55 protein-coding genes (1 of these 55 running past the window's edge) are annotated in these 57,671 nt (G+C 43.8%); 7 read left to right on the top strand and 48 right to left on the bottom strand.

The window, feature by feature from the left end; genetic code table 11:
* From WJQ40_RS04260 to WJQ40_RS04190, 15 genes are all read right to left on the bottom strand, one after another.
* Positions 1-542, bottom strand: the 5' portion of a protein-coding gene (locus tag WJQ40_RS04260) for a membrane dipeptidase (protein ID WP_337403374.1). 517 nt of this gene lie to the left of the window's left edge; only the first 542 of its 1,059 coding nucleotides appear in the window; the start codon lies at positions 540-542; its stop codon lies off the left edge, out of view.
* A gap of 186 nt (positions 543-728) precedes the next feature.
* On the bottom strand, positions 729-1,727 hold the full coding sequence (gene pseB, locus WJQ40_RS04255; RefSeq protein ID WP_262574912.1) for a UDP-N-acetylglucosamine 4,6-dehydratase (inverting): 999 nt from the start codon (positions 1,725-1,727) through the stop codon (positions 729-731).
* Positions 1,728-1,821: 94 nt separating this feature from the next.
* Entirely contained in the window at positions 1,822-3,462 is a 1,641-nt protein-coding gene (locus WJQ40_RS04250) for a glycosyltransferase family 39 protein (RefSeq protein WP_337403372.1), read from the bottom strand.
* Positions 3,463-3,474: 12 nt separating this feature from the next.
* Positions 3,475-4,467: a glycosyltransferase gene (locus WJQ40_RS04245; protein WP_337403370.1), complete on the bottom strand. Its 993-nt coding sequence runs from the start codon at positions 4,465-4,467 to the stop codon at positions 3,475-3,477.
* Positions 4,452-5,654, bottom strand: a complete 1,203-nt coding sequence (locus WJQ40_RS04240) for a glycosyltransferase family 4 protein (RefSeq protein WP_337403367.1) — start codon at positions 5,652-5,654, stop codon at positions 4,452-4,454. Before WJQ40_RS04240 ends, WJQ40_RS04245 begins: the two co-directional genes overlap by 16 nt.
* On the bottom strand, positions 5,651-6,946 hold the full coding sequence (locus tag WJQ40_RS04235) for a glycosyltransferase family 4 protein (RefSeq protein ID WP_337403365.1): 1,296 nt from the start codon (positions 6,944-6,946) through the stop codon (positions 5,651-5,653). Before WJQ40_RS04235 ends, WJQ40_RS04240 begins: the two co-directional genes overlap by 4 nt.
* 20 nt (positions 6,947-6,966) lie before the next feature.
* Positions 6,967-7,764, bottom strand: coding sequence for a glycosyltransferase (locus WJQ40_RS04230; RefSeq protein ID WP_118798018.1), 798 nt, complete (start codon positions 7,762-7,764; stop codon positions 6,967-6,969).
* A 47-nt stretch (positions 7,765-7,811) separates the two neighbouring features.
* Complete coding sequence (locus WJQ40_RS04225; RefSeq protein WP_337403362.1) at positions 7,812-8,918, bottom strand: EpsG family protein; 1,107 nt, start codon at positions 8,916-8,918, stop codon at positions 7,812-7,814.
* Complete coding sequence (locus WJQ40_RS04220; protein ID WP_262574905.1) at positions 8,915-9,700, bottom strand: glycosyltransferase family 2 protein; 786 nt, start codon at positions 9,698-9,700, stop codon at positions 8,915-8,917. The genes WJQ40_RS04225 and WJQ40_RS04220 overlap by 4 nt, the downstream gene beginning before the upstream one ends.
* Before the next feature lie 17 nt (positions 9,701-9,717).
* On the bottom strand, positions 9,718-10,845 hold the full coding sequence (locus tag WJQ40_RS04215; RefSeq protein WP_337403359.1) for a hypothetical protein: 1,128 nt from the start codon (positions 10,843-10,845) through the stop codon (positions 9,718-9,720).
* Positions 10,829-12,241, bottom strand: a complete 1,413-nt coding sequence (locus WJQ40_RS04210; protein ID WP_337403356.1) for a sugar transferase — start codon at positions 12,239-12,241, stop codon at positions 10,829-10,831. Before WJQ40_RS04210 ends, WJQ40_RS04215 begins: the two co-directional genes overlap by 17 nt.
* Entirely contained in the window at positions 12,241-13,029 is a 789-nt protein-coding gene (locus WJQ40_RS04205; protein ID WP_337403353.1) for a glycosyltransferase family 2 protein, read from the bottom strand. The genes WJQ40_RS04210 and WJQ40_RS04205 overlap by 1 nt, the downstream gene beginning before the upstream one ends.
* Positions 13,030-13,032: 3 nt before the next feature.
* The gene (locus tag WJQ40_RS04200; protein ID WP_118798013.1) at positions 13,033-13,962 is read right to left on the bottom strand and encodes a glycosyltransferase family 2 protein; all 930 of its coding nucleotides are present in this window, start codon (positions 13,960-13,962) and stop codon (positions 13,033-13,035) included.
* Positions 13,963-14,061: 99 nt separating this feature from the next.
* The gene (locus WJQ40_RS04195; protein ID WP_118798012.1) at positions 14,062-14,448 is read right to left on the bottom strand and encodes a helix-turn-helix transcriptional regulator; all 387 of its coding nucleotides are present in this window, start codon (positions 14,446-14,448) and stop codon (positions 14,062-14,064) included.
* 74 nt (positions 14,449-14,522) lie between these two features.
* Positions 14,523-15,191 carry an HAD family phosphatase gene (locus tag WJQ40_RS04190; RefSeq protein WP_262574897.1) on the bottom strand — a complete coding sequence of 223 codons (669 nt, stop codon included), beginning with the start codon at positions 15,189-15,191 and terminating at the stop codon, positions 14,523-14,525.
* A gap of 144 nt (positions 15,192-15,335) precedes the next feature.
* Here WJQ40_RS04190 and WJQ40_RS04185 point away from each other — a divergent pair, with 144 nt between their 5' ends.
* From WJQ40_RS04185 to WJQ40_RS04165, 5 genes are all read left to right on the top strand, one after another.
* The gene (locus tag WJQ40_RS04185; RefSeq protein ID WP_337538082.1) at positions 15,336-16,787 is read left to right on the top strand and encodes a hypothetical protein; all 1,452 of its coding nucleotides are present in this window, start codon (positions 15,336-15,338) and stop codon (positions 16,785-16,787) included.
* Positions 16,784-17,617, top strand: coding sequence for a TPM domain-containing protein (locus WJQ40_RS04180; protein ID WP_337538080.1), 834 nt, complete (start codon positions 16,784-16,786; stop codon positions 17,615-17,617). Before WJQ40_RS04185 ends, WJQ40_RS04180 begins: the two co-directional genes overlap by 4 nt.
* Before the next feature lie 161 nt (positions 17,618-17,778).
* Positions 17,779-19,071 carry a 6-phospho-beta-glucosidase gene (locus WJQ40_RS04175; RefSeq protein ID WP_337538078.1) on the top strand — a complete coding sequence of 431 codons (1,293 nt, stop codon included), beginning with the start codon at positions 17,779-17,781 and terminating at the stop codon, positions 19,069-19,071.
* Positions 19,072-19,094: 23 nt separating this feature from the next.
* Positions 19,095-20,033 carry a BadF/BadG/BcrA/BcrD ATPase family protein gene (locus WJQ40_RS04170; RefSeq protein WP_337538076.1) on the top strand — a complete coding sequence of 313 codons (939 nt, stop codon included), beginning with the start codon at positions 19,095-19,097 and terminating at the stop codon, positions 20,031-20,033.
* Positions 20,034-20,038: 5 nt separating this feature from the next.
* A complete protein-coding gene (locus WJQ40_RS04165) occupies positions 20,039-21,067 on the top strand; it encodes an ROK family protein (RefSeq protein ID WP_337538075.1) in 1,029 nt (342 codons plus the stop codon).
* Positions 21,068-21,125: 58 nt separating this feature from the next.
* Here WJQ40_RS04165 and WJQ40_RS04160 read toward each other — a convergent pair whose 3' ends face one another.
* The 11 genes from WJQ40_RS04160 to WJQ40_RS04110 form a co-directional block, all read right to left on the bottom strand.
* Positions 21,126-21,848: a hypothetical protein gene (locus WJQ40_RS04160; protein WP_337538073.1), complete on the bottom strand. Its 723-nt coding sequence runs from the start codon at positions 21,846-21,848 to the stop codon at positions 21,126-21,128.
* Between the two features lie 87 nt (positions 21,849-21,935).
* Positions 21,936-23,582 (bottom strand): extracellular solute-binding protein, encoded by a 1,647-nt coding sequence (locus tag WJQ40_RS04155; RefSeq protein WP_337538071.1) that lies wholly within the window; start codon positions 23,580-23,582, stop codon positions 21,936-21,938.
* Entirely contained in the window at positions 23,579-24,454 is an 876-nt protein-coding gene (locus WJQ40_RS04150) for a carbohydrate ABC transporter permease (RefSeq protein WP_337538070.1), read from the bottom strand. Before WJQ40_RS04150 ends, WJQ40_RS04155 begins: the two co-directional genes overlap by 4 nt.
* A gap of 11 nt (positions 24,455-24,465) precedes the next feature.
* Positions 24,466-25,356, bottom strand: coding sequence for a sugar ABC transporter permease (locus tag WJQ40_RS04145; protein WP_337538068.1), 891 nt, complete (start codon positions 25,354-25,356; stop codon positions 24,466-24,468).
* The gene (locus WJQ40_RS04140) at positions 25,356-26,462 is read right to left on the bottom strand and encodes an ABC transporter ATP-binding protein (RefSeq protein ID WP_337538066.1); all 1,107 of its coding nucleotides are present in this window, start codon (positions 26,460-26,462) and stop codon (positions 25,356-25,358) included. The genes WJQ40_RS04145 and WJQ40_RS04140 overlap by 1 nt, the downstream gene beginning before the upstream one ends.
* Positions 26,425-27,462 (bottom strand): WYL domain-containing protein, encoded by a 1,038-nt coding sequence (locus tag WJQ40_RS04135; protein WP_337538064.1) that lies wholly within the window; start codon positions 27,460-27,462, stop codon positions 26,425-26,427. Before WJQ40_RS04135 ends, WJQ40_RS04140 begins: the two co-directional genes overlap by 38 nt.
* Positions 27,463-27,690 carry a hypothetical protein gene (locus WJQ40_RS04130; RefSeq protein ID WP_262574882.1) on the bottom strand — a complete coding sequence of 76 codons (228 nt, stop codon included), beginning with the start codon at positions 27,688-27,690 and terminating at the stop codon, positions 27,463-27,465.
* Between the two features lie 56 nt (positions 27,691-27,746).
* Entirely contained in the window at positions 27,747-28,871 is a 1,125-nt protein-coding gene (locus WJQ40_RS04125; RefSeq protein WP_337538061.1) for an SLC13 family permease, read from the bottom strand.
* A 39-nt stretch (positions 28,872-28,910) separates the two neighbouring features.
* Positions 28,911-30,587 (bottom strand): ABC transporter ATP-binding protein, encoded by a 1,677-nt coding sequence (locus WJQ40_RS04120; protein WP_337538060.1) that lies wholly within the window; start codon positions 30,585-30,587, stop codon positions 28,911-28,913.
* A complete protein-coding gene (locus WJQ40_RS04115; protein ID WP_337538059.1) occupies positions 30,584-32,320 on the bottom strand; it encodes an ABC transporter ATP-binding protein in 1,737 nt (578 codons plus the stop codon). Before WJQ40_RS04115 ends, WJQ40_RS04120 begins: the two co-directional genes overlap by 4 nt.
* A gap of 182 nt (positions 32,321-32,502) precedes the next feature.
* Positions 32,503-33,231: a hypothetical protein gene (locus WJQ40_RS04110; protein WP_337538057.1), complete on the bottom strand. Its 729-nt coding sequence runs from the start codon at positions 33,229-33,231 to the stop codon at positions 32,503-32,505.
* A gap of 323 nt (positions 33,232-33,554) precedes the next feature.
* Here WJQ40_RS04110 and WJQ40_RS04105 point away from each other — a divergent pair, with 323 nt between their 5' ends.
* Positions 33,555-34,910 (top strand): AAA family ATPase, encoded by a 1,356-nt coding sequence (locus tag WJQ40_RS04105; RefSeq protein WP_337538056.1) that lies wholly within the window; start codon positions 33,555-33,557, stop codon positions 34,908-34,910.
* 1,175 nt (positions 34,911-36,085) lie between these two features.
* On the opposite strand, the gene WJQ40_RS04100 is transcribed toward WJQ40_RS04105, so the two are convergent.
* The 15 genes from WJQ40_RS04100 to WJQ40_RS04030 all read right to left on the bottom strand — a co-directional run bounded on the left by WJQ40_RS04100 (position 36,086) and on the right by WJQ40_RS04030 (position 49,890).
* On the bottom strand, positions 36,086-37,006 hold the full coding sequence (locus tag WJQ40_RS04100; RefSeq protein ID WP_337538054.1) for a nucleotidyl transferase AbiEii/AbiGii toxin family protein: 921 nt from the start codon (positions 37,004-37,006) through the stop codon (positions 36,086-36,088).
* A complete protein-coding gene (locus WJQ40_RS04095) occupies positions 36,993-37,610 on the bottom strand; it encodes a hypothetical protein (protein ID WP_262574859.1) in 618 nt (205 codons plus the stop codon). The genes WJQ40_RS04100 and WJQ40_RS04095 overlap by 14 nt, the downstream gene beginning before the upstream one ends.
* A gap of 284 nt (positions 37,611-37,894) precedes the next feature.
* Positions 37,895-38,470, bottom strand: a complete 576-nt coding sequence (locus WJQ40_RS04090) for a nitroreductase family protein (RefSeq protein WP_337538051.1) — start codon at positions 38,468-38,470, stop codon at positions 37,895-37,897.
* A 35-nt stretch (positions 38,471-38,505) separates the two neighbouring features.
* A complete protein-coding gene (locus WJQ40_RS04085; protein WP_337403308.1) occupies positions 38,506-39,462 on the bottom strand; it encodes a hypothetical protein in 957 nt (318 codons plus the stop codon).
* 84 nt (positions 39,463-39,546) lie between these two features.
* Positions 39,547-39,762, bottom strand: coding sequence for a hypothetical protein (locus WJQ40_RS04080; RefSeq protein WP_337538050.1), 216 nt, complete (start codon positions 39,760-39,762; stop codon positions 39,547-39,549).
* A gap of 219 nt (positions 39,763-39,981) precedes the next feature.
* Positions 39,982-40,911, bottom strand: a complete 930-nt coding sequence (locus WJQ40_RS04075; protein WP_337538048.1) for a DMT family transporter — start codon at positions 40,909-40,911, stop codon at positions 39,982-39,984.
* A gap of 34 nt (positions 40,912-40,945) precedes the next feature.
* Positions 40,946-41,605 (bottom strand): 2-dehydro-3-deoxyphosphogluconate aldolase, encoded by a 660-nt coding sequence (locus tag WJQ40_RS04070; RefSeq protein WP_337403302.1) that lies wholly within the window; start codon positions 41,603-41,605, stop codon positions 40,946-40,948.
* 1 nt (position 41,606) lies between these two features.
* Positions 41,607-42,656: a 2-dehydro-3-deoxygalactonokinase gene (locus tag WJQ40_RS04065; protein WP_337538046.1), complete on the bottom strand. Its 1,050-nt coding sequence runs from the start codon at positions 42,654-42,656 to the stop codon at positions 41,607-41,609.
* Complete coding sequence (locus tag WJQ40_RS04060; RefSeq protein WP_117633140.1) at positions 42,625-43,302, bottom strand: RraA family protein; 678 nt, start codon at positions 43,300-43,302, stop codon at positions 42,625-42,627. The genes WJQ40_RS04065 and WJQ40_RS04060 overlap by 32 nt, the downstream gene beginning before the upstream one ends.
* Before the next feature lie 5 nt (positions 43,303-43,307).
* Complete coding sequence (locus WJQ40_RS04055; RefSeq protein WP_262574851.1) at positions 43,308-44,375, bottom strand: sialidase family protein; 1,068 nt, start codon at positions 44,373-44,375, stop codon at positions 43,308-43,310.
* A 7-nt stretch (positions 44,376-44,382) separates the two neighbouring features.
* A complete protein-coding gene (locus tag WJQ40_RS04050; protein WP_337538043.1) occupies positions 44,383-45,465 on the bottom strand; it encodes a beta-propeller fold lactonase family protein in 1,083 nt (360 codons plus the stop codon).
* Between the two features lie 18 nt (positions 45,466-45,483).
* Complete coding sequence (locus WJQ40_RS04045) at positions 45,484-46,290, bottom strand: SDR family oxidoreductase (protein ID WP_262574849.1); 807 nt, start codon at positions 46,288-46,290, stop codon at positions 45,484-45,486.
* Positions 46,291-46,315: 25 nt separating this feature from the next.
* Positions 46,316-47,299, bottom strand: coding sequence for an ABC transporter permease (locus WJQ40_RS04040; protein ID WP_337538040.1), 984 nt, complete (start codon positions 47,297-47,299; stop codon positions 46,316-46,318).
* Positions 47,296-48,807: a sugar ABC transporter ATP-binding protein gene (locus WJQ40_RS04035; RefSeq protein ID WP_262574845.1), complete on the bottom strand. Its 1,512-nt coding sequence runs from the start codon at positions 48,805-48,807 to the stop codon at positions 47,296-47,298. The genes WJQ40_RS04040 and WJQ40_RS04035 overlap by 4 nt, the downstream gene beginning before the upstream one ends.
* A 66-nt stretch (positions 48,808-48,873) precedes the next feature.
* Positions 48,874-49,890 carry a sugar ABC transporter substrate-binding protein gene (locus tag WJQ40_RS04030; protein ID WP_337538036.1) on the bottom strand — a complete coding sequence of 339 codons (1,017 nt, stop codon included), beginning with the start codon at positions 49,888-49,890 and terminating at the stop codon, positions 48,874-48,876.
* Positions 49,891-50,203: 313 nt separating this feature from the next.
* Between WJQ40_RS04030 and WJQ40_RS04025 the strand changes: the two genes are divergently transcribed.
* Positions 50,204-50,920 carry a GntR family transcriptional regulator gene (locus WJQ40_RS04025; RefSeq protein WP_337538034.1) on the top strand — a complete coding sequence of 239 codons (717 nt, stop codon included), beginning with the start codon at positions 50,204-50,206 and terminating at the stop codon, positions 50,918-50,920.
* Positions 50,921-51,021: 101 nt separating this feature from the next.
* Here WJQ40_RS04025 and WJQ40_RS04020 read toward each other — a convergent pair whose 3' ends face one another.
* The 7 genes from WJQ40_RS04020 to WJQ40_RS03990 form a co-directional block, all read right to left on the bottom strand.
* Entirely contained in the window at positions 51,022-51,411 is a 390-nt protein-coding gene (locus tag WJQ40_RS04020; protein ID WP_117633142.1) for a VOC family protein, read from the bottom strand.
* Complete coding sequence (locus WJQ40_RS04015; protein WP_337538126.1) at positions 51,404-52,390, bottom strand: carbohydrate kinase; 987 nt, start codon at positions 52,388-52,390, stop codon at positions 51,404-51,406. Before WJQ40_RS04015 ends, WJQ40_RS04020 begins: the two co-directional genes overlap by 8 nt.
* A 109-nt stretch (positions 52,391-52,499) precedes the next feature.
* Positions 52,500-53,324 (bottom strand): SDR family oxidoreductase, encoded by an 825-nt coding sequence (locus WJQ40_RS04010; RefSeq protein WP_337538031.1) that lies wholly within the window; start codon positions 53,322-53,324, stop codon positions 52,500-52,502.
* A gap of 35 nt (positions 53,325-53,359) precedes the next feature.
* Complete coding sequence (locus WJQ40_RS04005; RefSeq protein ID WP_337538029.1) at positions 53,360-54,955, bottom strand: hypothetical protein; 1,596 nt, start codon at positions 54,953-54,955, stop codon at positions 53,360-53,362.
* Positions 54,956-54,966: 11 nt separating this feature from the next.
* Positions 54,967-55,941 (bottom strand): beta-propeller fold lactonase family protein, encoded by a 975-nt coding sequence (locus tag WJQ40_RS04000; RefSeq protein ID WP_337538027.1) that lies wholly within the window; start codon positions 55,939-55,941, stop codon positions 54,967-54,969.
* A gap of 17 nt (positions 55,942-55,958) precedes the next feature.
* Positions 55,959-56,780 carry a carbohydrate ABC transporter permease gene (locus tag WJQ40_RS03995; protein ID WP_337538025.1) on the bottom strand — a complete coding sequence of 274 codons (822 nt, stop codon included), beginning with the start codon at positions 56,778-56,780 and terminating at the stop codon, positions 55,959-55,961.
* A 13-nt stretch (positions 56,781-56,793) separates the two neighbouring features.
* On the bottom strand, positions 56,794-57,671 hold an 878-nt coding region (locus tag WJQ40_RS03990), incomplete at its 5' end, for a sugar ABC transporter permease (RefSeq protein ID WP_337538024.1).

The following is a 57,671-nucleotide window of genomic DNA, read 5'->3' as shown; positions in this document are numbered from 1 at the left end:
CTGACAGCATTCCTGCCATGTGTAGTCAATCCACCTCTTACCTGCCGGTGTTCTGTGGCTCTGCAGCATCCATTTGCAAATACCCCTTTCCTGCTCCATACAAGAGAGGCTCCCGAGATCCCCTGCTTTTTCAGTTCCGTCAGAAGCTCAGGATCCTCACCGATCACCTCCAGTCCTTCCATATAAAGTAGAATGACGATCTTTTTTTCTGCAATCGCTTTCTTTAAGCTGTCTGCACAGCTGACAAGCCGGACTTCTGTCAGGTCTGCCAGATCCTTTTTCAGGGCATCGATCTGCTGCAGCGCATTCTCAAAGCCATTTGGAAGATTCCTGTTCTCCACGAATACAGAAGAAACAATCAGGGAAAAGCCGCCCCGTTTCCAGTCATCCAGATAATGGTGTCTCACAATATCTCTTTCCCCGAGCTGCCTTCTGATCAGCACCTCTCCAGCCAGATCCAGGTGTGCATCCACTGCCGGATTTTCACGGTGCAGTTTTTCAGCCTGTCTTCTGTATTTTTCTTCTATCTGAATATCCTTCATATGCAATGTAATCCTTTTCACTTTTCTTCTGTTTCATCTTATTTCCGGATACCGGCTTTTATGCAGTCCGGCACAGGACACCACGATTCTCCTCATTAAAGTACGAAGCCAGGCGCACAGCCTAAAAAACAGCCTTCCCCCAAAGGGAAAGACTGTCTCATCTTCTGTCTGCTGTTCAGATCCCGTTTATTTCTCCAGATCTACGGTCTTTAACAGTTCTCTGATCTGCTCTACACTGAGCCATTCACTGTTATTGCCTGAGCTGTAGGAGAAGCCATCTGGCACCTTTTTGCCGCTCATATTGATCTTCTGCTTATCATTCCAGGTTACCTGGGGATATACGATAAAATGCTTGTCATATTCATAGGTTGTTGCAGAGTCTTCTACCGTTACCATGATCTCATGGAGCTTTTCACCGGGTCTGATACCAACCTCCGGCATTTCACAGTCAGGCAGCATGGCCTTTGCAAGATCTGTGATCTTAAAGGAAGGGATCTTACTGATAAAGGTCTCCCCACCGGTAGCCTCCTCAAGTGCCTTGATCACCAGCTCAACGCCCTGTGTCAGGCTGATCCAGAAACGTGTCATACGATAGTCAGTGATGGGAAGCTCCCTGCCGCCGTTCTTGATAATGCTGTTAAAGAACGGAATAATGGAGCCACGGCTTCCGGCTACGTTGCCATAACGGACGATAGAGAAATTGATGTCCTTTTTGCCTGCATAGGCATTGGCTGCGATAAACAGCTTATCAGATACCAGCTTGGTCCCGCCGTAGAGGTTTACCGGGTTTACCGCCTTATCCGTAGAAAGGGCAACTACCTTCTTTACATTGCTGTCAAGGGCTGCATCAATGACATTCTGTGCACCATGGATGTTGGTCTTGATCGCTTCGTTTGGATTGTATTCACAGGCCGGCACCTGCTTTAAAGCAGCCGCATGGATCACATAATCCACATCCTCAAAAGCTCTCTGGAGACGTTCCTTGTCTCTCACATCCCCGATAAAGAAACGAAGCTTATCTGCATACTCCTTCATCTCATTCTGCATCAGAAACTGTTTGAACTCATCTCTGGAATAAATGATGATCTTCTTCGGATTGTAATGCGTCAGCACATATTTGGTAAAGCACTTACCAAAGGAACCGGTTCCTCCGGTAATCAGTATTGTCTTGTCATCTAATAACATAATTTCCTCCTGTGGAAGCAATTTCCATTCTTCCGGCATTTTCAGCCATTACTTTTTTCAGTTTATCATAAATCCGTCTTATCAGCAACTGCAATCATCGCAGCTCATACAGCTTCCACAGTCCCTTTTCTGCGATCAGTCGGTACTCTGTCAGCTTCGCATTGCTCTCAAGGAGCCTGTCAAGACAGGCCGTTCCGCTTTCGTGGTCAGCCACATAGGCAAGCACCCTGTCACTGGTATTCAGCGTTTCATCTGTCAGCTCATCCATATTATCTTCGCTTGCCAGATAAATCTCCGGATACTCCATCAGTTCATCCGAAAGCCGCCAGACATTACTCTCCGAAGCGCTGTTATAAAATACAACTACCGGCACATCCTTATTTTCCCTTACAAACGCCATCGCAGTCCGTTCTTCTTCATAAAGGAAAAATACCCGTCCTGCTTTCAGGGAAATCCCGTTCATCAGAAGTACTCCTGCAAAAAGCACACAAAACAGGATCCAGCCTGTCTTTTTTCCTTCCGACAGAAATCCGCTCAAAGGTTCTGTCAGAAAATACAGCAGCAGAAACAGAAGCAGTCCATAAATCGGCAGCATATACCGGTTTGAGGTTTCTCCAAGCAGAAGAGCTGTCTTTGCCACAATAAAGAAATATCCGGCACAGGCAGATACTAACAGCCAGATCTCTACAGGCAGTCTGCCGGATACCCTCCTGCCTGCCGGATGATCCACCAGCTTTTCCCTTCTTCCAAGGCAGCTTCTCGTCACCCAGAGAAGGCAGATAACCAGCAGGATCACGGCAAGACAGCCTGCCACCTCATATTTGTCAAACAGCTCTGTAAAGAACTGCAGCCTTTCCAGTGTATTTCCGGTATCGGCGAACTCATCCATGGCCTCTGTTCCCCGGTAGCCCCGGAAAATATGGGACATACTTGCCGGATAATACAACACAGCAAGTCCGAAGGCCAGGACACAGGCTGCACCATAGGATAACAGCACCCGGATCTTTTTTCGTGAAAGCAGGTATACGCATAATGCCGCACCCAGGAAAAAATGAAATACCATATAGAAATACTGGGTCAGAAATCCCAGAAATACCGTGACCCCAACAGGGATCAGAAAGGGCAGTCCGAATTTCTGTTTCCTCACTGCCCTGACATGAAGCCATGCACACAGCAGTACAAACAGTGTCATCCACTGGTACATCCGGATAAACATTACCCCTGAGATCACAGCAGCACTGCCGCCCCATAAAAGGCAGGTCAGAAAGGCAAGCCTGACTCCCTTTTCTCCCTTTCCTGCTATTTCATATACAATCCCTGCCAGCAGGAAAAAGCATGGTACAAAGGCAGTCAGATTGACTGCTATTCCAAGCCATTTACTGAACACACCCGGGAACAGGGAGCATACCGTATGGAGGATATAATAGTACAGCGGTGGATGCACATCCCATGACTGCATCTGCTTCACGATGCCATACCGGAACTGCTCCCCCGGCAGCACCACAAACTCGTTACGGTAGCTGTCATTATCAATCCACTCCCTGTCATTCACGAACAGGCCAGCCGTCTTATTGGTGGAATAATAGGAATAAAACTCATCCTCATGGAATCCGGATTTCCGGCTTCCATAATATATTAATAAAAGAAGCTGCAGAAGCAGCAGAAGGAGAAATGCTCCTCCCCACAAAAGCCTTTTTCTTTTTTCTGCATCCTTCAAAATATTCTGTTTCTCCATAAATCTCCTGTATCAGTGAAATCCCCTGATCCCTGCATGCACCTTTCTCACAAGCGCCGGTGCTGCTGCAAGCAGAAGAAGATACTGCCTGTTCTTCTTTGTCAGATAGGGATTTGTTTTTATTTCTTTTCTGTGGCTTTTCAGGTAGCCGCATACCTGCATATAAAATATATTATCCCTTTTCATCTGCGAGATCGGAATATGCAGCATATAATCAAGTCTCTGGATCAGGGCAAACCGCTCCGCTTCCACGGTAAGTCCCGGGTATTGTTCCTTTACCAGTGCTTCCACACGGTCTGCATTATTGACAATATCCGTAAATACCCTCGGGAATTCTTCCCTATCCCTTGTCCTTGTATTACTGCCATAACGGTAAAAGACATGATACTCCTGCTCCGGCAGAATGCCGATCGCCGGGATTTCCGGAAGCAGCTCTACAAGGAGCCTGAAATCCTCATTCAGCTCCCCCTCCGGAAAATGATGCTGCTTCAGGAGTGAAGCCTCTACCAGCTTGGTGCAGAAGGAGCAGTCTCCCCGGTGCATCAGAAGCTCACGCAGAAAATCTTCACTCTCTACCAGCACCTGAGCTTCCGGAGGCGTACACACATCCGGCATCCTGTTTCCCTGCTCGTCAATTTCATCCCGCGAGCACTGCACTGCCAGAAGATTTTCCTCCAGCAGCATGGCAAGAAGCCTTTCATACATTTCCGGTTCTATATAATCGTCACTGTCCACGAATCCGATAAAATCACCCGTGGCTTTTTCGATCCCCAGATTTCTGGCTGAAGAAGAACCTCCGTTTTCCTTATGGAAAACCCGGATCCTTTTATCCTCCAGTGCGAACTTCTCACAGAGCGCCCCACTGTTATCCGTGGAACCATCATCCACAAGGAGGATCTCCAGATTGCGGTATGTCTGCTTCCTGATAGAGTCCACACATCTTGTCAGATACGCCATCACATTATAAACAGGTACGATCACACTGATCTTTATTGGCACATCCATGAATACATCCTCCTTTCCGAAATCACAGGCGCCGGGCTTAAAGGTCCATCATCTGCCCCTTCCGGATCTCCTGTCAGAAGCTCTTCTGAAAAACGGAGAAGCTCCCCGGCTGCATGCTCCGCATTCCACGCTCCCGTGATCGTCTCCATGGCTTTTCTGCCCATCTCCTTCCGCTTCCCGTCATTACAGGCAAGTGAAAGGACTGCCTGCGCCATCTGCATAAAATCATCCTCCGGATAAGCAATTCCATTCACACCCTGACGGATCAGATAAGGCACCGCCCCGGCAGCTGCACTTGCCACCTCTGCGCAGCCACTGTTCATGGCTTCATTTACCACAGCCCCCCAGCCTTCCAGCCGGTTACTGGTAAATACATGGATCTGGCATCTTTCCATGATATGCCGGATCTCCTCAGGCGGCAGAAATCCATGAAATATCATCCTGTCCGCTACGCCAAGCTCTTCCGTCTCACGCTTAAGGCTTTCTTCCATCTCCCCGCTTCCTGCCATATGGATCTCAAAATCTGTATAGATGCCCTCTTTCCGGATCTCCTCCAGATGCTCCCTTAAAAAGGCAGCCAGCCTTGGCATCATCTCCGCATGCTTCAAGGGAATGAAACGTCCTGCCCAGACGATCCGCAGGATCCCGTCTGCAGGCTTTAGCTGCTCCCACTCTTCTTCTGTATAATGCACTGTTTCCGGAAAATAACCCCAACGGAACATCTTGTCCGGATAAGCCCCGATCAGATGGAAGTCCGAAGGAACATAGGCTCCTGCGCAGAGCAGGTATGCCTTTCCCTTCCGGTATCTGGTATGTTCTTTGTATTTATGGATCAGTCCCCTTGGGGAAACAGCCTTCCACTGCCCCTCCCGGTACAACCGTTCACTGATCCGGATCACAGGCTTTCCGCCCCCAAGTCTCTCCTGCACCAGATCTTCCCGGTCTGACCATCCTGCCAGCAGTACATCACAGGAAAGGATCCTTTCCCTGCATTCTGCCTCCTCTTCATACAGACATTTCACAAAAGGGAGACTGTCCGCTTCATTATGCCATCCCATTGCAAGACGCTCCTGCTCCATGGGCTGCGCCTGCACAAAGCAGAAATCCTCCTTCAGTCTGTCATAGCAGGCATTACAGAAGGGGATCTGATGATGATTGATATAATTGGATAAAAAAGTCAGCTTCATGATTCGCAGATATCCTTATAAATTTCCAGCAGTCTTTCGTAGTTCAATACCCCATTGTGCGCCATTCTGGCTCTTCTTTTCTCCGCTTCAGAGATCTTTGCACAGAACGCTTCATCACCAAAGATACGAAGAACTGCCTCAGCCAGCTTTTCCGGATCCCCTTTGGTAAAAAGAAGTCCTTCCTGCCCATCTGTGATCATATCCGGGATACCCCCCGCCCATGATGCAGCCACCGGTACTCCAAGAAGCATGGCCTCTCCTACTGTGTTTGGCGAATTTTCAAGCACAGAAGCGCACACAAATACATGGCTTTTCAGAAACCGTTCTTTCATTTCCTGTTCCGGCAGATTTCCTGTAAAGGTCACTTTATCCTCCAGATGATACCTTCGGATCAGGGTAAGCAGATACTTTCCGTAAGCTGGCAGCTTGATTTTTTCTTTTAATGTATGATGTGCTGTGATCCTGTTTCCTGCCACATACAGCCTGGTATCCGGATACATGGCAAGGATCCTTGGCATCGCCTCTAACAGAAAATGCAGCCCCTTTAAGGGATAATCTCCCTGTCCCAGGAAAATACTGTGCTCCTCACACGCATTTCTGTCCCATTCCCCTTCATAAAAGCTGTCACGCATGGTTTCATTCATACGATAATAGATCGCTCTTTCATTGACATAGGACGTTCCCCGTCTGTCAAAGGCTGTACGCCCCGTAATATAGCCTGTCTTTTCAATCGCTTCGATCTCATATTCCCCGCGCTTTATAAATTTTTCCTGCTGCTGTTTCAGTGAATCCCTCCGCAGAAAATCCCGGAGCGTTACCATGTTCTGTACTTTTTCCGGCAGATCTGCCATGTAAACCCTGGCAATCTCATGGCAGAGCCCCTGGATGCCGATCAGCGTTCTTTTCGGGTTGTCAAAAGCCCTGACCGCTGCCAGTGTATGGGGAAATTCTGTCCCGAAAATATGGATCATATCCGGCTTATCTGCTGCAAAGATCTGGCAGAAACGTTCTTCCAGACTGTTGTCATAGGTTTCCGGATGAGCCAGATCCTCCAGAAAGCCGAAGCACCGGATCCCATGTACATTGACACCGTCTGAAAGCACTTCTGCCGGAAGCGCTTCCTTCTGCTCCTCCGTCACCGGAAAGCAGACAGAAAGGGTAAAAGGAGCTTCGCCCTCCTTCACCCGTTCAAAAATACCGGACAGCCAGCCCTCCCTGTTGCTGTAGGACAGGGAAAACTCTCTGGCAATGACCGGAAGCATAATATTACAGATCCACAATACTTTTCTCATATATTCTGTCCTCTTTCCGGTTATCTGTAGATTCGTTTCTTGATAGCATTGTAAATTCCCGCTGTCTTTTCGTTATGGGAAATCCATGTCCGGAGAGGCGCCAGCGTAACAGCCAGGAGAAAGCGGTACTTCCTGATCTGTCCTTTTGACATATACCGCTCTGCGGCAATTCTGTGCTCTCTCTCAGAACGTTTCCGGTTTTCCCTGGTTTCTGAAAATCCACCGCCCTCATAGTTACAGACCAGAATCTCTCCATAGGTAAATGTTACCTTTTCTCCCCGGTATCCTGCAAAGAAGCAGGCAAGAAACTGTTCATAATCCGCCCGCACAGCAAGCCCTGAGTCAAAGGGATGTTCAAGGAGCAGCTCCCTCTGATAAAAGCATGCCTGATGGCAGGGTACATTCCGGTAGCACCCAAATGCATCCATGGAAGGATTAGACGGGACGCACTGCCCTGTCAGCCGTTCAAAGATATTTCCATAATAAATACCATGCTTTGCCGGTTTTTCCAGGATCAGGCTGTGTATTTTCGAAAGCACATCCCTTTCTGCAAAAAAATCTCCGCAGTTCAGGAAATACACATACCTGCCTCTTGCTGCCTCTGCCGCCTGATTCATGGCATCATAAATGCCGCTGTCCTTCTGCTGCAGGATCCGCAGCTGCCCTTTCAGGAAATCTAACGATCCATCCGTGGATCCTCCGTCCTTCACAATAATCTCATAATCTGTAAAATCCTGTGCCTGAATGCTTGTTATTGTCTGCTCCAGCTTGCTGCCTGCATTCAGACAGACTACCAATATCGAAAAAAATGGAGTCATCTGCTCCTCCTTGTAATATCATTTCTGACAGCTGACCGGCCAGCTATCTAATTAACATCCGACAGGATCGGCACCATTTCATGGAAGAAAAAGGTCTGGTAAGGCAGGATCCTGAATCCCGGATCTGCCGCCCGCATCATGAGCAGGACAAAGTACAATATCCCTGCTGCCACAGCTCCCGCTGTCAGCAGCTTTCTCCACTTTTCATTTTCAATCTGCCTGATCAGTGCCGGCAGGAAGAAAATATGGGTGATCGTCAGGTAATAGCCGATTCTCGATATGATCGGCAGAAAAGAACAGCACACATACATGACAAGTGCTCCCAGATTGCAGTTGAACCAGAAATTCATCACCCGGTTCCCCTTCACTGCCTTCTTATACAGGATCAGTGACAGGATCAGGATACCAAAGCATCTTGCAATATTCACATAACTGGTTCCCCCTGACAGATACTCCGTCTCCTCATACGTCGGGTACAGAAATACCACAACCCGCAGATAAAAGTCCTGCAGAAAGAAAAAGCTGAGACAGAATACACCAGCCAGTGCAAGCTGCCATTTTTTCCAGCACCTTACCGCCAGAGGGTACAGTACCAGCACCACCAGCACCGACTTATGGAATGCAGCACCGATCAGGATCAGCACCAGAAACCTTCCATATTCCTTTTCCAGAAGATAAGGTATGGCGATCAGGGCAACCGCCAGTGCCAGGTAATACCGCACTGTACTGAAGCTCTGAAAATAATATCCAAATGCCATGAACAGGAAAAAGGAAAAGCCAAAGCTTTCCGCCTGCCTGTAAATAGCCTGTAAAAACAGAAGCACCGTAAAGAATGCAAAAATGGCAAAGACCAGCAGATAGTTTTCAAATCCGCTGATCCCGTAAATTGCTTTAGTAAGCAAATTAAAGCCAACCTCTGTGGGCACATAGGCATTGCAGTAGGTCAGATGCATGAACTCAACATATTTGGCATAATCATTTCCCACATTTAACCGGCTGGCAGCTACCGCAAACAGGATGAGGAACATAAAAAACAGACTGACAGCATTCAGAGCCTGCTGCCTCGTGATCCCACTGTTTCTTCCGTTTTCTGCCTTTTGTACTGTCAGTCCAAGAAGGACAGTCAGCACTGCCACCAGAATATATAATATCATCTTCGCTGTTTTCCTTCCGAAATTCCCTTTTTCATAAGCCTGTATGCTTCCGGCAGGGGAATCTGCCTGCACATTTCCTGTCTGTGTGCCAGAAGAAAGCGCAGGGCAAATACCCTCGCCAGCTTTCCATATAAAAAGGGATAAAGCACTCCTCTGTCCACAAAGAATTTCTCATTATAACCCTTGAACCAGGTCGACTCCCTGTATTCTTCCTCTCCAAGCTCTTCTGCTGATGTATATAAATGCAGTCTCTTCTTCAGACAGTCATGAAGAAACAGACTGTCCTCCCCATTGCTGTATCTGGCACCACCACCAAACAGGAGGGAAAAGCTTACATTGCTTTTACGCAGGGCAGACAGCCTTGCTGCCACGCTGTAGGTCGGATATCTGCCATAGTTATACCAGCGGATCCGCCGCTCTCCTGCATTATGATATGTTGCCCTTCTCTCATCCACCCGGAAATTAAAGGTGATCACATCTGCATCCGGATTCTTCAGAAAGGCCTCCAGTACCTTCTTCTCATAGCCTTCGTCAAACCTGATATCTTCGTCTGAAAAAAGGACAATATCCTCCTCTGCAAACAGCAGGGCTGTATTTCTGCTAAGACCAACACCCCTCTCCTCCATGGAAAAACACCGGATCTCTCTTCCGTTTTCTTTCCATGCAGTATAGCCATGATGATCACATTGGTTCACAATCACCGCATCGGATGCTATTTTCATGGCCTCTGCCAGACTGCGGGGATCCTTTTCCACCGCTGATACCAGTAATTCCAGCTTCATTTTGGTTCTCTTTCCTTCTATCGATAATACCGGTTTACGAAATCCTCATCCGCACCAGAGATCACCATGCCAAACACAGGGCATTCCTGATTGGAAAGGAGTGTAAGTACACGGCTTGTCCTGCGGCTCACATCCTTGCCAAAAGGGATCAGTAATACAGCCCCGCCAAGCTCCCGGATCCTCGCAAGCTCTTTTTCAGAAAGCATGCCTTCGTCAAATGCTTCTGCATGCCAAACATCCTGTGCCTGTTCCTCTTCGCTCTTTGGCAGTGTCCAGGTCAGACCGCCTGCCTCTCCGTCTCCACCTACAAATTCACCCGGAACAGCATTCAGTACCAGCTCCAGATCTTCTTTTCCTTCTATGCAGTGATCATCCATGTCGATCAGGCCAAAGCATTTATGCTCCGCCAGGATATAAGAAAAATCAGCCTGCAGCTCTCTGGCATAGGGCTGTAGTCCCTTCTGTTTCTTCAATAAAATGCCAAGCGGCTTACAGGAATATTTCTTCTCAATATCCTCCTGTACATAAACCGCATCGTCAAGCAGATAGAGAAATGCTGCTATCAGACAGGAGATCACAGCAAAGACCACACCGCCGATCACAGCCGCTGTCACAGTTTTGTCATCCCAGTAAACACGCACAGGATCCTCCGTACGGATCACATCGATCCTCTTCAGCTCTGCACTGTCCCTTGCATAGTCCACAAGACCCTCTTCTACAGCACTCTGGATCTCCCTGACAAATTTTTCTGTGCCGCCCTCTACCGTAATGGTCAGAAGACGGATATCAGAAAGGATCTCTGCTGTAGTAGCTTCCTGTACCTCTTTCCTGCTGTAGCCTTCCGGCACATATTCCATGATCCTGTCAAGCACCGGATCCGTATCAAGCAGATCATTCCATGTATATCCATTATAATACTGATACACCTCGCCGCTTTCGTCTACACCAAAGCTGATATACAGCTTGGACTCTGCCGCGTAGGTGATCGGCATCCTGGTCGCTTTTATGACCTGATAACTCACACCACCGATAACTGCTCCCAGGATCGTTAACAGTAAAAGCAGCCATAGCTTTCCCTGTGAGCAAAGATAAAGTCTTTTCAGGTCCACTTCTCTTCTTCTGTAATCCTCACTCATCTTTTCCATGCTTCTCCTCCACATTCTCCTCCTGCTTCATCGCTGTTACCTGAGTGCTGTCCACTCCTTCTGTACTCTCTGCTTTGACCAGGATCTTTAGTGTCAGAAGCATCAGCTTGATATCCAGCCAGACACTGTAATTCTCTATATAAGAAAGATCCAGTTTCAGTTTATCATATGGTGTTGTATTGTATTTGCCATAAACCTGCGCATAACCGGCAAGTCCGGCTTTTACCTTCATCCTGTATACAAATTCCGGCATATCCTCCACGTACTGGCGGATGATCTCCGGCCGCTCCGGTCTTGGTCCGATAAAGGACATATCCCCTGCCAGAATGTTAAAGAGCTGTGGCAGCTCATCAATGCGGACCGCACGGATAAATTTGCCAACCGGAGTGATCCTGCTGTCATTCCTGGCTGCCAGTCTTGCCACACCATCCTTCTCGGCATCCACCCTCATACTGCGGAACTTCATGATCTTAAACTCCCTGCCGCCAATGGTACAGCGCACCTGCCTGTACAGCACAGGACCACCATCGTAGCATTTGATACAGATTGCCGTGATCAGCATGACCGGTGAAGTGATCACCACAAGGATCAGCGCACAGATAACGTCGATCAGACGCTTGGCCAGCCTCTGCTCTACCGTAAGAGCGTACTCCCTGATCAAAAGGATCGGTGTATCAAAGAGATGCAGCTGATCAGAGCCCTTTACCAGTACATCAGGGATCTTTGGCATCATGTAAACACGGATCGACTGACCATAACAGAACTTAAGCAGCCTGTTTCTGTCTTCTGTAGCAATATCCCACAGGACAACTGCCCCGTAGCCTTTTACTGCCTCTTTTTCTACTGCCTTCATGCCTTCCCGGATATTAATACATTTTGCAATATGATATTTGTCCTTTCTGGACGCAAACTTCTGCAGGATATCCTCGATCGACCGCTCTCCGTAAACAAGCAGCATCTCCCGCGGTGGGAACACCCTGCGGTAAAACCAGTTGCAGATCAGGTTAAAGACAAGGGCAGTCAGGAGCTGCACAAGGGTTGCTGCCAGGAAATACTTCGGTTCCAGCCACCAGCCATTCATCAGGGAGATCTGCAGATAGGTGATCACATTGACAAACAGCAGCGAAAACAGCTGGGACATAAATACATCCATGGGTTTCAGATAACCGATCTTCAGTCCGCCATAGGTACTGTCAAAGAAAAAGAGCAGCACGAAATAAATGGCAAACATAGCCAGATGTCCGTTCTGATTGAACTTCAGCCTCAGTGTAAACTTACTGATGATGGGATAATAATACTCCATCCATATATAAGCATATATGCCAGTCTGCAGCAAAAGTCCTGCAAACGAAAGCCATAATACGATAATCTTCTTTAATGATTCCAAGCGTTTCACTACATTCTTCTCCTTGCGGCACGGTATGCCCACAGCATAAAGCAGACACAGCTCTTTACAAGCGGAAGCTTCTCTTCCTTCCGGTACAGATACCAGATCCTGCGGATGGCTTCCAGTTTGTTGGATGACAGCGACTTTGCCGGTCTTCTGTAAATAACCAGTACCTCATCCAGTCCGAAGGCGGTAAATCCGTTTTTCAGAAGCTTCCACCAGAGTGCCGTGTCCTCACTCTTTACAAGCGGCATGTAAACAAGTCCCTTGCCAGTCTTTTCTGTATCGATCAGCACAGTGGACGTAAAGATCACTGTTCTTGACAGTGCCTTCTCATAAGTAAGGAATTCCGGGGCATGTACGATCTTCCCCGTACCCCTTGCCTGTTCATCCCCGAATTCATACGAGGTAAATACAAATGCTGCCTGCTTTTTCTGCAGGAATTCCACTTCCCTTGTCAGCTTGTCCGGCATCCAGATATCATCTGCATCCAGGAACGCAATATATCTTCCCTGTGCTTCTGCTATCCCGGTATTTCTTGTCCTTGCAGCACCGCCGTTCTCTGTACGCCGGATCAGACGGATCTCCTTTTTCTTCTGTTCTTCAAAAGACAGCTTCTGCCCTCGTTCCCTTATATAAGCTTCGATCACTGCCCGGCTGTTGTCAACAGAACAGTCATCGATCAGCAGAAGTTCCCAGTCCTGATAGGTCTGTGCTTCTACCATGCGTATGGTTTCTTCGATATAATTTCCGGCATTATAAACCGGTACGATAATACTGACCAGATTCTGCTGCATACGCTATCGTTCCTCTTTTACAAGATAGATTGGACGATTTTTTACCTCCATATACGTCTTGGCAAGATACTCGCCGACAATTCCAAGGCAGAACAGCTGTACACCGCTGATCAGTGAAATAATACATACGAGTGATGGCCATCCGGAGGTCGGATCTCCAAAAATTGCTTTCCTTATGATCGTAAAGATGATCAGCCCAAACGAAACCAGGCAGAAAGCAACTCCCATAAAAGCTGCGAATGCCAGCGGCGCAGTCGTAAAGGAGGTGATCCCTTCCAGGGAATATATAAAGAGCTTCCAGAAGGACCACTTTGTTTCTCCCTTCTTACGCTCCACATTTTCAAACTCGATCCACTTTGTCTTAAAGCCCACAAAGCCGTAAATCCCCTTGGTAAAGCGGTTGTACTCCTTCATGGAAAGGATGGCATCTGCCACCTGTCTTGTCATCAGCCTGAAGTCTCTGGCTCCATCCACGATCTCCGTCTCTGAAAAACGGTTCATCAGCCTGTAGAACAATCTGGCAAACAGTGATCTGATCGGGGGTTCTCCCTTTCTTGTCACACGTCTTGTGGCCACAGTATCATAGCCTGCTGCAATATCTTCAAACATCTGCGGCAGGAGTGACGGCGGATCCTGCAGATCTGCATCCATACATGCCACATAATCCCCCTGTGCCTTTTCAAATCCGGCATAGAGCGCTGCTTCTTTACCAAAATTCCTTGAAAAGGATACATAGTGTATCCGCGGATCCTTTTCCTGCAGCTTCCTGATCTCAGAAAGGGTTCCATCTCTGGAACCGTCATCTATATACCACAGCTCAAAGCCGATCTCATGAGCCTCAAAGTATGGTTCGTTTTTGATAAATTCCTCATAGAAATAGGGAACATTCTCTTCTTCATTGTAACAGGGCACAATCGCACTGAGCAGCTTCAATTGTCTACCTCCTGCATTTTGATAGTTAGATTTACTATATCACACATTGAAAAATAGCACAAGAAAAGCAGCCATATGGGGCTTCTCCACATGACTGCTCTAATCGTTTTCTTTCTGTGCACTTTTTACACCGGTACGATAAATATAATCTATGTTTTTCAGGACATCCGGCATGATCTTCAGTTCGCTGTCCGGCATGACCTCAAGCAGCAATGCCACCTCATCCTGATAGATCTGCCTGCTCTGTTTCTTCAGGCTTCCGCAGACCAGCTCATCCAGTGAACAGTCCAGCGCATTGGCAATCTCTATCACTGTTTCCAGGCTTGCCTTGGTTTTGGCATTTTCCACATTACTCATATGCTGCACCGATACCTGGATCATTTCAGCAAGAGCCGCCTGTGATATATGATTTTCAGACCGTTTCCTTCTGATCCGTTTTCCCAGATCCTCATAGTTGACTGTCACTGTTTCACCACCGTTCAGCATTGTAATACAGTCACTATTCTATCCAAACCGTCCCTTCTTTAAAATCAACCATGCAAATAGTTTATTTCTATAATTTAATCCCTTGGGAAGTTTTTGTCGAGCCAGATCCTTACCTCCAGCAGGTCTTTGCAGATCTTATAGGCAAGCTCCTTCATCTCCTCTGTCACCGGCATCATATCCGGCACCATTACAGGCGTTGCCCCGGCACGGCTGGCTGCCCGGATCCCATTATGGGAATCTTCTATGATAATGGCTTCCTGCGGCTTCACAGCAAGCTTTTCACATGCCATCAGGAAAATATCCGGCTCTGGCTTGCTTTTCTTAAGCATATCCCCACAGGTCAGGTTATCAAAATACGGCATCAGTCCCGCATCCCGGATCTCCTGCGTCACAGTAGCCTCCTTGGTCGAAGAAGCCAGTCCCACGATCCATCCCTTTTCCTTCAGATAAGGAAGCAACTCTGTCACACCCTTCTTCATCGGCAGCCTGCCTCCATCATACCTTGAATGAAAGAGTCTTGAATTTTCTGCCCGGCATTCCTCATAGGTCAGGCCATTTTCCCCATAAAGGCTGTAAAAGATCTTAGCTGACCCTGCTTCATTGACACCCCTTGACAGATCACAGTATCTTTCAATGCCTGTCAGTCCGAATTTCTTCGCTGTCTCCTCCCAGCAGGCCAGACTCAGCCGCTCTGAATCAAAAATCACTCCATCCATGTCAAAAATCACTGCTTTGTATTTCATATACATTTCCTCAAACATTTCCTCAAATTCTTTTATTGAACATCTGCTCTGTTTTCGCTACTATAGAATAAGAGATTACCCGTATCTTCGCAAGTGGCAAGTTCAATTTTCTTGTCAAAAGTCATAGAAAAGAAAGGATATCCTATGTACGAATGCCCAAACTGTGGCGGTAATCTGAAATTCAGCATTGAAGATCAGCTGATGAAATGTGATTACTGCCAGACAACCTTTGATCCGTATTCCCTGAAAAAGGAAAATGACGCAGAAGAACTCTTTGCCTTTGAAGCAACTATTTTCACCTGTCCGCAGTGTGGCGGAGAGATCCTGAGTACCGATAATTCTGCAGCAGAATTCTGCAGCTTCTGTGGCGCTTCTACCATTTTGTCCGGCCGGCTTTCCAATGAAAAGCGGCCTGTACGCATCATTCCCTTTAAAATTACGGAGGATTCCTGTAAAAAGGCTTATCTTGGCCGGATGCGCCGTGCCCTTTTCGCTCCAAAGGAGCTGAAGCAGGAAAAAGCGCTGAACCAGTTCCGCGGCATATACATTCCCTATTACTGCTATCATGTAGTACAGAAGGGAGCTGCGCAGCTCAAAGGGAAAAAACAATATCGCAAGGGCAGCTATGATTACACCGATCATTACCGTCTCACAGGCGATATCGATGCCTCCTACAGCCATCTTTCCTTTGATGCCTCAGCTACTCTTGACGATACTATCAGCAGACAGATCGCTCCTTATCAGCCCTGTGACGAAAAGCAGTTTACCCCCGCCTTTTTGAGCGGTTTCTATGCAGATATCTCTGATATCGGGGAAACTGTTTATATCGAAGACGCCAAGCAGATCGCCAACACTGCCAGCATGAAGAAGATCAGGGAGATGAAGCCCTTCAAAGGCCTTCATCCGGATCCCGGCATTACACTCTCCAGTCAGAATACCTCTCTCTGCACGAAAACAAAACGCCCGGAAGCTCTTATGTATCCTGTCTGGTTCATGTCCTACCGGCATAAAGACCGTGTGGCCTATGCCACCATCAACGGACAGACCGGGAAGATCTCTGCAGATATTCCGATTGATCCGGTGAAATACCTGATCAGCACACTGCTTCTTGCAGTTCTGCTTTTTTTCCTGCTAAATCCTGTACTTATCCTGACACCGACCGGGCTTCTGATACTGTCTGCCCTCCTGTCTGTGGTCACCTTTATCCTGTTCTGGCTGGAAACCCGTAAGATCTACCGCCGGGAAACAAGGCTTGATGATAAAGGCTATCAGGATCTTGCCGCCAGACAGACGAAAAAAAAGTCAAAGAAAAAAACAAAGAAAGCAACCTTTACCATGACCTTCGGGGAATTCTGGACTTACAGTAAAGCTCCTCTTTTCGGCACGCAGCTTCCCGGGTTCCTTGGTTCCCTGTTTGCCCTTGTGATCGCCATTATCGTTCTTATGATAGATCCGGTATCCGATATCTGGTACTATGGCGGCTGCTTCCTTACTTTCCTGTGCACACTGTTTACCATGGCAGCCATTCTGCTGAAATATAATACACTGGCTACAAGGCCTCTTCCGCAGTTTACCAGAAAGGGGAATGACGCATGAAATACCTGATCTGCTATATTGAAAATATCACAAAACACGTTTCCCAAAAGCTCCTGAAAGCTGTAACAATGGCGGTTCTTTTATCTCTACTGGCTGCCGGTCTTCTGCCTGCCGGCACTGTATTGGCAGAAGAATCCGCATCCTTCTCCTGGTATAATCCGGAAACCGGCTACGACATCCTGATCGAGGATGACGCGGCTCTTCTGACTACGGAAGAAAAGAATCTTCTCGCCGATACCATGGAACGTGTCAGCTATTATGGCAATGTGGCCTTCAAAAGCATTGACTATAATCCACAGTCAACCTCCTCCTACGCCCGTTCCTATTTCCACGAAACATTTGGCAGCGGCGTGGTGAATGGTACCCTGTTTCTGATCGATATGGATAACCGCGAGCTGTACATATTCAGTGATGGTGATGTTTACAGGACAGTTACAACCTCTTATGCCAACGTTATAACCGATAATATATATACCTACGCTTCAGATGGAGACTACTTCACCTGCGCAGACAATGCCTTCGACCAGATTGCCTCTCTGCTTGAGGGACAGAAAATTGCCATGCCCATGAAATATATCAGCAATGCCCTGCTGGCTCTTCTTCTTTCTGCCCTGCTGAATTATTTCCTGGTAAGCTTTCTTTCCCGCAGCCGAAAATGCTCTGATGAAGAGCTTCTTTCTGCCGGTCAGGCCTCCTTTGCCTTCCGCAATGCAGCTGCCAAAAAAACAACCACTACCAAGGTTTATAACCCTTCCAGCAGCGGTGGAGGAAGCTCAGGTGGCGGTGGCGGAGGAGGAAGCTCAGGCGGCGGTGGCGGACACAGCTTCTGATCCTCCTGTTCTCCTATACTGCATCAATCAGGCTGCTACTTATTTAATTTTTTTAAAAAAGTTTCATCAAACCTCTTGCATAACCTTCAGTCTTGTGTTAGTATCATATTGTACTTATTAAAGATTATTAAATAAGTTTAAATAGAGGAGGTATCAAGACTATGAAAATTGCAGTTATCGGCGGAGGAAGCAGCTACACACCTGAATTAATGGAAGGCATCATCAACCACAAGGATTCCCTTCCTGTCACAGAGGTCGTCCTGATCGATATTCCAGAAGGCGAGGAAAAGGTTTCCATTAACACAGCCTTTGCAAAGCGTATGGTAGAGAAGGCCGGACTTCCCATTTCTGTCCGTTACACACTCGACAGGAGAGAGGGTCTTAAAGATGCTTCCTTTGTTATCGCACAGATCCGTGTAGGTGGTCTGGATGCCAGGGAAAAGGATGAGCGGATCCCGCTTAAATATGATGTGATCGGCCAGGAGACAACCGGTCCCGGTGGATTCTTCAAAGCACTCCGTACCATTCCCGTCATGCTCTCCATCTGCCACGATATGGAAGAGGTCTGTAAGGATGCATGGCTTATCAACTTCACCAATCCATCCGGTATCATTACAGAAGCGATTCTGAAGAATACCAAGGTAAAATGTATTGGACTTTGCAACGTATCCATCAATATGCGTTATGACGCAGCAGAACGCCTTTCCGTTTCTCCTGACGAGCTTGACTGCCGCTTCATCGGTCTGAACCACTTAAGCGTCATGAACCACGCTTATTATCAGGGCAAAGACAGGATCCTGGATGCTGTCAGCGTTGAAAACACAGAAAGTGTTGTAAAGAATATTCAGAAGGATGCGGAAATGGATGCTGTAGCTAAGGAGCTTGGCTGCCTTCTTTCTCCTTATATGCAGTATTTTTACACCGAAAAGGAAGCTCTCCAGCATGAAAAAATGGAAGCGATCGGTCTTACCGGCACAAGGGCAGCTCAGGTAAAGGAGGTGGAAAAGAACCTCTTTGAATGCTATAAGGATATAAACCTCAGGGAAAAGCCTGCCGCACTGGCAAAGCGTGGCGGCGCAAGGTATTCCATGGCTGCCATCTGCCTGATCGACAGTATCTACAATGATACAAACGATGTCCAGGTTGTGGATGTTTTTAACAATGGAATTATCCCCCAGCTGCCTGACGATGTCGTTATCGAGGTAAACTGCCGCATCGGCAGAAATGGTGCCGCTCCCCTTGCTTCTGACGTTCCTGCTTCCGTACTTGGTCTGATCGGTCAGGTCAAGGCTTATGAAGAGTATACTATTGAAGCTGCCATAACCGGAGACAGGAACAAGGCACTCATTGCCCTGTTAAACAATCCCCTTATCCATGATGTCAGAGATGCCAAAGGTATCCTGAATGAGCTGTTAGAAGCGCACAGGGCTTACCTGCCCGCCTTCTTTCAGTAATCCGGTGAGAAAGGAGCCCTGTCATGTATGTACTTGGTATTGATGCCGGTGGAACTAAAACCCACTGCGTGATCGCAGATGAAAACGAAAACATTCTTGCTGAAGGCCTTGCCGGGGCTTCCCAGCACCAGCTGTTTGGAATCAGGCAGACAGAGAAGAACCTGCAGCTTGCGGTCTCTGCCGCCCTTAAGGAGGCAGACCTTACTCTTCAGGATCTCTCCTACGCTGTGCTTGGTATGTCAGGTGCTGACGGTGAAGATGATCTTGCCCTGTTAAATCCGGCTGCCGAAAAAGTACTGCCCGGCGTTCCCTTCCGGGTAGTGCATGATGCCTGGATCGGCATGTACTCTGCCTTAAAGGAGCCCTTTGGTGTTGTTTCCATCTGTGGAACCGGCGCCGGACATGCCGGCCGTAACAGACAGGGTGATGAGCTGACGCTCCGTAACCTGGATTACCGCCTTGGCAACTATGGCGGCGGTGGTGATCTGGTAGAAAAAGCACTGCATTATGCCTTCCGGTCTGACGAAGGGACCTATGAGAAATCAGCTCTTGAAGCAGCAGTCCCTCCCATTTTCGGTGTTTCCACGATGGAAGATGTATGCCGGCTCTTAAAGCAGAACCCTCTTTCCGACAAGGAACGCTATCAGCTTCCTATCACTGTCTTTCAGCTTGCCAACAGCGGTGACTCTGTCTGCCGTATGCTGATCCAGGATCTAGGCCATGAGGAAGGGCTCTATGCTGCTGCAGTAATCCGGAGACTTCATATGGAAAATGAACAGGTACCTGTCGTTCTGATCGGCAGTCTGTTCCACTCAGATGATCCTCTGCTTCTTGATCCCTTTATGGAAGCTGTACGCACCGCTGCCCCTGCAGCTTATCCTGTGCTCCCTACCCGGAAGCCTGTGACCGGTGCTGTCAGAATGGCTCTGTTCATCCTGCAGGACATAAAAGAAAGGAAATAAAAGCTTTGACAAGAAAAAAAGAACTGACCGGTAAACCAGCGGTCATGAAAGAAATAAATATCAGTCTGATCGTAGATGCGCTTCAGACACTCGGCTCTGCAAGCCGTGTAGAACTGTGTAATTATACAAAGATCAGCCAGCCGACTGTAAATCAGCTCATCCGTGAGCTGATGACCGACAACACCGTTCTTTCTCTTGGCAGCGCTGATTCCACCGGTGGCAGAAAGGCTGAGGTTTTTACACTGAACAGCAAGCGGTCTGCGATTGCCTGCATTACAGTGACCATGAACGGGTTTTCCTGCTGTATAACGGATATGAACCTGACAGAGGAGTGTTCCTTTACCTGTAAGCATCAGGATGGTGCCTCCTACACAGAAGAGCTCTGTACAGTAATCGAAAAGCTCCTGGAAGAAGCTCCTGATACCGGTGCCATATCCATCGGCCTGCCTGGCGCTGTTTCAGAAAAAGGCACTGTATATGCCATCTCCCAGATCCCCGAATGGGAAGATCAGGACATAGGAGCTATACTGCGAAAAAGGTTTCCGCTTCCGGTTTCCGTCATCAATGACATCAACGCTACAGCTCTTGGCTATCTCAAGATAGATGAATCTGACTGTCAGAACCTGATCTATCTGCAGATAAATGGCACCGGTCTCGGTGCCGGTATTATCATCGGGCGCAGGTTATACCACGGCTTTGCAAGCTTTGCCGGAGAAGCCGGTTATATGCAGATCGGTAACAGGCAGAGCGTGGAAAGCCAGCTGCTCTGTGCTGAGGCTGATGAAAGAGCCGGTCTTCTATCCCAGATCGTGATCAATATAATCTGTCTTCTCAACCCGGATAAAATAGTTATTGGCGGTGCAGAGATCACAGATCAGTTTATGTCCATTATTGAGTCAGCCTGTAAAAAGGCTCTTCCCCCTTCTGTACTTCCAGTCCTTTCCGGAACCTCTTCTTCTACAGAATGTTACCAGAAGGGACTGGCTGACAGAGGATTTTCCCTGCTTGACAAGGGTGTCCATCTTCTGAAATAAGCAGGACACCAATCAGTGCTATGAGCAGCCGGCAGAAAATTCCTGTAATCTGGTTCTGTTATTTAACAGTTACAGATGTGATGTGAGGATTTACACCCTCATACCAGTAAAGAAAGCCTTCCATATCCACAGTATCACCAACCTTCAGGTTCTTTACGGTCTGATATACTTCCGTTGTATTATCGCAAAGATAGGATTCTATGGTAAAGGTATAGGTCTGTCCATTGTAAGATACCTGGAAATAAAGATCATCCCCATCACTGCCTGAGCCATCCCAGCTGTACAGGAAGGCTGCGCCATCACCGGAATCCTCTACTGTCATTCCCTTGAAGGCTACAAACTCATTCTGATGATCAATCAGTTCATCTGTGCCAAGCAGAGAAGTTACATCTTCTGCCTCTGCTACATAGCTGCCATCCTCGATCTCGAATACAGCATCAGTCACCTCTACTTCACCGGACCACTCAGATTTGTAACCGGTCACCTTGATCTTGGTTCCGGGAACAAGCTTTTCATAATCCTCCTCGGAGCATGCCATATTGTAAAGGAAGTAAGCGCCATCCTTATCCTGAGAATAAACAGTTGCCTGATCATCCCACCAGGACTGCTTTGCCTGCACATAGGTTTCAATTACCACTTCACTGTCAAGCGGTGCTGCCATGTACTCTTCATAGGTCATAACACCTTCTGACTTCTCATCTGTTCCTGCATCCTTGCTGCCACAGCCTGCCAGCGTAAATACCATAGCTGCTGCAAGAAGCACTGCCAAATACTTTTTCATATTTTCCTCCATTCTGAAGCCTCATAAGAAATTTTATCATCAGCGGGCTTCAATCCTCTGTCATTGTAATGAAGTTTTAACTATAAATCAATCTTTTTTGTGATTTTCCCTGTATTTTTTAATTATTTGCAGACTGAAGATAAGCAGCAGAATCACCCATACTGTGATCAGGCTTCCCAGAAGAAGCTTCGCTGTCACAGGAAGCGGACCAAGCTCCTCCTTCTCACCGGTCGCTGTACTTCCCCTCTTCAGCCTGTACAGGGAGGTCACATCACTGTACAGCTTACTGATATAGGCATCATCCACCGTTTCTCCCCTTCTTACCGACTTTACCGTACTCTCTATAAGCTGGCCTGCCCCGTCACGCAGGGAAGCCGATCCGTTGAATACCGGTGTCACAAAGGTATCATCAAGATGTGCCATCAGCAGCTCTGACGCTTTGATCTTTACTTCATAATGGACATTATTGTCCTCTCCGATCCTGGCAAGATAATCCTGATATTCTTCCGACTGCTGTGCCCTAGTAGTTACCGGAAGATACCCTTCCGTTTCTGCATAGGCTGTCTGCACCTCATCTGACAGAAGATACTGGGTAAACAGCCAGGAAGCCAGCACCTCCTGCGGATCTGCCTTGTTAAAAATACAGACAGACGGTCCCTGGGAGATCATCTTAGGGTTCCCGGGATCAAACTGGGGCACCATCATTACCTCTGTTTCAAAGGAAACCAGCTTATCCTCACTGATATCGCAAAGCGGTGCATCCGTTCCCATCCAGGTTGCCCCTGCTGTGGAGTCCACAGCGAATATACACTGTCCGGCATTCAGGAAATTGGCGGGATAGCTGGAAATCTTAAAGGTAGAAAATGCCTTGGTTTCAGCATGCCCTGCAATTGTCTTCAGCAGCTCTGCCGTAGTATCATTGAATATCTCAATATTCCCTGCTTCATCCGAATAGCCTGCACCCTTCTGATACAGCATCTGGATCATCATATTGTCTGTGGACTTATACAGGAACGGGATCATGACATTCTGTCCATTTACCTTGAAATTTCCGTCTGCATCCTTTTCCATGGCCGCTTCGGAAACCTCCCATATAAAATCCCAGGTCAATGTTTCCGGCAGCGTGTAGCCCAGCTTTTCCACATAGGTTTTATTCACATAGCAGGCTTCTGTGGAGCGCATGTAAGGAAGTGCATAATAATGATCATCAAAGCTGCATTCCTTCAGGAACTGCGGAACGATCTCCTCTTCCTTCACAGAATCAAACCTTACCTGATCTCCCCCAAGTCCATAGGAAGCATCTGCAAACAGATCATCTAACGGTACCACCACATTTGTACCTGTCAGATAGGTGGCGATATGATCCGGATAGGTGATGCAGACATTCGGTGTGGTTCCTGTAGAAATATTCGTAATCACATCATTGTAAATATCACCGTAATTCGTATAAAGCCGTAAGTTTACCCGGATATTCGGATATATCCCTTCAAAGTCCGTAATGGCCTTCTGATAAATGGCTGTCTGGGTTTTATTGGTATCATTTTTTGCCCAGAAGGTGATCTCATAGTTCCTTGTTTCATCAAAGCTTTCCGGAACAGCAAAGGCTGAAAGCCCCTTTGATCCATGGCAGCCTGTCAGAAAAAGTACTGCACAGGCCACTCCGGCAGACACTGCTGCCAGTTTTCTTTTTCGGTCTTCCCGGCCTCTCTGCAGCCGGTTCTTCCATGCTCTCATCCCTTGGTTCCTCCCTGGGATACCCCACTCATGATCTTTTCCCGGAAAATCAGAAACAGTACGATCAATGGCAATGATATGATCACTACTGCTGCCATCATGGCCGGTATATTTTCTCTTCCAAAGCCGTTCTCACGGATCTCCTGAATACCATTTGACACCAGATAATACCTTTCATTGTCTGTGATCAGCCTTGGCCATACATAGGAGTTCCAGCATTCGATCACCTTCAGGATCCCTACTGTGACCAGCGTTGGTCTGCAGATGGGGATCATGACCCTCCACAGATATTTCAGGTCAGAGGTTCCGTCCACCTTGGCCGCATAATAAAGAGAATCCGGTACCTGCGCAAAATTTTCCTTCAACAAATATATGTAGAACACACTGGTTACCGACGGCAGGATCAGACCTGCAAAGGTATTTCTCAGATTTAAGCTTGTGACCGTAGCAAAGTTCGTGATGATCACCAGTTCATTCGGAATCATCATCAGAGAAAGAAACAGTGTAAAGATCAGATTCTTTCCCTTAAATTCCAGTCTGGCAAAGGCGTAGGCTGCCAGCGTAATGACCACCAGCATCAGCGCTGTCGTGATCACTGTAAAGATCAGCGTATTCAGCAGATATCTGCCAAGCGGCACACTGATAAAGGCATCCGCATAATTCTTCAGCGTAGGTGACAGGGTAAAAAACCTTGGGATATATTCGGAATTATATTCTCCGTACCCTTTTACGGAGGTCAGCAGCATCCAGTAAAAAGGAAAGCATACCAGTACTGCCCATATCGTCAGCAGGATATACAGGATCGTTTGTGACAGCCGTTTCCTGTTCCTTGCCTTTTTTTCAATTACTTCATAATCTGTATTAGGTTCCATGCTCTTTTCCCTTAATAATATACGTGCTTTTTGCTTACCATGAGATTAATGCAGGTGATCGTAAGGATAATGACAAACAGCAGGATCGCCGCTGCCGATGCATAGGACGGATATCCACCGCTGTCCCCATACAGCATGTCATACACGTAGCCTACAATGGTATTCATCTCCGCTGCATTCAGGTCAGTCCCAAACAGTGCCACCGCATCGCTGTATTCCTTGAAGGCTCCGATAAAGCCTGTGATGATCAGATAAAAGCAGGTGGGTGAGATCATGGGAAGTGTGATCTTATAAAAGATCCGGAAAGAAGACGTCCCATCTACTCTTGCGGCATTGTAATAATTCCGGTCTACAGATGCCAGCGCACTTGTCAGCAGCAGGATCTTGAACGGCATGACTACCCAGATGATATAAAAGCACAGCACAAACATCTTCGCCCAGTAAGGCCCGTCAATGAAATCCACCGAAGAAGCACCAAACCATTTCAGGATCAGGTTCACAAGTCCATCTGTATAGGCTGTCTTTTTAAACAAAATCATGAATACCAGACCAACTGCCAGTGTATTCGTCACATACGGCAGGAAATAGATAGTCTGGAACAGCTTCTGCAGCGGTCCGATAGAGCTGAGCGCCAGTGAGATCAGCAGAGCGATCCCTGTAGAAATGGGTACCGTGATCACAACCATCAGAAGGGTATTCTTCACTGCCTGCAGAAAATAGGGATCGTGAAGTACAAAGGAAAAATTGTAGGTTCCAATAGAAAAATAGGTCTGGGAGGCAAAATTGTATCCCTCCTCCATAGAATACACAAATACATCGATCAGCGGATATACCATAAAGCAGCCAAGGAACAGAATCGCCGGCAGCAGATATAGAAACGCTTTTCCATTTTTATTTTCCATCACTCAGCTTCCTCCGGATAGATCCTCTCTTCTGTTTCCTTATGGAACAGCAGCACCTTTGACGGACGAAGGGCGAAGCACACCTTCTTTTCCTTCACCTGCAGCCGCATTTCTGCATCAATAATAGATCGCACCGTGGGATTTATGGACACCGCACTTGTAGAGACCACACTGATATCTCTTCCCATCACCTCTACACGTACCAGGTCAAGTGACAAGGGCCCATCCTCCCGCAGGAGAAAGCCTTCCGGACGGATTCCCACAGTAACCGGCTGATCCTCCACCCCTCTGACAGAAAGCACAGCTTCCTCTCCGATCAGAAGCTGTCCCTTCTCCACGCGGCCTTCAAACAGATTGATCTGTGGTGTTCCAAGAAACCTTGCCACAAACAGATTCGCCGGGTTCTCATAGACCTCCTGAGGCCTTCCTGTCTGCTGGATCACTCCCTCTTTCATAACAACGATCCTGTCCGAAATGCTCATAGCCTCTTCCTGATCGTGGGTGACAAACACTGTGGTAATTCCTGTTTCCTTCTGGATTCTGCGGATCTCCTCCCTTGTCTGCAGGCGGAGTCTTGCATCCAGATTGGACAGCGGCTCATCCAGAAGAAGAACCCTTGGCATCTTTACAAGAGCCCTTGCGATGGCAACTCTCTGCTGCTGACCACCGGAAAGCTCACCTGGCTTTCTGTCCACCAGCTTCTCGATCTGTACAAGCCTTGCCGCTTCCATGGCCTTCTCTTTCATCTCATCCTTTGTCAGCTTATCCTTACCCTTCAGATTCTCCAGTGGAAAGGTGATATTCTGCAGCACGCTCAGATGCGGATACAGTGCATAATTCTGAAATACTACACCCACACCACGATTCTCCGGCGGCAGCTCCGTCACATCATCTTCTCCAAAAAAGATCCTTCCTTCTGTGGGCTTCTGCAGCCCGCAGATCATAAAAAGGGTGGTGCTCTTGCCACAGCCGGAAGGACCAAGGAGCCCTACCAGTTCCCCGTCCGGTATTTCAAAGGTAAAATGATCTACCGCAACCACTTCACCCTTTCCCTTTTTATCCCGGCTCTTAAATTTTTTCGTCAGATCCTGTAATACCACTTTCATGCTGATTCTCCTGTAAATACTGCTTCGATAATCTACGTATTTCTTCCTTCATTTCATCCACGACCCATACAGGACCGATGATCTGTATGCCGCTTCCAAGACCCATGACCCAGGAAAAGAACTGCCTGCTCACCGCTACCTTCACATTCATCGTGAAATGCTCTGCGTCCTTTTTCAGAAAAGGAACGTTTTTTCCAAAGCGGTCGATCACGATCCCTGCCATGGCATTATCACAGAGCAGCTTCACGTTCTCTTCCCTGCCGTCAAACATGCCAAACATCTTCCGTTCATAGACCGCCATATCAAATTCCTGAAAAACTTCCCTGCCCTCCCGTTTCTCCGGAAGCATTTCAATATGAAGCATCTTGTCTACCCGGAAATGCTTGATCTTCGTTTCACTGCTGTCATAGCCTACCAGGTAGTAATTCTCGTCATTCCAGGTCAGCGCCCAGGGGCTGATCTCATAATATCCACCGTTCCGGCGAAGAAGCATCTCTTTATCCACATTCCAGTTAAAATACTGGAAGCGGATCTGTGCATTCTCGCTGATCGCTGTGTGGATACTGTCTACATTATAATAAATGCTTTCGTTCATAGTCTTGACCCGTTCCGTCACATAGACCTGACGGTTCAGCTTGGAAGCCTCATACTGGCTTGCCAGTCCTTCGATCTTATGGATCAGCTCTGCTGACTTACGGGCCGTAATAAATCTGGCTGACTGCACAGAATCTACCAGAAGCTTTAATTCTGCCAGTTCAAACTGCCGGTTTCCCACATGATAATAATAATTCCGGTTTTCCTGCACACCGATCACATCAAGACCATAGGTACGCAGACTCTCCAGATCACTGTAAAGACTTTTCCTCTCCGCCGTGATCCCATAGGAGGCCAGCGCTGTGATCATCTCCTGTACGGTGATACTGTGTGTTTCATCCGTCTTTTCGAGAAGAATCTTCATCAGATAAAGGATCTTCAGCTTCTGGTTCATTCTCTCTGCCATCTACGATACCATGCCTGTCAGATTCCGGATCAGCTCCAGATCCTCAGCCTTTACCTTAAGGCTTGTCTCGATCCTCTCACCTTCCGGTGTCGTCACAATGATCTCCACCACGCTGTCTTCCCTAAGTCCCTTTGCATGCACTGCCCTGCAGAAGGCCGGGAATTTCGGATGATTTCTTTTAAAGGTGTTCCATGCTCCCATGAGCTTCATCATATTGCCAAAATCCATCGTATTCTCTTCCGTTCCTGATTTCATTCTTTTCGGTGTATTATACAATATTTCGTCTATCGGTACAAGTAAAGAGCTGCTGTCAACAGAAGAAACAGATAAATGATATTCACAAGCGTAAACCATCTGAGATATCTGCCTCTGTTTTCCTTATAACACTTTGTATAAAGCTTAAAAGAGATCAGGCTGGCCATAGATGCGATCAGGGTACCAAGACCACCAAGATTCACCCCGACCAGCAGATCTCTGTAATTTTCTGTAAAACCGGAAAGAAGTACTGCTGCCGGTACATTGCTGATCACCTGGCTTGCCAGAACCCCTGTCAGGATCTCCCGTCCACTCACAAAACGCTCCAGTGCTTCCCGGATCAGGCTGATCCTGCCAAGATTCCCAATCAGTACAAAGAAACTGATAAAGGTAACCAGCAGAGCATAATCCGCTCCTTTCAGAGCCTCTCTGTCAAAAATGATCGTGTACAAAAACACAGCTGTCACAAGGACACCATATGGAAGGATCCTGGCTACCACAAGCAGCGCAAGCAGAAACAACAGCCCATAGATCAGATTCCGGTGTTTCCTGCTCTGCTTTATCTCCGTCCCCTCTTCCATCCTGCAGGAAATCTCCTGTCCTTTTCCCCTGATACATAACAGGGAGAGCAGAAGAAGAACAAATGTCATCACAGTGTAAGGTAACAAGATCCCCATAAATTCCGGAATACTACAGTCCATAAGCCCGTACAGATACAGATTCTGTGGATTTCCGATCGGTGTCAGCATACTGCCAAGATTAGCTGCCACTGTCTGTAGGATCACTGTCGGGATCATCGCCTGTTCCTGTCCACACTTTTTAAGGACTAAGATACTGAAGGGTACAAAGGTAAGCAGTGATACATCATTGGTGATCAGCATGCTGAAAATGAAGCACAGCATGACAAGCACAAGGATCAGCTGCCAGAGCTTTCCCGTCTTCTGCAGCAGGCTTTTTCCAATCCGGTCAAACAATCCCGTCCGCTGAAATCCCTGCATGATCACCATCAGGCCAAACAGGATACCCAGTGTCCGGAAATCGATATAGCCGATATACTGCCTGTCCGGCTTAACAAAAAATGCCGACACTACCGCCAGCAGTGTGGCGATAGTCAGCACGGTTTCTTTTTTCATAAAGGATATTATCTTTTTCATGCTTTTTACCTCTTCTGTAACACATAGAATATACTTTGTTTATAGCATTCTCACGGTGATCACTCTTCCGGTTCTGGCATTTATCCTGTGGGAAATGGAGATCACCGTTCTTCCATCTGCTGCTCTCTGCAGTGCTCGTAATACTTCTTTTTCTGTCTGTGCATCCAGATTTGCCGTGATCTCATCCAGTAGAAGGATCTTCGGCCCTGCCGCCACTGCCCTCGCAATCGACAGAAGCTGCCACTGTCCCTCTGAAAAAATCCCCTCCATGCAGGGCGTGTCATAGCCTTTTTCCAGTGCCATAACCGTTTCATGAAGTCCTGCCAGCCTGGCTGCCTCCTCTGCCATTTCCGGCGTGATCGCAGGATCAAACAAAGTGATCTGGTCTCTTACCGTACCTGGAACCTGATGGAAGGTCTGCTCTACATAGCCAAACAGCTTCCTTTTCTCCTTTTCTCCCACTGTTCCGGCTCTTCTGCCATTTATCAATACACTGCCCTTCTTTGGCTCATACAATCCGAGCAGCAGCTTGAAGATCGTACTTTTCCCTGCTCCGGTTCTGCCAGCCAGTGTGATCTGCTCTCCTTTTCTGATCTGGAAACTGAAATCCTGCAGAATGTCCTGCTCCCGGTAACCGAAGGTGACATGCTGAAATTCTGCAATGATTTCATCCTGTTCCGCATCCCCTTCCCAGACAGCCGCCTGACTCTGCTTCAACGCTTCCTGCCGACCGGTCACTTCTTCCTTTTCCTCCAGTCCCATGAATTCATTGATCCTGTGCACGCCGGCTATTGCTGACTGGATCGTCTGGATCTCCATGCCAAGACTTTCCACCGGTCCAAAGATCTGGGAAATATAATTGATCACTGCTACGGCTGTACCGGCACTCATTCCAAAGAGCGTCAGCACCTGTGCATTCCCAGATGCCGACAAAAGCATGACAACTGCCACTACAACTGCATTCAGGATCAGGATCACCGGCGAATAAATGGCATCACAGAAATTGGACCGTTCCACCGCCCGGTAGCTTTCCCCGATATACCGGTCATAACGCTCTGTCATATATTTCTCTTTCTGCAGACAGTGGATCGTCCTGATATTATGTAACGTTTCCGGCACGCAGCCGGAAGCCCGTCCAACTGCCCTTCTGTTCTCCACCTGAGCAGCAAGCATACTTTTCTGAACCCTTCTGGTAAACCAGAACAGGAATGGCAGAATCACAGCAAGTACAATGGCAAGTCCTCTGTTTTTCACCCAGATCACTACAAGAATACTGATGATCCTGAAGGCATCAGCAAACATACTGATGATCCCGGAGGTAAACAGCTTTTCCACCATATCCACATCCCCTACAAACCGGGATACTACAGCACCTGGCTCCTGTCCCGTCAGGGAATCTGCCGTCAGATGAGTGTATTTGTCCATCAGGCTGCTGCGCAGGGCATGGGTGATTTTCTGTCCAAATACTGTCAGAAGTCCTTCCCTGAAGCTTTCAGAAAAACCGGTCAGGGCTGTCAGCCCAAAATACGAAAGGATCAGGATAAGAGCTGGCTCCTTACCTGCCGTTATCATATCGATCACCTTACCAAGGATCAGGGGCAGCAGCAGGGCTGTCACGACAGAGGCTGCCACAGCGAATACAATCCCTGCCGAAAGAAAGCTCTTTTTCCTTATAGTCCGCCAGATGATGCTGCTGACACTTTTTCTGTTTTTCATCTGTCCGCCCCTCCTTCCTGCTCCCCATACAGTTTCCTGTATTCAGGGCAGTTCTTCAGGACACTTTCATGACTGCCAATGATGACCCGTCCCTTTTCCATAAAGATCACCTGATCCATCTGCGGAAACAGATACAGTCTGTGTGACAAAAGGATCACGATGCTGTCTGCCGCCAGCTTTTTCAGGCTCGCAAATACCTGCTTTTCTGTCTCTTTATCCAGCGCTGAAAAAGGATCGTCCAGCACCAGAACCGGTCTCTTGTGGCAGAGCGTTCTGGCAAGTGCAAGTCGCTTTGCCTGACCGCCTGAAAGCCGGATGCCGCCATTTCCCACTACGGTGTCCATGCCCTGCTCCATTTCCTCCACTTCCTGATAAAGGCATACCGCTTTCAGAAGCGGACCCGGATCCTCGTCTTTTCCAAGAAGGATGTTGTTTCTTATCGTATCATCAAACAGCTCCGGATCATGCCCAAGATATCCAATGCTGCCGCTGCGCTCTGCATCCGTCAGTTCCTGCAGCTCTCTGCCGCCAAAAGTAATGCTTCCTTCATAGGGATATTCGCACAGAAAGGTCTTGCCAAAGGTGGACTTTCCACAGGCCACCGGCCCGGTAACGCCTATGATCTCTCCCGGCTCTGCCTGCAGGCTCACATCCCTGTAAATCGTACCTCCGCCAGGGTAAGAAAAGCTGACATGGGAAAGTACCAGTTCCCCGGCTGCTTCCTCTTTTGTCTCCGGAAATGGTGTTGCCTTCATCAGTGGTTTGATCCGCCTCCAGGACACCTGCGCCTTATGCACGGCATTGAACAGCTTCGCCGCACTGGAGGATTTCACTGACAGCCTGGCAAAGCAGGAAAGAAATGTAGTAAACACTGCTACATCAAAAACTTTCCAGCCGATCCCCAGTACATTCCTGCTGCCAAAATACAGGATAAACAATACGCCTGCCATGGATATGACCCGGTAAACCGGTGGAAGCGTGCTGCTCCAGATATTGGCTTTCACAGCAGCCTTTTCATAAGAAGAAAGCTCCTTTTCATAAGCTGCTTTCCGCTCTTCTTCACATCCATAAATCCGGTAGGTGATCGCATTAAAAGCCAGGTCCAGTGTCGCTGCACTTAATGCTCCGGATTTTTCCTTATAAATGGCTCCCGTTCTCTGCACGATCCCTTTCATCTTCTCTGCCACTATGTAGGAGATAGGTGGAAACAGCATACAAAGCAGTGCCAGCCGCCAGTCGTAGAAAAGCAGCATTCCTGCATAGGCGATCAGGGCAACTCCCGTATCAAAGATCTCTGTTGTAAACTTCCTCATTCCCTCCACGCAGTCATCCACATCCAGGATCGCTTTGGTCATCACATTGCCGGCTCCTTCCTCCTCAAGCTCCGTCCGGCTTTTCTGCACCAGACTGCTGTACAGGATCTCCTTCATCTGCCGGTTTACATTGTTGGCAAAGCGCCGCACATAAAAGCGCTTACAATATCTGGCGATCTGCACCACCGCAATCGTAACCACATAGCTGATAACAAGCGCCAGCATATCAGAAAAACCTGCCCTTTTCCCAAGCACATCAACAAGACAGCCCGCCATTTTTCCTTCAAACCACGGGCCGGCAAGAAGTCCTATATTGTAGATCAGCCCCGTCAGGGTGACAATGAGCAGCACAGGCCACTGAGCTTTGAAATACGACAGGATCCGGTCAGGCTGCCCGATTCCTTTTTCTTTTTTCTGCATACTATTTCGCATCCTCCTGCTCGCTTTCCGCCTCCATAATGTTCTTTTCTGGATCAGCCAATATAAAAAGGATATACTTCCATCTTCTAATGATAGTACATCCTTTTTCTCTGCCTAACAATCTGTTTCAGAACCTGAATCTGATGAAACCGAATCTGACCGTCTGAAACTAATATCAAAGCTTACTCTGTCCTGTCCTCAAACAGCTTTTCTATGTGTTTCTCCAGTTCGTCTTCTTCCTCCTCTTCAGCAGCCTGCTGTTTTTCAAGAAGTTTCTTTTTCTTCTCCTCTTCCAGTAGCTTTTCCAGCCGCTCTTCCTGCTCCTCTTTTACCTCATCCTGTGCATCATCAAATTCCTCCAGCAGCTTCTCCCACTCTTTCTTGCTGTAAGACTGGCCGCCGATCTGGAATTTCTCTTCTGTTTCTCCCTTTGTCACCTTTTTATAGATTTCCTGCATCTTTTCCCGGATGACCTGCTGCGCCTCTTCTCCATTTTCCATGTCATCGATCTCATGCTGCATTTTCTGGATCTGTTTATCCCTTGCCAGCGCACGCAGGATCAGATTGACATCTTCCGGTGAAAACATGCCAATGGCACGCGAAAGATCCCCCAGATTTTCCCGGTTTACCACAAGACTTCCACCACCGGAAAGTGCAATATTAATACACTTATTCTTGTCGGAAACATCTCCGAGGCAAATCCTGTTATTTTCATAATCGCAGGTAAAAATGACACCCTTGTATTCTATGATGCCATTCTTTGCCATGGCTCCATAGGGTACTGTCTTTCCATCCGCAGAGAGTGCATCTGAAAAACGCTCACTCTGCTTGTTTTCCTGCTTTGTCCCCTGTGTTCTGTTCTGATAGTCGTACAGTATGTTGTATGCTGTACCAATTCCTGAAACTGCCATTTGTCCTCCTTCTCTGTGATAACGTTCTGCCCTGTTATGATTTCTTCTCCTGCGGCGGGTCGCTTTAAGCGACATAAAAACGGATGGGCAACCGCTTCTGCAGGTCAGCCATCCGTAGCTTAATTCTCATCCGTGAACAATATTGGATTCCTTCTTTATGGATATCGGAGAGTTATGGAAAAATATTAGTACTATCAAACCGGAAAAGCGGACAATTTCTCAATATTTTCGTTGGAAAAACGGACAAATCAGGCAAAAATCTGTTGCATAAACGGGCAGTCAGTGACATACTATTAGTAAAGAAAGTGTTTTTGGAGGTTTTTATGATATACAGAGACATGGATCAACAAATAGAAGATTTTTTCTCTCACAATTCCAGAGAAGCTCTCCTGATTACCGGTGCCCGTCAGGTCGGTAAGACTTTTTCTATCCGAAACTATGCTAAAAAGCACTTTCCCTATGTGATCGAAATCAACTTTATCGAGACTCCACAAGCTGTTACTCTGTTTGAAAATGCCAGAGACAGCCGTGATATTCTTCTGCGCCTTTCCGCATTAACTGACATTCCCATGAAAAAGGGGGAAACCCTCATTTTCTTTGATGAAGTTCAGGAATGCAAGGAAATTGTTACTGCCATCAAGTTTCTGGTGGACGAAGGCAGCTACCGCTATATTCTGAGCGGTTCCCTTCTTGGTGTTGAATTAAAGGATGTCCGTTCTGTGCCGGTTGGCTATATGACCGTTTTCGAAATGTTTCCTTTAAATTTTATGGAATTTTGCCGGGCAAATAAGATTTCCGATCAGGTTCTCACCCATTTGCAGAATTGTTTTGAAAACAGGGAATCGATAGACTCCATGATCCATACCAAAATGATGGAATTGTTTCGTCTATACTTAATTGTCGGCGGTATGCCTGCCGTTGTACAGCGCTACCTTGATACCAATAACCTTCGTGAAGTCTATCAGATACAGCAGGGTATTCTGCAGCTTTATAAGAAAGATATTGCCAAATATGATCCGGAAGAAAAACTGTATCTGGAGGATATTTTCAATCTCATTCCCAGTGAACTGAACAGCAAAAACAAACGATTTATTTTAAAAAATCTCAATGAAAACTTCAAATTTTCCCGCTATGAGCACAGTTTTATCTGGCTGCGGGAAGCAGGCGTGGCACTTCCTGTCTTCTGCGTGCAGGAACCTGTACTTCCGCTTCTTTTATCCAAAGCAACCAATCTTTTTAAGCTTTTTCTGGAAGATGTGGGACTACTGGCTGCCATGTATGCTAATGGGCTGCAGCTTCGGATTTTAAACAATGAAGCTGACGTTAATTTTGGTGCAATCTATGAAAACGCTGTAGCACAGGAGCTGCACTCTCATGGTTTTGAGCTTTATTATTTTAGCAGCAAAAAGCAGGGCGAACTTGACTTTGTCATTGAGTATCAGGGCAATGTACTTCCCATTGAAGTAAAATCCGGCAAAGACTATACCAGACACCATGCTCTTTCTGCTGTATTATCCAATGAACATTATGCCATTTCACAGGCCATCGTATTTTGTAATGAAAACATTTCCGTGGATAATAAGGTTTTCTACTGTCCGATTTACCTCGCCGGATTTTTGAAACCGCAGATTCCTGATCAGGATTTCATTTTCCGTCTGGATCTGAGTGCACTTCAATGAATGGAAATAGCACTTGAAAGAATAACATTATTATGTTATATTAAAATCACAAAAAGGGAAAACCAGAGAAGCGGCTTACCCCAATAATTAAGTATCTGTTTATGTAACAGCCGTCATTATTGCAGTAATGGCGGCTATTTTCGTTTTCCCTTGAAAATCATGTAACACAATCCTACAAGGGTGCAAATGAATATTCCTATCTGAATTAAATCAGAGTATGTAACATACATTGGCATCTCCCTCCTTTCTTTCGTCTGGAGGGTCAGCCCCTCCGCAAAGAGGGTAAGCCGCCTGGCTCTCTGGTTTCCCATGTGTTTATATTATCATTACACAAAATAATTTTCAATTAAATTTTGACTATATTACTTTTGCTTTCTTCATAATAATTGCTCTTTTTCCGATGGTATGCCTTGAAAAAGATATATCACTATGTTATATTGAAATCATAAAAGGGAAAACCAGAGAAGCGGCTTACCCTTGAAAATTTCAACTAAACTTTTTAGTGTTTAGCCGTCATTATCGCAAGTAATGGCGGCTATTTTCGTTTTCCCTTGAAAATCATGTAACACAATCCTACAAGGGTGCAAATGAATATTCCTATCTGAATTAAATCAGAGTATGTAACATACATTGGCATCTCCCTCCTTTCTTTCGTCTGGAGGGTTGCCCCTCCACAAAGAGGGCAAGCCGCCTGGCTCTCTGGTTTCCCATGTGTTTATATTATCATTACGTAAAATAGTTTTCAATTAAATTTTGATCATATTACTTTTGTTTTCTTCATAATAATTGCTCTTTTCGGTGGTATGCATTGAAAAAGAAATATCACTATGTTATATTGAAACCATAAAAGGGAAAACCAGAGCAGCGGCTTACCCTCAATTATAACAGTTATTTAACAACAGCCGTCATTATTGCGAGTAATGGCGGCTATTTTCGTTTCCTTTGAACATTACATAACTCGATATTTTCTGCTATTACTTCATATGCTAAAGTCCAAAGTCACCAAGGTCAAATATCCTGCAAAGTCAGTCCCACAATATCTAAACCCAACAATAATTACTTTCCCAGTCTGGCAATAAATTCCTCCTCACTTCTATGCATCATTACCACAAATTCTTCATAATCTTCAGCGGCAGATGGTATTTTCAATCCTCTCTTCATATTATAAATTTATGCTACTTTATATGACCTTTCTTGTATATAAAAACATCTGATTGGGCTACAAGTGCAATTCCATTCTGCACAGCATAGTCATAATCAATATCTTCATACAAAAGTTTTTGAGTAACATTTTTATAATCCGATTCATAAAACTTACTCTCTATGATCTCCTTAAGCATCTCCGGAATAATATACTCCAGTTGCGCAGACGGATTGTTTGGGGAAAGCATTCGATCCTCACGAACTTTATCCACCAAGGCATCCATCTCCTCGTCCATCTTCAACTGCGCTGCTAATTTGCAAATATCATACAGATGTCTTGAATCTCTATCCTGCATATTTTGAATTCTGTAGTCACAGATTGCGAATACTTTATCTACAAATGTTCGTCTTATAGACTGCACATTCATATATACTTTAGCAGCTTTGAAAGGAATTGGTAAGTCAATTCCTTTCTCCTCACAGAAACGCCCTACAAAGCTTCCCACTTCATGTTTTTCTACAGGATATGCCGTCTGATAATAGCTCGTTTCTATGATAATCTCTACTGGCATGCTTACAAATAGAGACATATATTTAAAGACATACTTGTTATAATCATATCTTGATCTGATTTTATCAGGATTACCAAGTGTCATCCCCAGAGACTCTGCAATTTGTATGATTAATTCTTTCGACGCTTTTCTTTCTGACTCCGTTGGTTTTCTATTCATCGACAGGTCAATATCTTCTGAAAACCTGTCAATCATATTATACGCCTTGGACAGGGATGTTCCTCCCTTAAATACAAATGGCAATTCAGCCTTAGACAGTTCAGACAAGAACATTGATTGTACCATATCTTTTTCAACCATCAACTCTGTTCTGCCAATTTCACGAGCTACTGTCTCTATTATTTCTTTCCATTCCTTCGAATGATTTTTATACCAGTTCACTCATTAATCCCCCCTGATAAATATTCCTGAAAACCCGATCCGGAAATAACGAAATATATTCCTTAACCTTCATAAAATCAACATTAACAGCCCTTACAAACTCTTTTAGTTTTTTTTCAAGCTCTTCTCCTGATAATTCACTATATTTATCTATAGAAGACATCAGATCCAGAAACTGGAGTGCTGATTTATTCTCTTTATTGATTTCTGCTAATGGCTTATATACAATCACCTTGCGTCCATCAATATCAAGTTTTCTCTGCTTTGTAGTAGCCTCATTGGAGCATACTTCAATGCATGCCGGATTTTGAGTGGTAAAGCCATACATATTAGCAAGCTGTATTCCTGTTATATACCCGGAAACTTTCCCCTGATAAGATATATATTTTTTCTCTACCAGCTTATCTACAGAAACCCTTCCTTTTGTTCCGAGGATCGTCATATAGGACAAATAATAGACCCCATTATACAAACGCTCTACTTTACCTTCATCCGCCAACTGCTTCATTTCCTGTCGTACATAGTCTCTGGAATTTCCCGGAAGCTCTGACAGAAAAATCGGTTCATCTTTGTCATAATTATTTACTATATAATCGTATAGCACTTCACGCCTCACAAATTTGAAATATATTTTTTCTCTTTTATTATACTTCAAAATAAACTTCTGTCAAAGGTTATTCCCAGAAAAAATCCCCCTTAAACAGATCTGGTTTTGCCTGATCTGCTCAAGGGGGATCGCATTATCTATCATTGCCTGACATTTTTAGCATCCAAACAGCTCCGCTGTTTTCTTCATTCTCTCCGCAATCGGCACGCCAAACGGACACCGTGTTTCGCAGGCATGTCTGCTGATACTCTCTGAAGCCCTATGCTTTGTGTACTCACTCTCTAGCAGAGAATATCCTTAAGCGCACGCTTTGGTACATAATGCACATCATTTTCATCCCTGTAATATCCTATCTCGCCATCTTCCTTCACGTCCGTCAGTACGATCTTTTCTGCCGGCTTACCGAGTGCTACTACCAGTACAGGCTCCAGATTTTCCGGCAGATCCAGTATCTTTTTGAGTTCTGCCAGGGAAAAGCTACCAATCATACAGCCGCCAAGCCCGTCCTCAGTTGCTGCAAGGAGTATGGTCTGTGCCACGATTCCCACATCTCTCTGAAAGCTTGCAATATTCGGTGCCAGATTTTTGTCCTGACAGATGACAATGAATGCAGTCGGGTTCATTCCCTCATGGGGAAGGTGTAAATGAGCCAGTCTTGCCGCAAATTTGGTGAGTGGGAGAATCTTTGCCACCTCTTCCTTCTCACAGGCAATGTGATACTTTAAGGGCTGAATATTCAGGCTGGAGGCTGCATATCTGGTCAGATCTACGTAAGACAGCAGCTTCTCCCTGTCAATCTGATAAGACCCATCATACCCTCTGTAGCTTCTGTTTGCTTTCACTAAATCTCTGAACATTTCTCTTCCTCCTATGCTTTCTGCTGACATTCCGCTTATTCTACAGCTATCATAAATGTATAATTCGTATCATAGGTTCTTACATAAAGAATCCCATCCTGCCGGATAATATAATCCGGCGCCGTTTTTACCGGTATTTCCTGTACTACTTCCCCAGTATCTATGCGGACAATCTTCAGATAATCGTCTTCAGCCGTAAATCCATATCCGCAGATGATATAATCATCTACAAATGCAAAGCCTCTTGCATTGCAGGTCAGCGGCTCCGTTTTCCAAAGTACACTGTTGTCTGTCAGATCAACTGCTGTGATATAGGCCGTCTGTGGACAGGAACCTGCATAGGTATAATGCCCTGTTGCCAGATAAAGAACGTTATCCCTTACTGCCGCATAAAAAAGATTCTGATCAATAAAATCATAATCCGCTTCCACATACTCTGTGCTATACTGATATTCCCTAAGATCAAAGGTGACTGTTTTCCCGGTAGCCAGCTCTGTCAGAAAAAGGGCTGGCTGATCTGCCTCATTTCTGAAGGACTCATAACGATACTTCCCGTCCTCATAGGGAAATCCCTGTCTCTGCAATCCATTGTCCTGAAACCACTTATCCTCATCAATGATCTCATTGGGCTCTTCACTTTCCTTGATAAGAGCAATGGCGGTAAGCTCCCGTTCCTGCACCCGATCCGACCTATAATAGGAAAAAGACGGATTCGGCAGGATCACATATGTATCCATCTGCTCATTTTCGCCGCTATTTCCTGGATCACTGCTTTCCACATCTTCTGTCTGCGCCTCTGCAGTCAGACCATTCTCATCTTCCGAAATCGTATCTTCTTCTGTGGAAGCATTCCCATTTTCATCAGCCTGTCCTTCCTCTGTGACCACTGCCTCTGTATCTTCCTCTGTACTCCCCTTCGCTGTCCCTGCACAGCCCATTAGCAGGCCTGCAGCAACAAGAATAGCTCCAAGCATTAATTTCTGTTTTCTCATATTTTCCTCACTTTCACGATCACAATCGTCAGATATGGTAATTTTTCCGGCCATTCTTCAAGACCACGCATCACCATCTCATTTTCAAGGCCACAGTCTGCCACCGCATACACCTGTAGCTCTTCGCCGTTTTTCTCCCGGCATGTTGCCTCTTTTTTCAGTACTTTCTTTACATGCTGAAGTTCCCCGCTGCTCTGCCAGACGGCAGATCTCCTCTGCGGTCTTCTCCCATGCTGCTTTCAATTCCTCTTTATTCTTCGTCATGGGAAAGTCAGCCAGCATGAATTCCTTCTCTGCCACCTCCGGTGATTATCTGTTTTCACCCAGCAGAAGCAGATCCAGCATGAAATTATTTTACCAAGTTGCTGAAGAAATACAACAACCTTTTGATCAGGTTCTCTGGAAATAAAGCGAAAATACTAAACTGCTCAAAAAGAAAACGGGAGTGTATTCAAAAATTCAACATAGCTGAATTTTTGAATACACTCCCGGGAATAAATCAGACTTTTTTAACCACATTTATAGGTAGTGTTGTTTTCCATGTTTAGCATTTACGACTCCGATTCCTACGCTAACAAGCACAAGTGCTATGATATTTTTCACAGAAAAAACGGGCTCATCGAGAAACATTCCCGACATTATCACGCCAAAAACCGGAATAGAAAACGCAAACATTGTAACCTTTCCCACCGGATTATATTTTAACAGCAGTGTCCATATACTGAAAGCTGCTGCAGATAGTGCTGCCAAATACAAAAGAAGACAGGCTGCCTTTAAGGAATATACCTGTACTCGTCCTCCCATGCAGATTCCTATTATTATCATTAGCAGACTTCCAAACAGTATCTGATATGACGTAATTGCCATCGGCGATTCCTGTTTTACTATTTTTTTCAAGTATACATTACTGATTCCATAAGATGCAGCCGCCGCCAGCATAAGTCCCTCACCCCTAAAGGAAAAACTACCATTTAATATTCCTGTTAAATTTATCAGAATCACTCCTGCTAATCCAGCAATACATCCAAAGATGGTTTCCCAGGATAGCCTTTCATTTTTAAGCAGAAAATGCGCTGCTATAACAGAAATAAACACATTTGAAGCATTTATAATTGCACTTTCTGATGATGAAATATACGCCAGACTAATGTGAAAACACGTATATTGAATCGTAGTCTGCAATAACCCCTGCCTGATAATCCCCGGAATCGACAGCTTCCTCACCCGCAAAATCCGTTTTTCCAAAATGCACCCGACAATAAAAGTAATTATTCCCGATATAAAAAAACGGACTCCTGCAAACAAAATCTGGCTACCCGTATCCGAAATTTTGAACAGTGGATATGCTATTTTCACACATGGGAATGCACTTCCCCACAGCACGCAGCAAAAAAGAGCTCCCAGACTCAGCCACACCGGATTTTGCAGATTAATCTTTAATTTGGCCATACAATTCCTTTCCAGCATATGCTTTAATCCTTATTTATCGAATCGCCTGTAAATATCTTTTTGCTCTGTCTTCTATAATCTGAAATACTTCTTCATCACAATAGCTTGAAAACAAACCGGCATCTACAAGCTGCTTTCCGACTCCAAAACAGCTGACACCGGCACTTTGAAATGCAGGTATATCTTCCGGACGGATTCCACCCACAGCAGCAATAGGAATATAGTCAAGAGGAGCCTTTATCGCGCGGATATAAGCTTCTCCCAGATAATTTGCCGGAAATACTTTTACAATATCTGCACCTGCCTGATATGCCCTTATGATCTCACTTGGCGTAGCTGCTCCCGGTATAGAAACCAATCCCATTTCTTTAGTAGCACGCACTACCTCCTCGTTTAAATTCGGAGAAATAATGTACTCTCCTCCGATCTCTGCAACCCTTTTTACCTGTAGCTTATTTATTACTGTTCCGGCACCAATATGTATGGAATCCCCGTAATGCTTTCTTAAGCCTTCAATATTCCGGAGACTTTTTTCCATTGATAATTCCGATTCATTATCAATAGCCAGCTCAAAAAAGTGCATACCCATATTTTTCAGGATATCTACTGTAGCAATCAGCTTTTCTTCCGCCAACCCTCTGAGAATAACAATCAGCTTTTCTTCTAAAATTCTATCCTTCAGGTCACTCATCATCCTACTCACCTTCCTTCCATTTATAATATAATTCTGCGAGAAGAAATGCCCCTTTCGCCGCCATCAGTTCGTCCTCATCCAAAAGATGAACCTTCTTTTCCTGCATGATATCTGTTAATATATCATAAACAGCCTGTGCAATTATCCGCTTACCTGCAATAACAAACTGCACCTCCTCCAAAGCCTCTGTCTTCTTAAACTCACATATACTCAGACAATCGTAATACATCAATACCCCTAACAGGAAATTGGCTGCCTTCTTTTTATCTTTATGTACATATTTTTGATAAATACGTGTTTTAAAAACTGCACTTGTAAAGGAATTCTTCTGTGCCATCCGAGCTCCATCTGACACTGCCTGATAATCATATTCCTCTTCACCGACAAAGAAATCCGGAAGTGAATCCTTTAATAACGTATGGAAAAACAAAGCATCAAGCAGTTCTCCACTCATGGTTGTCTTACAACGGCAGATAAACCCTTCTTCATTTGCATATATTATTTTAGTATGGGAGCCTGGTAAAACAAAAATCAGATCCTCGCCCTTGCCACGCTCCCTCAACAAAGCCACCGCCTCTGTTTCTTCTCCACGCATAACATCCATCTGCTCCAGCGTATCTATTCCGATATTCTCTACATGGTTCCTGACTCCCGGAATCATGTAAAAAGGTATTCTGGTAATGTCATTAAAGAAGCGGCATTCTATTGCATTGCACAAAGCCCTTTCATCAACAGGTGCGCATAAATATGGAATTTCTTCAAGCCCCACATTAGAGGTTAACATCCCCGAGCAAAAAATCCCTTGAACCTGGCTTTCTTCTATATGACTTTCTTCTATCAGGCCATCAATACATCTTTTTACCGTTTCACGGATCACCTGATCGGATCCATCCATAGCGGTATTCCTGACACCTGCTCTTTCTTTTTTAGAAGAAACAAAGGAACCATCCTGTCTCCACAAATATGCCCGGGTATTCGTTGTACCACCATCAAGAGTAATGATATATTTCAATTCATGATTATATTCTTCCGAATTTTGCAAGCAATTCATCAACGGTTGCTCCTCTCAGAATTTCTTCTCTTGTTGCAATTTCAAGATCTGCCTGAGCGCGTGCCTTTTTATATACAGCTTCCAGCTCATTATACGGAACTACCGCAACACCGATTTCATCCGCAACAATTAAATCTCCTGGATTTACAATAACGCCTCCGCAACAGACAGGAACATTTACCGCAATAGGTTCCTTCCTTCCCGAATATGCTGTATGCGCTGCTCTAGGTCCTGACGCCTTGGCAGTTATCGGAAACTCCAGCATCTTTGCCTCATCTGTATCACGGCAGCTGCCATCAATCACAGCGCCTGCTATACCGGCATTTCTTGCAAGTCCAGACATAAGTCCTCCCCAAATTGAGGTTTCCGTTTCTCCAAATGCATCAATTACAATAACATCCCCAGGTCTGGCAATTTCAAATACACACAGGCAATCCACGATATCTCCTGCTGTCAGCTTTACAGTAATAGCCGGACCAATTATTTTTTTATTGATGGATTTGGGCTTCATATCATGTCGCATTACCTGCTCTCTCTCCATTGCGTCCCCTACAACGCAGGAAAGGGAATAAACATCTTCCATTTCTTTATATGGTTTGATCAGTTCCTCCTGGATATCCGGTCTCGGATTCATTATACATTTCATTATCTTTACACCTTTCTTTTAATTATTTGCCAATGCAGAACATTCGTCTGATTATCTTTGTAAGCATGCGATGCCTGAATCAGGAGCTTCTCATGGGATGTTCCTTTCCCAATGACCAAATTATTTGAATAAGCCCCTAATCCCTCTGTACGGACTTTTAAATATCTTCCTTCATCCCAGTGAATTCCATCCTCCGAGCAATATAAGACAAAATTTCCTGCTTGTTCGCCATTATTTCCGCTTCTGCCATGAAGAAAATACAAATGTTCAAAGCCTACAACCTGCGGGTTCCGGATTTTTTTTGCCACAAAGGTTGTACCTGCCTGTCCCCACGACATTCCTTTATCCTCACTTAACACATAGGACAGATTATATTCATCATCCAGATTATAATTGTACACAATCAGACGGCCATCCTCCAGAAACATCATGCTTCCATATCCATGATGCAGCGACGGAATTGGAATTCTGCTTCTTTCATAATAGTTTTCTCCACCATCTTCACTAACCACAAGTGAATAATAATGATCCGTGGTTTGACCTGTCCAATCAACCGTCGCATCATTGACAAATAAAAGCAGAAAAATTGTTCCCTCCTGATACATCGCATCATAAATACGTCCTCGACGTGTTCCTATCTGACGCAGATTGCTCCATGTGCTTCCTTTATCTCGGCTAATTGAATAAGATGGCACCATATAGGGTTGCCACTGTGGATCATTTGATATGTCACATATTAATTGATATACAATAATATCTCCCTTTTCATTCACTATTGCCTTTTCACACATAGCGGAGTATTTCATCTCAGAATGTAGCAATTTTAATGACGGCTGAAAGATATAGGGCTGTGACCATGTTTCCCCATAATCCTCTGACCTTTTATACTCCATCCATCCTACCGCAGAATGTCCCTTTTCATCAAGTGAGCAATTAGGGTAAAAAGCTAAAATTTTTCCTTCCTCATACTCCACCAAAGCATGTCCCAAATGACCGCTCCGCCCATTTATTTCATGGTTCACAAAGACATTTCCTTCTGGTGGCACTACATCAAATTCATCTTCAAATTTCATCTAAAATTCACCACCTTATAAAATTGTAAGCATTTTCCAAATCAAGCAGCTTTGTTCTGTCACTTAATCTTCCATATCGTGAAACACAATATGATTCCAACGATCCTTTGGAAGATTCATATTCCTCATTTAATATATACAGAACCTTAAAGTTTTCGGAAAATTGAAGTGCCCTCGGCCATCCAGCCGTTGGAACACTTTGCAATAATACAGGGATTCCATTTTCTTCATTAATCTCAAATACACAGACACAATTTGCTCCGCGATTGGAAACATATAAATATTTTCCGTTTGGCGATAGCACTATATCTGCCGACAAGTTATTACCTATGTAAGCATCCGGCAAAGCTGATTTTTTATCAACCACTGTCATCTCAGCTTCTAATACTTCATATTTTAGTGTATAAAGAGAGCTAGTTAATTCTGTCAAAAGATATACATAAGAAGTTTCATTATTAATCACCAGGTGTCTCGGCCCACTTTGAGGTTTGATGCTGCAGGAATTTATAAGGTTAAGTTCATGCTCTCCTTTTTTCAAAATCCATATTTTGTCTTTTCCAAGATCTGGAATCAAAATCGTCCCTGTAAAATCCACCCCATAGATCGCATGCGGGTGAGAACCATTCTGTCGATATTCCGCACTATATATATTAACTTCCGGTTCTTTTTCTTGCTTTTTCTTTTCACTTGGGAAAGCAAATCTGAGGTAAGTATTACTTAATTCTCCCTCCTCTCCTATTTCAAAACAATATACATTACCTGCATCATATCCGCTGACTAAAAGATTCCGGTCTTCAAACGCCACCCGCATAAAACTGATTCCTATAGACGCAACTATTCTTTTCTCAACAAATGCAATGTCTCCGTTATTCACTTTATACACATTAATGAAATCTGTATTTGTCTCAGAATCCCGTCCTGCCGCATATAGTGTTTTCTTTTTATATGCGCATGCAAAAAATGAAAAATTCTCGATTTTGTCTGCAAACTCTATTTTACTGATTTGATATATTTCATTATTCACATGACAACATACAATTCCATCATTCTTTTCATTTCCCTTTGTTCCTACAAATAAAATATCATCCATATGAAACTGTTCTCTCTGTCACTTCTGCATTATAAAGGTGCCTAATCCCTTAATGCCCTGCTCATTCAACTCCTGATCTGCCGGAGCACCGCATCGTTCACCACCATCAACTAAAATTTCTATTCCAGTAATAAAACCTGCCTCATCGGAAGCCAAAAATGCCGCGGTATAACCAATATCCTCTCCTGTACCCGTTCTTCCGATCGGTATATTATTTTTAAGTTCGTCATATTTTAAATGTTCATACCCTTTTGTGTACACGGCTATACAGCCTGGCGCAATTGCATTAATCCGAATTCCATATGGACCGTATTCAATTGCCATAGATCTGACTGCGCGTTGTAATCCCGCCTTCATTGCTCCATATATACAGTCAATTGCATTTGATGTCGTTGCTTTCTCTGATGATGTAAAAAGAATTGTTCCCTTGATTTTTTCATCAATCATATGCTGTGCCACTAATTTGGCCAAAATGATCCCTGCCCTGAAATTTACTTTATAAACATAATCAATTTCCTCCGTATAAGATGTTTGAATATATTTTTCATACCCTACACCAGCATTATTTACCAGAACATCAATATGTCCATACGCTTCAACAGCCTTCTTAACAAGCTCTTTGATAACATCTTCCTCCGCTAAGTTGCCGTCAAAGGTCACACATTCCTTTCCATATTTTTCCTTAATTTCTTTTGCTGTTTCATATGCCTTTTCTGCTTCACCACAATGTGCCAAAAAAATATTATATCCTTTTGATGCAAATACATATGCTATGCCTTTCCCAATACCTCTGTTAGCGCCTGTAATAATCACTGTTTTACTCATCTTTCTGCACTCTCCTTCTTATTTATTATTCTTCCGTAATAACTACTTTTTTATTGGCCATTTTCTCACGTCTGATACAGTCTACTCCAACCGCAGCTAATAATACAATTCCTTTGAAGATCAACTGATAAAATTCTCCAACTCCTAAGACTCCCAAACCATTGGTTAACGTTCCAATAATAAGAACTCCCAGAAAAACCCCCTTCATATTACCTACACCGCCGTTTAATCCAATACCTCCAACCACACAGGCCGTAATTACATCCATCTCCATTCCTTCACCACCTGCCGGCTGTCCTGATGCAACCCGCCCCATTAGGATCAAACCAGCAATCCCTGAAAGCAGTGCACAGATTAAATAAGAAATGGTTTTTACAACTTTAATTTTGATTCCTGAAAGCCTTGCACCTTCTTCATTACTTCCTACTGCATATAAATATCTTCCTATATATGTTTTTTTCAGGACAAATGCTCCCAAAAACATAACAATCAACATAATTATTACAGGAACCGGAATTCCAGCAACATATCCTTGACCAATCCATTTTACGTTTTCAGATAAACCATATACAGGAAGTCCTCCCGATATAATATAGCATACTCCTTGAATAATCTGCATCATCGCTATAGTTGCAATCATCGGCCACATCTTGAATTTATTAATCAGTAAGCTATTAACAAATCCACACAGGGCTACTCCTACCATACCTATAACAGCTGCTCCCAAAGGATTCCACTGATATTTTACTATAAGAAGTGCCGTAACCGTTCCAATAAGAGACATCTGCGATCCAACTGTTAAATCCAATCCACCTGAAATCAGCACCATTGCCATACCTGTGCTTACAATCCCCAACATAGAAAGCTGTCTTAAAAGGTTAATAAAATTATTGTATGTAAAAAATCCTTTGGCAATTATGGAAAAAAAGATAACAAGGAAAACCAATATTCCTAAAATTGCAATTAACTGTCTATATTCCTGTACGGAATCTTTTATTTTACTCTTCATTTCTGTTCCTCCACTGCATAACCTGAACCATATTTCAGTATTGTCTCTTGATCGAATTCACCCTTTTGCAATTCTCCGCTGATCTTTCCTTCATGTAATACAATGATCCGATCAGACATACCAATTAACTCATCCATTTCAGAAGAAATCATGATTATTCCAATTCCTGATTCTGCTAATTGGTTCATCAATAAGTAAATTTCCTGCTTGGCACCTACATCAATCCCTCTGGTAGGCTCATCCAGTATCAAGATCTTACAATCGCTTGCCAACCATTTCGCCAATACAACCTTTTGCTGATTACCGCCACTTAAATTTTTAACGAGTTGTTCTGTAGATGGTGTTTTGATTCTAAGTCTACTTCTTTGCTCTTCTACAATTTTATCCTCCATAGCGCTACGAACCACCAAACCCATCGATATTTTTTTCAAAATAGGCAACACTATATTTTCTTTAACAGACAGCGTCAGCAAAACGCCTTCCTGTTTTCGATCTTCAGAAACATATGCAATTCCACACTGAACGGCATCTCTTGGAGAAGTAATATGCAGCTCTTTACCTTCACAAAAAATACTCCCTTTCCACATCTTATTAGCTCCAAATATGATTTTTGCCGTTTCTGTTCGACCTGCTCCTACCAGACCTCCCAAACCAAGAATTTCTCCTTTATGTAATTTAAAAGAAACATTTCTTACACCTCTGCCATATAAATTATTTACTTCCAATAATGGCAAAAGATCTTTATTATGATAATTTCTATCCGGAAAAGTTTCTGATGTTTCCCGATTAACCATTAATCGAATTAATTCATCCTGACATGTATCAGTAATATTCAGCGTTTCAATTTTTCTTCCATCTCGAAAAACCGTTACTCTGTCAGCTAAGTCGAATACTTCTTCAAGCCGATGGGAAATATACAAAATGGTAACGCCTTCTCGCTTAAGCTTATCTACAATGGAATACAAAATTTTAACCTCGTTTGCAGTAAGTGGTGCAGTTGGTTCATCCATAATTATAAATTTTGCATGTCTGGCAATAGCTTTGGCTATTTCTATCATCTGCATATAGGCAACTGACAGATTCTTTACAGGACTTTTGGGATTCAGATACCCTAATCCCAATTCATCAAGCAATACCTGTGTATCTTTCACAATTTTTTCCCGATTTACACAAACCAAGCCTCCCGGATAAGAACCCAAAAATATATTTTCTGCAATACTCAATTCAGGGATTAAATTAAATTCCTGATAAATCACTTCAATTCCAAGTTTTCTACGTTCCAGAGGCTCCTGTATCTCCTGAAGTTCTCCTTCAAAATACACATGACCTTTATCAACCGATACCGCTCCTGCAATAACCTTAATCAGCGTTGATTTTCCCGCTCCGTTTTCCCCTACAAGAGCGTGAATTTCACCTTTCTTGAAATCCATTGAAATATTTTGCAACGCTATAACTCCGGGATATGTTTTTGTTATATTTCTTACTGATAAAATATTTTCAACGCTCATTCATTTATCACCTTTCAAGATATGGGTATGAGTATTCCCCACACCCATATCATTCACTAATATTATTTATTCTAAATATTCACTCACATTATCCGCATTAACTGGAATATACTCCGTCTTAATATAGGAATCCTCAGGGCCATTTCCCCTGGCTCCTCCCACAGCTGCAATCACCGAGTTCTCTCCCTGTAATCCAATATCTGAATACAAATCACCTCTGAATATGGATCCTTCTGCCACGGCTTTTAACCCGTCAATAGAGCCATCACCGCCAAAAATACCAATATCATCTCCTACATGTCCTGCAGCCTTGAACGCTTCATATACTCCTAAAATACCTCCATCAGTAAAACTTCCTACTAAATTAACATCTGGATGAGCCTGCAGCCAGTTTTCACCAGCACTTATACCCTCAGGTGCTGAAATTGCACTGGGTCTGTCTATTACTTCAACATCTGGAATATATTCTTTAACGCCTTCTATAAATCCATCTATCTGCATTGTACAAAAAGGAATATTCGGATAATCACACAAAGCCAGCTTTACTGAACCATCAATATTATCCTTTGCCCATTTTCCAGCCTGCTGTCCCATCATTTTACCAAGTTCCACAGGATCCTTCATTCCTACAAAATAGTCCGTAACGTCTTCACCACATTCAAAATCCTGAACAACTACTACTAAATCCGGATATTGCTTTTTTACTTTCTGTAATGTTTCTGTTGCTACGTCGGTATCTTCCGGCTGTATAATGATCGCATTTCCTCCCGAAGCCGCTAAATTTTCAATTGATTCAATCATTTTATTAATATCATGCTGATAATCCATAACCCTTAATTCAGCATTCATCTGTTTTGCCTGTTCCTTAGCTGCATTCAGTTTTGCAATTTGTGAAGGTGTAGTCGTATCAGCATTAATCCATCCAATAATTACTTTTTCTTCCGTTTCATTTTCCACTGAAGAGACTTCCGACACTTCTGTTTTTTCCTCTACCTTATTTTCTTCCTCTTTTACATTTCCACAGCCGGTAGCAATGACGCTCAGAGCCAAAAGAACACCTGCAACTATTTTTGATATCTTCATTGTAATTCTCCTTCCAATTTTCATTTTTTGTTTAAAGATAATTATCTTTCATAAATTTATGTGACTATTGTATAATCTTTCAAGTGCCAAATCAATTGATATTTTCTCCATTAATAAAAGTTTTAAATTGGTGTTTTTCAACAAAACATCACTGATTTAACCCATATAAAATACGAATTTTTCACTAATGTTTCGTGCTGAAATTCCATTTTCATATTGACATGCCATTTCTTTAGAAATATTATATTATTAGCATCAATAGTAATGATCTTTCAATGATGTTTTGTCTATTATATGGAAGGAGAACTAATTAATGAGTCATATACCAGCCTACAAGGAAGTATACAGTAAATTAAAAGAAGAGCTTAAAGAAGGCATCTATCCTGCCGGAAGCCTACTGCCAACCGAATCCGAACTGGAAAAAATTTTTCATGTCAGTCGCACTACGATCCGCAAAGCTATCAGTATTTTATCCCTAGAAGGATATGTAAAAACAAAACAGGGATATGGAACGGAAGTATTAAACATTTTTACCGTACAGAAATTGAACCAGATAACCTCAATCACTGAAACCCTGCGCCAAAAAGGGTATACTGTTAAAACCAAAAGTATGTATATAGAAAAAAACACAGCTCCAGAATCAATTATGACTATCATGGAAATGCATACTCCTGCCCCCGTGTATAAAGTACAACGGGTACAGACTGCAGACGGGGTTCCCATCGCATTAATGACCAACTATGTCAAATGCAGCTATACCCCTGGATTAGAACACTATATCGATGGCTTTACCAGCTTTTACAGCTTTCTTGAGAAAAAGTATAAAATAATATTCTCCAATGCTGTCCAATACCTGTCAGCCGTGAGCGCCAATTTTACAGAATCACAAATATTAGAAAAACCTGTTGGTTCTCCACTTCTTTGCAGCCGTAGAATCTGTTATTCTGGTCAGGATCCTTTTCTATATGGCATTACCAAACTGGCTTCTGACAAATACGAATACTGTGTAAGTCTACAAAACAGACCATAATATTTTTTCATTTTTTAACTGTTTATTTGTCAAAAATCCCCGCACTTCATCTTTAAATTTAAATGCTGAAATGCGAGGATTTATTTTATTTATAATTTTCATCACAAGATCTGGCAGAACTCAAACTGTTCACCTGTTGGACTTGCTATCTTGAAGTACCGGATACCGTTGTCCCAAAATCCCGCAATACCTTCAATACCATCAGTAACGATTTTATATCCGTTCTTTACACAATATGCATAGTCCGACTCAATATCATCAGAAGCAAAACTATAATGATCAATTCTTCCGGAAACCTCATCCGGAAGCCGAGAATCTGATGGAAATATTTCAAAAATAACATCATCATTTTTCAAAAAATAAACAGTATCGTTTCCATTTTGAAATTTGCCAGTCACTTCAAAGCCAAGCACATTTACATACCACTCCACATCTCTTGCAACATCATTGGTAGCAATACCAATATGTCCGATCCTTCTGTTTTTAATCATAAGAACACCTCTTTCTGTTATTCCTGATAAATAATTCCACATCATCCTTGCCCGGGATAGACGGTATGCCTCCTCTACTTTGTACACACAATGCTGCAACCGCATTGCCTGTCAGCGCACATTGACCGATTTCTTCCCATTCCAGCTTTTCTATTACCTGATTATACGATAACAGTCTGCTTAGGAATCCACCCCAAAAGGAATCGCCTGCTCCCGTTGTATCAACCGTATTAACAGAGAACGCATCAAAAATTTCTCTTTGATCCTTTCTTGCCACTAATACCCCCTGCTTTCCCAGTGTAATTGCAACTAATTTTACTCCCATCTTCAGGAACTCATCTGATGCATCCTCATAATTGGACGCACCTGTCAAAAGCAGACTCTCTTCATCCGACACCTTCATTATATCCGCCAGCGATATCACTTTTTTCATTTCTTCTACAGCAGCACACTCACTTTTCCATAATGATGCCCGATAATTGGGATCATAAGAAATAATCACTCCTGCTTTTTTAGCGATCGATACCGCTTCCAACGTTGCACTCCTGGATGGCTCATTTGTTAAAGACAATGACCCAAAATGAAATATCTTACAGTTTGAAAGTAATTTTTCATCCAATTCTTCTTTTCTAAGCATAGTATCCGCTCCCGGTTTCCTTGCAAAAGAAAAGCTGCGCTCTCCCCTCTCATCCAGCTCCACGAACGCCATAGTAGTAAAATATTCTGTATCCTCTAATACTGCTCTTGTATCAATTCCTTCCTTTTTCAGTGTTTCTTTTAGAAAATGACCATGCATATCATTTCCCACTTTTCCAACAAATGCAGTACTGCACCCCATATGGCTTGCCGCTGTCAGCAGATTCGCAGGTGCTCCTCCAGGATTCTGCTCAAATAGCTTCATTCCATTCTTGCTATATCCTGATTCTGTGAAATCTATAAGTAATTCTCCTAACGCAACAATATCTATCTCTTTACTCATTTTCATTTACTCGTATTTTCCCAATTCTATAATGTCAAAGCCTGTTCTGATAAACCTCACAAACTTTTTAACCATCTATTGAGTCACTCTATTTTTTCAACCTTCGCTCTCAAAGGACACGACTCCATCTCTGGTCTGGTCCTATATCAGGACCCTGATGCATTGCTGGCAATAACAATCCTCCATCTACCCGTATCGTCTGTCCAGTAATATAAGATGCATCTTCCGAGCAAAGAAAAGCCACCGTATTTCCAATATCTCTTGGTGTTCCCGTTCTTTCTATAGGAATATTACGTCCCATATTCTCATAAAATGGAACCATTTCTTTCAGTGGACTCACTTGAATACATCCTGGCTCAATGGCATTAACACGTATTCCATAGGGTCCTAGTTCCAAAGCCACTGATTGAGTAGCTCTTTCTAATCCTGCTTTTAAGCTTCCATAAATACAATCAATTGGGAACGCCCGACTGGCTCTTACAGATCCAATATTCACCATACAGCCCCGTATTTCTTTTTCTATCATGTGATTTGCAGCATGCTTCATTAAAAGTAATGGTGTTCGCAAAAGCACAAAATACTCTTTGTCAATATCTTCTGATTTTGTATCTCTTAATTTTCCCTCTATTCCATATCCTGCATTATTCACCAGCACATGAATTTCTCCCAATTTTTCTACTGCGGTCTGGAATATTTTTTCCACATCCTCTTCTTTAGTAAAATCAGCTTCCTTACAAAAACACTTTACATTATATTCATTACAAATACTTTGAACTAATGCTTCTGCTTTTTCCATCTCGTTACGAAACTGTTCTTCACCATCATATATTCCACCCTTATAGGTGAAGAAAATATCGTATCCCTTCTCAGCTAAAACCCTACAAATACCTTCTCCAATTCCTCTGTTTCCACCTGTAACCAATGCTGTTTTCATCTTGAACACCTCCTATAATTCACCAATTTTATCACTTAGATATCACGAATTCCTTCACAATTTGTACTTCCAGCGCCCATATATCCTCTACTTTTTCCTCTTTCATCATCACTTACCCAAAAAGAAAAAACTTCTGCCTTCCTAATCCAAAATACAAATTTAATCGGCTTCCCTTCCAATTGTTTTAGACTGTTTCCACTACTCCATCGAACCATTACTTTTGTAGAATCAGTAATAACCGGTTCACATTCTTCTTTTCTAAAACCATTTATTGGTTCATCAGACGCTGTTCTTACTTCTACACGTACCTCTCCCAAATCACTGATTGTATTCAGCCACAAATATTCCCCTTTAAAAACCAGCACTCTAGTTTTTAAAAATCCTTCTTTTTCTGCTGCAACACTTGCAAATCCATCTCTCCGTAACGTAGCATAACCAGTAGCTCCACCTGCATACATATGTTTTCCATATTTTGGTGACTCCCCAGACCACGCAGAATAATAAAACCGCAACTGATCCTTTTCTACAATGCATAAGCCACCAGAGGCATGAATATAGCCATAATCCCATGTCCCCTTTTTCTCAGAACCCTTAAGAAAAGCTGTTCGATCTGGTCTGCAAAAATGAAAACCATCCCGGCTATAACCCAATGTAATATCACATTGTTTCGGAACTCCAAGTTCTTCTGCAATTCTATTATGAGGTCCTTTGAAAATCTCAAAAGCTCCTAGCAAAATACTTTCATAGGCTACACAATCAACACCATATAACTGTGTAGTACAATCGTATATCGCATGTTTTTTGTCTAAATCATCTGCTCCATACCAAAAAACAGGATCATTTCTTCCCCAATCTGCACCTTTCAAAAAATCTTCCGTTTCATAATACTGTCTATATCTATAGTGAAAATCCCCCTCTACATCTACTTTTCTAATGCTGAATACCCACTTTTTTCGAAAAGGATTATAAAAAAAGCTAGACGCATCACCACACGGTCCGGTTATTGTTGGCCCATTCCAATGAATTCCATCTGAGGAAATATAAAGCTCCCCTATCTCTTCGACCTCATTTTTTCTAAAAAAAACAAATAATTTATATCTGCTCTTTGGATCCTTTGTTTCATGATCAATCCATACCGTTGCACCATCCCGCTTATACCCCTTACGAAAAGGTAATACCATATTTGTTCCAGGTACAACATCCAAATCTGGTCTATACCAGTTTTGTCCGTCCAAACTCTCTGCATATGCAGTTCCATCAAACCACCCAGCCTGATACCACATTTTATAGAGTCCATCTTTCGAATCATAAAAAACACCGTCCGTAAAAGTAGCTGCCACTGGACAGCATCCCTCATTTTTTTCAATTTTTGTCTGTGGTTTTAAAATCGGATTCCCAACATAGGGTTCAGGGTAATAATATTTACGTTGCAAGGTTGATGTGTCAATCAAAAAGTCATCTACAAATAATTGCCTTCCAACATGAATAGGAATTACCTTCGGAGGGTTTGATAGATAACAAATAGTTTCTGGTATTCTATCTATATTCTTTTTTAATGCCTGTTCCTTTTCTTTCATACGTGGTGGCCAAGGCTTCTGAATATTAATTCCATTATATAGCTCTTCTCTCACAGTCATTCTCCTTATTCTATAATTATAGCTGTAGGACTCGGAATGCGAACCATTTCCTTCCGTAGTCTTATAGTCCCAGTATTGTTATCTACATCATAAAAAACTACACAATCTGAATACTCTAAAGCCACACCCAAAATTTTTCCATCTTTTGAAATATTAAAATCACGAGGAAATTGCCCTGGTAGGTAATGACGTTCTAAAAACTCTAAGGTTCCATCCTTCTGGATCTTATAAATCACAATAGTATCTTCACCTCGATTTGTAGTGTAAAGATACTGTCGATCGGGTGATATACGTATTGCTGCCGCATAATTAATTTTGGCAAACCCTTTTTCCACCGTTGATATACGCTGCTGAAGTGTCAGTTTTCCATGTTCATAACTGATCACAACAATTTCACTACTCTTCTCCGCTACAAGATAGAGGTTTTGTTTCTCACTTTCCAAAATCCGAAAATTACTTCCTTTCAAATAAAAGCGGCATATCTCTCCTCCATCCCCATATATCAAAACACTATCCAGTCCCTTATCGCAACATATAGCTTCATTCTTCAAAATTGAAAAAACGCTATGTGCATGAGGTTTTGCCTTATATCGCCCTGCCTGATTAAAGATTATCCTGCTTTTTCTGAGAGCATCTCCCACTTCAAATATAGTAAAGGATCCATCTTCATAGTTAGATGCATAAAGCCACTTGTGATCCACCGACAAGGACACATGGCATGTTGTACTCCCTCCTGTCTCATATTTTCCCATAAATTTCGGTGCTTTTCGATTTTCAACATTGTAAACAGCCACTTCCCCAACTTCGTTTTCCAAAGCAGCATACAAACATTTTTTCTCAGAATCCAAGCACAAATAGGAGGGATTTTTTTCTCCAATAACAGATATTACTCTTACTTGCTGCAAAACATCATCCATTTCCAACAAATAAATACCTTCACTACCTCTTTTGGTATAAGTTCCTATTATCATTTGATACATATTGATCTTCCTTTAAGCTATTTCAATTCTGTTATAGTAATACCTTCATCAAAATACTTTTGTGCACAAAAATATAGAAGAATAACAGGCAACATCATCATGACTGTAGCTGCCATCATCTGCCCATACTCTACACTCTTATCTCCAATTAACGAAAGTAGCCTTACTGAAATTGTTTGCCTTTCTGGTTTTCCAAGATAAATATTGGAATACCACACATCTTTCCATGCCCATATAAAATTCAAAAGCGCTGACACAATCAACGTTGGTTTTGACATAGGTCCAATGATATAAAAGAATATTTGCATAGTTCCACAACCGTCAATTTTAGCTGCTTCATCCACTTCTTTCGGTATTCCATTCATAAACTGGCGTATTAAAAAAATATGATATGGAACCCCTAAACAGTATGGTAAGAGCATTGGTAATATAGTATTGATCATATTCAATTTTTTAAACATCAAAAATAAGGGAATCGTCATAATCTGTGTAGGCAGCATCATCGATAACAGCAGAATTACAAATAATACTTTCTTACCCGGAAATTTAAATCTCGAAAATCCATAAGCGGCTAACGCTGAACTAAATACCACAATTATGGTAAAAGTCAATGCAAATACCAAGGAATTTAAAATTGCTCTAAAAAAGCCGATGTTTACCCATGCATTTACAAAATTTTCAAAATGCATCGGAATAGGAAAATAAACTGGAGGATTAGAATAAAACTGCGTTTTATCTTTTAGGGAACTAGAAATCAACCAAAAGAATGGCACCAGCATAACTATTGCTAACATTAGCAATATAACCCACTTTAATACTCCTAAAATACTTTTTTTCATAACTACATTCCTTTCAGTCAAAAGATTGATAATCCAGTTTCAACTTCTTTATTAAGCCAAAGCCAGCCAATGTACAAAGTAAAACAATGATTAATAAAATTATACCTAATGCTGCTGCATATGCTATTTCAAAATCCTTGAACCCTTTCTCATAAATATGAATTAACAACACTCCCAATCCATAATCCCTTCCATATGGTTTAATCACATCTCCTTCCGCTTTCGTAAAAGGAATAATATGTTCATACACCTGCCATCCATTTATTATTCCCATTATAAAATTGAAGATAATAGACTGTGAAATCAGAGGTAAAGTAACTGAAAAAAATCTTCGAACTGCTCCTGCTCCATCAATCAATGCAGCTTCTTGGTAACTGGGGTTAATTCCCTTAATAGCCGCAAGGAAAATTATCATTGGCGTTCCGATATACCAGATACTGGAAACAATTGCCGTTGGCATAGCTAAAGTTGAATCACTAAACCATCCATGAGTTCCAAGTCCAAATAAATGATTCACAAAACCATTTGGACTCCCCGAGAATATAAATCCCAAAACCACACCAAATGCTACTGGTGGCAGTAAACAAGGAAAATAAAAAACAGTCCGAAAAAATTTGCCCCCTTTAACTTTTCCTGCCAACAAATTCGCTATTATCAAAGACACACTAAGCATAATAACATTAGAAAAAATAACCCACAGAAAAGTATTCTTCAAGCAAATCCAAAACACCTTATCCTCAAAGAATATTTTATAGTAATTTTTTAACCCTACAAATTTGCCCTCACCCCAGATTGTTTTATCTGTAAAGCTTAATCCAATATTGGAACATATAGGATACAAATAAAATATAAGGAATCCGACAAACCACGGCATTACAAGTAAGAAACCAT

It is taken from the genome of Suilimivivens sp., assembly GCF_037359455.1.
Taxonomy (GTDB): Bacteria; Bacillota; Clostridia; order Lachnospirales; family Lachnospiraceae; genus Suilimivivens; species Suilimivivens aceti.
The sequence above is the reverse complement of the archived record's forward strand: the minus strand, read 5'-3'. Positions and strand labels throughout refer to the sequence as shown.

What these genes read in the sequence shown, in the direction of transcription:
- WJQ40_RS04040 (WP_337538040.1), bottom strand. Translation starts at nt 47,299, where the DNA reads ATGAAGAGTAAAATAAAAGATTCCGTACAGGAATATAGACAGTTAATT.
- WJQ40_RS04030 (WP_337538036.1), bottom strand. Translation starts at nt 49,890, where the DNA reads ATGAAGATATCAAAAATAGTTGCAGGTGTTCTTTTGGCTCTGAGCGTC.
- WJQ40_RS04180 (WP_337538080.1), top strand. Translation starts at nt 16,784, where the DNA reads ATGAAATACCTGATCTGCTATATTGAAAATATCACAAAACACGTTTCC.
- WJQ40_RS04025 (WP_337538034.1), top strand. Translation starts at nt 50,204, where the DNA reads ATGAGTCATATACCAGCCTACAAGGAAGTATACAGTAAATTAAAAGAA.
- WJQ40_RS04160 (WP_337538073.1), bottom strand. Translation starts at nt 21,848, where the DNA reads ATGAAAAAGTATTTGGCAGTGCTTCTTGCAGCAGCTATGGTATTTACG.
- WJQ40_RS04135 (WP_337538064.1), bottom strand. Translation starts at nt 27,462, where the DNA reads ATGGCAGAGAGAATGAACCAGAAGCTGAAGATCCTTTATCTGATGAAG.
- WJQ40_RS04070 (WP_337403302.1), bottom strand. Translation starts at nt 41,605, where the DNA reads ATGATGAGTGACCTGAAGGATAGAATTTTAGAAGAAAAGCTGATTGTT.
- WJQ40_RS04000 (WP_337538027.1), bottom strand. Translation starts at nt 55,941, where the DNA reads ATGTATCAAATGATAATAGGAACTTATACCAAAAGAGGTAGTGAAGGT.
- WJQ40_RS04090 (WP_337538051.1), bottom strand. Translation starts at nt 38,470, where the DNA reads ATGTTCAGAGATTTAGTGAAAGCAAACAGAAGCTACAGAGGGTATGAT.
- WJQ40_RS04240 (WP_337403367.1), bottom strand. Translation starts at nt 5,654, where the DNA reads ATGAAGCTGACTTTTTTATCCAATTATATCAATCATCATCAGATCCCC.
- WJQ40_RS04195 (WP_118798012.1), bottom strand. Translation starts at nt 14,448, where the DNA reads ATGCTGAACGGTGGTGAAACAGTGACAGTCAACTATGAGGATCTGGGA.
- WJQ40_RS04120 (WP_337538060.1), bottom strand. Translation starts at nt 30,587, where the DNA reads ATGAAAAACAGAAAAAGTGTCAGCAGCATCATCTGGCGGACTATAAGG.
- WJQ40_RS04215 (WP_337403359.1), bottom strand. Translation starts at nt 10,845, where the DNA reads ATGGAAAAGATGAGTGAGGATTACAGAAGAAGAGAAGTGGACCTGAAA.
- WJQ40_RS04045 (WP_262574849.1), bottom strand. Translation starts at nt 46,290, where the DNA reads ATGAGTAAAACAGTGATTATTACAGGCGCTAACAGAGGTATTGGGAAA.
- WJQ40_RS04140 (WP_337538066.1), bottom strand. Translation starts at nt 26,462, where the DNA reads ATGAAAGTGGTATTACAGGATCTGACGAAAAAATTTAAGAGCCGGGAT.
- WJQ40_RS04075 (WP_337538048.1), bottom strand. Translation starts at nt 40,911, where the DNA reads ATGGCCAAATTAAAGATTAATCTGCAAAATCCGGTGTGGCTGAGTCTG.
- WJQ40_RS04130 (WP_262574882.1), bottom strand. Translation starts at nt 27,690, where the DNA reads ATGGATTTTGGCAATATGATGAAGCTCATGGGAGCATGGAACACCTTT.
- WJQ40_RS04105 (WP_337538056.1), top strand. Translation starts at nt 33,555, where the DNA reads ATGATATACAGAGACATGGATCAACAAATAGAAGATTTTTTCTCTCAC.
- WJQ40_RS04015 (WP_337538126.1), bottom strand. Translation starts at nt 52,390, where the DNA reads ATGAGTAAAGAGATAGATATTGTTGCGTTAGGAGAATTACTTATAGAT.
- WJQ40_RS04155 (WP_337538071.1), bottom strand. Translation starts at nt 23,582, where the DNA reads ATGAGAGCATGGAAGAACCGGCTGCAGAGAGGCCGGGAAGACCGAAAA.
- WJQ40_RS04065 (WP_337538046.1), bottom strand. Translation starts at nt 42,656, where the DNA reads ATGAATTGCTTGCAAAATTCGGAAGAATATAATCATGAATTGAAATAT.
- WJQ40_RS04150 (WP_337538070.1), bottom strand. Translation starts at nt 24,454, where the DNA reads ATGGAACCTAATACAGATTATGAAGTAATTGAAAAAAAGGCAAGGAAC.
- WJQ40_RS04245 (WP_337403370.1), bottom strand. Translation starts at nt 4,467, where the DNA reads ATGGATGTGCCAATAAAGATCAGTGTGATCGTACCTGTTTATAATGTG.
- WJQ40_RS04110 (WP_337538057.1), bottom strand. Translation starts at nt 33,231, where the DNA reads ATGGCAGTTTCAGGAATTGGTACAGCATACAACATACTGTACGACTAT.
- WJQ40_RS04125 (WP_337538061.1), bottom strand. Translation starts at nt 28,871, where the DNA reads ATGAAAAAGATAATATCCTTTATGAAAAAAGAAACCGTGCTGACTATC.
- WJQ40_RS04175 (WP_337538078.1), top strand. Translation starts at nt 17,779, where the DNA reads ATGAAAATTGCAGTTATCGGCGGAGGAAGCAGCTACACACCTGAATTA.
- WJQ40_RS04020 (WP_117633142.1), bottom strand. Translation starts at nt 51,411, where the DNA reads ATGATTAAAAACAGAAGGATCGGACATATTGGTATTGCTACCAATGAT.
- WJQ40_RS04010 (WP_337538031.1), bottom strand. Translation starts at nt 53,324, where the DNA reads ATGAAAACAGCATTGGTTACAGGTGGAAACAGAGGAATTGGAGAAGGT.
- WJQ40_RS04060 (WP_117633140.1), bottom strand. Translation starts at nt 43,302, where the DNA reads ATGAAATGTATAATGAATCCGAGACCGGATATCCAGGAGGAACTGATC.
- WJQ40_RS04235 (WP_337403365.1), bottom strand. Translation starts at nt 6,946, where the DNA reads ATGAGAAAAGTATTGTGGATCTGTAATATTATGCTTCCGGTCATTGCC.
- WJQ40_RS04230 (WP_118798018.1), bottom strand. Translation starts at nt 7,764, where the DNA reads ATGACTCCATTTTTTTCGATATTGGTAGTCTGTCTGAATGCAGGCAGC.
- WJQ40_RS04085 (WP_337403308.1), bottom strand. Translation starts at nt 39,462, where the DNA reads ATGAGAAAACAGAAATTAATGCTTGGAGCTATTCTTGTTGCTGCAGGC.
- WJQ40_RS04190 (WP_262574897.1), bottom strand. Translation starts at nt 15,191, where the DNA reads ATGAAATACAAAGCAGTGATTTTTGACATGGATGGAGTGATTTTTGAT.
- WJQ40_RS04055 (WP_262574851.1), bottom strand. Translation starts at nt 44,375, where the DNA reads ATGAAATTTGAAGATGAATTTGATGTAGTGCCACCAGAAGGAAATGTC.
- WJQ40_RS04225 (WP_337403362.1), bottom strand. Translation starts at nt 8,918, where the DNA reads ATGATATTATATATTCTGGTGGCAGTGCTGACTGTCCTTCTTGGACTG.
- WJQ40_RS04115 (WP_337538059.1), bottom strand. Translation starts at nt 32,320, where the DNA reads ATGCAGAAAAAAGAAAAAGGAATCGGGCAGCCTGACCGGATCCTGTCG.
- WJQ40_RS04145 (WP_337538068.1), bottom strand. Translation starts at nt 25,356, where the DNA reads ATGGAAAATAAAAATGGAAAAGCGTTTCTATATCTGCTGCCGGCGATT.
- WJQ40_RS04250 (WP_337403372.1), bottom strand. Translation starts at nt 3,462, where the DNA reads ATGGAGAAACAGAATATTTTGAAGGATGCAGAAAAAAGAAAAAGGCTT.
- WJQ40_RS04220 (WP_262574905.1), bottom strand. Translation starts at nt 9,700, where the DNA reads ATGAAGCTGGAATTACTGGTATCAGCGGTGGAAAAGGATCCCCGCAGT.
- WJQ40_RS03995 (WP_337538025.1), bottom strand. Translation starts at nt 56,780, where the DNA reads ATGAAAAAAAGTATTTTAGGAGTATTAAAGTGGGTTATATTGCTAATG.
- pseB (WP_262574912.1), bottom strand. Translation starts at nt 1,727, where the DNA reads ATGTTATTAGATGACAAGACAATACTGATTACCGGAGGAACCGGTTCC.
- WJQ40_RS04050 (WP_337538043.1), bottom strand. Translation starts at nt 45,465, where the DNA reads ATGGATGATATTTTATTTGTAGGAACAAAGGGAAATGAAAAGAATGAT.
- WJQ40_RS04035 (WP_262574845.1), bottom strand. Translation starts at nt 48,807, where the DNA reads ATGAGCGTTGAAAATATTTTATCAGTAAGAAATATAACAAAAACATAT.
- WJQ40_RS04205 (WP_337403353.1), bottom strand. Translation starts at nt 13,029, where the DNA reads ATGCAGCAGAATCTGGTCAGTATTATCGTACCGGTTTATAATGCCGGA.
- WJQ40_RS04170 (WP_337538076.1), top strand. Translation starts at nt 19,095, where the DNA reads ATGTATGTACTTGGTATTGATGCCGGTGGAACTAAAACCCACTGCGTG.
- WJQ40_RS04185 (WP_337538082.1), top strand. Translation starts at nt 15,336, where the DNA reads ATGTACGAATGCCCAAACTGTGGCGGTAATCTGAAATTCAGCATTGAA.